The sequence below is a fragment of the Actinomycetospora flava genome (genome assembly GCF_037400335.1).
Taxonomy (GTDB): Bacteria; Actinomycetota; Actinomycetes; order Mycobacteriales; family Pseudonocardiaceae; genus Actinomycetospora; species Actinomycetospora flava.
This window is the reverse complement of the sequence record NZ_JBBEGM010000005.1, coordinates 57,672-115,203: the sequence shown is the minus strand read 5'-3', so window position 1 is coordinate 115,203 and position 57,532 is coordinate 57,672. Positions and strand designations below refer to the sequence as shown.

General features: G+C 74.7%; 48 protein-coding genes and 1 tRNA gene (2 of these 49 only partly in view). 27 read left to right on the top strand and 22 right to left on the bottom strand.

What is annotated here, in order from left to right; all coding sequences use genetic code 11:
• The 4 genes from WCD58_RS14095 to WCD58_RS14080 form a co-directional block, all read left to right on the top strand.
• Positions 1-919 carry the 3' portion of a glycosyltransferase gene (locus tag WCD58_RS14095; protein WP_337703673.1) on the top strand. The gene continues 281 nt to the left of window position 1, outside the view, so only the last 919 of its 1,200 coding nucleotides appear in the window; its start codon lies beyond the left edge, outside the window; it ends in the stop codon at positions 917-919.
• Positions 897-2,075, top strand: coding sequence for a glycosyltransferase (locus WCD58_RS14090; RefSeq protein ID WP_337703672.1), 1,179 nt, complete (start codon positions 897-899; stop codon positions 2,073-2,075). Before WCD58_RS14095 ends, WCD58_RS14090 begins: the two co-directional genes overlap by 23 nt.
• A gap of 145 nt (positions 2,076-2,220) precedes the next feature.
• Entirely contained in the window at positions 2,221-4,395 is a 2,175-nt protein-coding gene (locus tag WCD58_RS14085; protein ID WP_337703671.1) for a heparinase II/III family protein, read from the top strand.
• A 123-nt stretch (positions 4,396-4,518) separates the two neighbouring features.
• Positions 4,519-6,588: a lipopolysaccharide biosynthesis protein gene (locus tag WCD58_RS14080; protein WP_337703670.1), complete on the top strand. Its 2,070-nt coding sequence runs from the start codon at positions 4,519-4,521 to the stop codon at positions 6,586-6,588.
• Between the two features lie 113 nt (positions 6,589-6,701).
• Here the strand turns inward: WCD58_RS14080 and WCD58_RS14075 are convergent, their stop codons facing one another.
• Together WCD58_RS14075 and WCD58_RS14070 are read right to left on the bottom strand one after the other, a co-directional pair.
• Complete coding sequence (locus tag WCD58_RS14075) at positions 6,702-7,724, bottom strand: hypothetical protein (protein WP_337703669.1); 1,023 nt, start codon at positions 7,722-7,724, stop codon at positions 6,702-6,704.
• Positions 7,721-8,596, bottom strand: coding sequence for a polysaccharide lyase family 20 protein (locus WCD58_RS14070; protein ID WP_337703668.1), 876 nt, complete (start codon positions 8,594-8,596; stop codon positions 7,721-7,723). Before WCD58_RS14070 ends, WCD58_RS14075 begins: the two co-directional genes overlap by 4 nt.
• Before the next feature lie 360 nt (positions 8,597-8,956).
• Here WCD58_RS14070 and WCD58_RS14065 point away from each other — a divergent pair, with 360 nt between their 5' ends.
• Both WCD58_RS14065 and WCD58_RS14060 read left to right on the top strand, forming a co-directional pair.
• Positions 8,957-10,072 (top strand): glycosyltransferase family 2 protein, encoded by a 1,116-nt coding sequence (locus tag WCD58_RS14065; RefSeq protein ID WP_337703667.1) that lies wholly within the window; start codon positions 8,957-8,959, stop codon positions 10,070-10,072.
• Positions 10,069-11,292 carry a glycosyltransferase family 4 protein gene (locus WCD58_RS14060; RefSeq protein WP_337703666.1) on the top strand — a complete coding sequence of 408 codons (1,224 nt, stop codon included), beginning with the start codon at positions 10,069-10,071 and terminating at the stop codon, positions 11,290-11,292. Before WCD58_RS14065 ends, WCD58_RS14060 begins: the two co-directional genes overlap by 4 nt.
• A gap of 34 nt (positions 11,293-11,326) precedes the next feature.
• Here WCD58_RS14060 and WCD58_RS14055 read toward each other — a convergent pair whose 3' ends face one another.
• Complete coding sequence (locus WCD58_RS14055; RefSeq protein ID WP_337703665.1) at positions 11,327-12,475, bottom strand: class I SAM-dependent methyltransferase; 1,149 nt, start codon at positions 12,473-12,475, stop codon at positions 11,327-11,329.
• Positions 12,476-12,526: 51 nt separating this feature from the next.
• Between WCD58_RS14055 and WCD58_RS14050 the strand changes: the two genes are divergently transcribed.
• Entirely contained in the window at positions 12,527-13,072 is a 546-nt protein-coding gene (locus tag WCD58_RS14050; RefSeq protein WP_337703664.1) for a dTDP-4-dehydrorhamnose 3,5-epimerase family protein, read from the top strand.
• Between the two features lie 44 nt (positions 13,073-13,116).
• Here WCD58_RS14050 and WCD58_RS14045 read toward each other — a convergent pair whose 3' ends face one another.
• From WCD58_RS14045 to WCD58_RS14025, 5 genes are read right to left on the bottom strand one after another with little or no spacing between them, the layout of a single operon-like run.
• Positions 13,117-14,142, bottom strand: coding sequence for an NAD-dependent epimerase/dehydratase family protein (locus WCD58_RS14045; protein ID WP_337703663.1), 1,026 nt, complete (start codon positions 14,140-14,142; stop codon positions 13,117-13,119).
• A 28-nt stretch (positions 14,143-14,170) separates the two neighbouring features.
• Entirely contained in the window at positions 14,171-14,827 is a 657-nt protein-coding gene (locus WCD58_RS14040) for a PIG-L deacetylase family protein (protein ID WP_337703662.1), read from the bottom strand.
• A gap of 2 nt (positions 14,828-14,829) precedes the next feature.
• Positions 14,830-15,651, bottom strand: a complete 822-nt coding sequence (locus WCD58_RS14035; RefSeq protein ID WP_337703661.1) for a glycosyltransferase family protein — start codon at positions 15,649-15,651, stop codon at positions 14,830-14,832.
• Positions 15,648-16,931, bottom strand: a complete 1,284-nt coding sequence (locus WCD58_RS14030; protein WP_337703660.1) for a class I SAM-dependent methyltransferase — start codon at positions 16,929-16,931, stop codon at positions 15,648-15,650. The genes WCD58_RS14035 and WCD58_RS14030 overlap by 4 nt, the downstream gene beginning before the upstream one ends.
• Positions 16,921-18,690, bottom strand: a complete 1,770-nt coding sequence (locus tag WCD58_RS14025) for a sugar transferase (RefSeq protein ID WP_337703659.1) — start codon at positions 18,688-18,690, stop codon at positions 16,921-16,923. The genes WCD58_RS14030 and WCD58_RS14025 overlap by 11 nt, the downstream gene beginning before the upstream one ends.
• A 483-nt stretch (positions 18,691-19,173) precedes the next feature.
• On the opposite strand from WCD58_RS14025, the gene WCD58_RS14020 reads away from it, so the two are divergent.
• From WCD58_RS14020 to WCD58_RS14000, 5 genes are all read left to right on the top strand, one after another.
• A complete protein-coding gene (locus WCD58_RS14020; protein WP_337703658.1) occupies positions 19,174-20,190 on the top strand; it encodes a heparin lyase I family protein in 1,017 nt (338 codons plus the stop codon).
• 79 nt (positions 20,191-20,269) lie between these two features.
• Positions 20,270-20,340: transfer RNA gene (locus WCD58_RS14015), tRNA-Gln, on the top strand.
• A 74-nt stretch (positions 20,341-20,414) separates the two neighbouring features.
• On the top strand, positions 20,415-21,542 hold the full coding sequence (locus tag WCD58_RS14010) for a helix-turn-helix transcriptional regulator (RefSeq protein ID WP_337703657.1): 1,128 nt from the start codon (positions 20,415-20,417) through the stop codon (positions 21,540-21,542).
• Between the two features lie 224 nt (positions 21,543-21,766).
• Positions 21,767-23,881, top strand: coding sequence for a lipopolysaccharide biosynthesis protein (locus tag WCD58_RS14005; RefSeq protein ID WP_337703656.1), 2,115 nt, complete (start codon positions 21,767-21,769; stop codon positions 23,879-23,881).
• 139 nt (positions 23,882-24,020) lie between these two features.
• Positions 24,021-25,013, top strand: a complete 993-nt coding sequence (locus WCD58_RS14000; protein ID WP_337703655.1) for a heparin lyase I family protein — start codon at positions 24,021-24,023, stop codon at positions 25,011-25,013.
• Positions 25,014-25,066: 53 nt separating this feature from the next.
• On the opposite strand, the gene WCD58_RS13995 is transcribed toward WCD58_RS14000, so the two are convergent.
• Positions 25,067-25,987: a glycosyltransferase family 2 protein gene (locus WCD58_RS13995; RefSeq protein WP_337703654.1), complete on the bottom strand. Its 921-nt coding sequence runs from the start codon at positions 25,985-25,987 to the stop codon at positions 25,067-25,069.
• A gap of 225 nt (positions 25,988-26,212) precedes the next feature.
• On the opposite strand from WCD58_RS13995, the gene WCD58_RS13990 reads away from it, so the two are divergent.
• Positions 26,213-27,298 (top strand): carboxylate--amine ligase, encoded by a 1,086-nt coding sequence (locus tag WCD58_RS13990; protein WP_337703653.1) that lies wholly within the window; start codon positions 26,213-26,215, stop codon positions 27,296-27,298.
• Positions 27,299-27,346: 48 nt separating this feature from the next.
• Positions 27,347-28,765: an MFS transporter gene (locus WCD58_RS13985; protein ID WP_337703652.1), complete on the top strand. Its 1,419-nt coding sequence runs from the start codon at positions 27,347-27,349 to the stop codon at positions 28,763-28,765.
• Between the two features lie 14 nt (positions 28,766-28,779).
• On the opposite strand, the gene WCD58_RS13980 is transcribed toward WCD58_RS13985, so the two are convergent.
• On the bottom strand, positions 28,780-29,565 hold the full coding sequence (locus WCD58_RS13980) for a phosphatase PAP2 family protein (protein WP_337703651.1): 786 nt from the start codon (positions 29,563-29,565) through the stop codon (positions 28,780-28,782).
• 170 nt (positions 29,566-29,735) lie between these two features.
• On the opposite strand from WCD58_RS13980, the gene WCD58_RS13975 reads away from it, so the two are divergent.
• The 4 genes from WCD58_RS13975 (at position 29,736) to WCD58_RS13960 (ending at position 34,635) form a co-directional block, all read left to right on the top strand.
• The gene (locus WCD58_RS13975; protein WP_337703650.1) at positions 29,736-31,451 is read left to right on the top strand and encodes a GGDEF domain-containing protein; all 1,716 of its coding nucleotides are present in this window, start codon (positions 29,736-29,738) and stop codon (positions 31,449-31,451) included.
• 130 nt (positions 31,452-31,581) lie between these two features.
• Positions 31,582-33,048 carry a bifunctional UDP-N-acetylglucosamine diphosphorylase/glucosamine-1-phosphate N-acetyltransferase GlmU gene (glmU, locus tag WCD58_RS13970; RefSeq protein WP_337703910.1) on the top strand — a complete coding sequence of 489 codons (1,467 nt, stop codon included), beginning with the start codon at positions 31,582-31,584 and terminating at the stop codon, positions 33,046-33,048.
• Positions 33,049-33,056: 8 nt separating this feature from the next.
• Entirely contained in the window at positions 33,057-34,028 is a 972-nt protein-coding gene (locus WCD58_RS13965; RefSeq protein WP_337703909.1) for a ribose-phosphate diphosphokinase, read from the top strand.
• Positions 34,021-34,635, top strand: a complete 615-nt coding sequence (locus WCD58_RS13960; RefSeq protein ID WP_337703649.1) for a class I SAM-dependent methyltransferase — start codon at positions 34,021-34,023, stop codon at positions 34,633-34,635. Before WCD58_RS13965 ends, WCD58_RS13960 begins: the two co-directional genes overlap by 8 nt.
• A gap of 69 nt (positions 34,636-34,704) precedes the next feature.
• Here the strand turns inward: WCD58_RS13960 and WCD58_RS13955 are convergent, their stop codons facing one another.
• Both WCD58_RS13955 and WCD58_RS13950 read right to left on the bottom strand, forming a co-directional pair.
• Positions 34,705-34,992 carry a class I SAM-dependent methyltransferase gene (locus WCD58_RS13955; protein WP_337703648.1) on the bottom strand — a complete coding sequence of 96 codons (288 nt, stop codon included), beginning with the start codon at positions 34,990-34,992 and terminating at the stop codon, positions 34,705-34,707.
• A gap of 15 nt (positions 34,993-35,007) precedes the next feature.
• Positions 35,008-35,343 carry a methyltransferase domain-containing protein gene (locus tag WCD58_RS13950; protein ID WP_337703647.1) on the bottom strand — a complete coding sequence of 112 codons (336 nt, stop codon included), beginning with the start codon at positions 35,341-35,343 and terminating at the stop codon, positions 35,008-35,010.
• Between the two features lie 152 nt (positions 35,344-35,495).
• Between WCD58_RS13950 and WCD58_RS13945 the strand changes: the two genes are divergently transcribed.
• The 4 genes from WCD58_RS13945 (at position 35,496) to WCD58_RS13930 (ending at position 38,377) form a co-directional block, all read left to right on the top strand.
• Positions 35,496-36,215: a 50S ribosomal protein L25/general stress protein Ctc gene (locus WCD58_RS13945; RefSeq protein WP_337703646.1), complete on the top strand. Its 720-nt coding sequence runs from the start codon at positions 35,496-35,498 to the stop codon at positions 36,213-36,215.
• A gap of 9 nt (positions 36,216-36,224) precedes the next feature.
• Positions 36,225-36,815: an aminoacyl-tRNA hydrolase gene (gene pth / locus WCD58_RS13940; RefSeq protein ID WP_337703645.1), complete on the top strand. Its 591-nt coding sequence runs from the start codon at positions 36,225-36,227 to the stop codon at positions 36,813-36,815.
• Between the two features lie 174 nt (positions 36,816-36,989).
• Complete coding sequence (locus WCD58_RS13935) at positions 36,990-37,745, top strand: CPBP family intramembrane glutamic endopeptidase (RefSeq protein WP_337703644.1); 756 nt, start codon at positions 36,990-36,992, stop codon at positions 37,743-37,745.
• A complete protein-coding gene (locus WCD58_RS13930; protein ID WP_337703643.1) occupies positions 37,742-38,377 on the top strand; it encodes a hypothetical protein in 636 nt (211 codons plus the stop codon). The genes WCD58_RS13935 and WCD58_RS13930 overlap by 4 nt, the downstream gene beginning before the upstream one ends.
• Here WCD58_RS13930 and WCD58_RS13925 read toward each other — a convergent pair.
• The 6 genes from WCD58_RS13925 to metG all read right to left on the bottom strand — a co-directional run bounded on the left by WCD58_RS13925 (position 38,325) and on the right by metG (position 46,667).
• Positions 38,325-40,103 (bottom strand): ABC-F family ATP-binding cassette domain-containing protein, encoded by a 1,779-nt coding sequence (locus WCD58_RS13925; RefSeq protein WP_337703642.1) that lies wholly within the window; start codon positions 40,101-40,103, stop codon positions 38,325-38,327. The two genes, WCD58_RS13930 and WCD58_RS13925, sit on opposite strands and share 53 nt — an antisense overlap.
• 81 nt (positions 40,104-40,184) lie before the next feature.
• Positions 40,185-41,189, bottom strand: a complete 1,005-nt coding sequence (locus WCD58_RS13920; protein ID WP_337703641.1) for a 4-(cytidine 5'-diphospho)-2-C-methyl-D-erythritol kinase — start codon at positions 41,187-41,189, stop codon at positions 40,185-40,187.
• A 32-nt stretch (positions 41,190-41,221) separates the two neighbouring features.
• Complete coding sequence (rsmA, locus tag WCD58_RS13915) at positions 41,222-42,124, bottom strand: 16S rRNA (adenine(1518)-N(6)/adenine(1519)-N(6))-dimethyltransferase RsmA (protein WP_337703640.1); 903 nt, start codon at positions 42,122-42,124, stop codon at positions 41,222-41,224.
• Positions 42,125-42,146: 22 nt separating this feature from the next.
• On the bottom strand, positions 42,147-43,682 hold the full coding sequence (locus WCD58_RS13910; RefSeq protein ID WP_337703639.1) for a resuscitation-promoting factor: 1,536 nt from the start codon (positions 43,680-43,682) through the stop codon (positions 42,147-42,149).
• A gap of 278 nt (positions 43,683-43,960) precedes the next feature.
• Positions 43,961-44,851, bottom strand: coding sequence for a TatD family hydrolase (locus WCD58_RS13905; protein ID WP_337703908.1), 891 nt, complete (start codon positions 44,849-44,851; stop codon positions 43,961-43,963).
• Between the two features lie 16 nt (positions 44,852-44,867).
• Complete coding sequence (gene metG / locus WCD58_RS13900) at positions 44,868-46,667, bottom strand: methionine--tRNA ligase (RefSeq protein ID WP_337703638.1); 1,800 nt, start codon at positions 46,665-46,667, stop codon at positions 44,868-44,870.
• Between the two features lie 86 nt (positions 46,668-46,753).
• On the opposite strand from metG, the gene WCD58_RS13895 reads away from it, so the two are divergent.
• Entirely contained in the window at positions 46,754-47,719 is a 966-nt protein-coding gene (locus WCD58_RS13895) for a helix-turn-helix transcriptional regulator (RefSeq protein WP_337703637.1), read from the top strand.
• On the opposite strand, the gene WCD58_RS13890 is transcribed toward WCD58_RS13895, so the two are convergent.
• From WCD58_RS13890 to WCD58_RS13880, 3 genes are all read right to left on the bottom strand, one after another.
• Entirely contained in the window at positions 47,713-48,834 is a 1,122-nt protein-coding gene (locus tag WCD58_RS13890; RefSeq protein WP_337703636.1) for a histone deacetylase-like amidohydrolase, read from the bottom strand. The two genes, WCD58_RS13895 and WCD58_RS13890, sit on opposite strands and share 7 nt — an antisense overlap.
• Before the next feature lie 69 nt (positions 48,835-48,903).
• Positions 48,904-49,533, bottom strand: a complete 630-nt coding sequence (gene upp / locus WCD58_RS13885; RefSeq protein WP_337703635.1) for a uracil phosphoribosyltransferase — start codon at positions 49,531-49,533, stop codon at positions 48,904-48,906.
• Positions 49,526-50,446 carry a haloalkane dehalogenase gene (locus WCD58_RS13880; protein WP_337703634.1) on the bottom strand — a complete coding sequence of 307 codons (921 nt, stop codon included), beginning with the start codon at positions 50,444-50,446 and terminating at the stop codon, positions 49,526-49,528. The genes upp and WCD58_RS13880 overlap by 8 nt, the downstream gene beginning before the upstream one ends.
• Before the next feature lie 124 nt (positions 50,447-50,570).
• On the opposite strand from WCD58_RS13880, the gene WCD58_RS13875 reads away from it, so the two are divergent.
• From WCD58_RS13875 to WCD58_RS13860, 4 genes are all read left to right on the top strand, one after another.
• On the top strand, positions 50,571-51,923 hold the full coding sequence (locus WCD58_RS13875) for a SatS C-terminal domain-containing protein (protein ID WP_337703633.1): 1,353 nt from the start codon (positions 50,571-50,573) through the stop codon (positions 51,921-51,923).
• Positions 51,924-52,072: 149 nt separating this feature from the next.
• A complete protein-coding gene (locus WCD58_RS13870) occupies positions 52,073-53,125 on the top strand; it encodes a PA containing protein (protein WP_337703632.1) in 1,053 nt (350 codons plus the stop codon).
• A gap of 217 nt (positions 53,126-53,342) precedes the next feature.
• Positions 53,343-54,554: a D-alanyl-D-alanine carboxypeptidase family protein gene (locus WCD58_RS13865; RefSeq protein ID WP_337703631.1), complete on the top strand. Its 1,212-nt coding sequence runs from the start codon at positions 53,343-53,345 to the stop codon at positions 54,552-54,554.
• A 16-nt stretch (positions 54,555-54,570) separates the two neighbouring features.
• The gene (locus tag WCD58_RS13860) at positions 54,571-56,070 is read left to right on the top strand and encodes an AMP-binding protein (protein ID WP_337703630.1); all 1,500 of its coding nucleotides are present in this window, start codon (positions 54,571-54,573) and stop codon (positions 56,068-56,070) included.
• Positions 56,071-56,082: 12 nt separating this feature from the next.
• Here the strand turns inward: WCD58_RS13860 and WCD58_RS13855 are convergent, their stop codons facing one another.
• Positions 56,083-57,532 carry the 3' portion of a flavin-containing monooxygenase gene (locus WCD58_RS13855; RefSeq protein ID WP_337703629.1) on the bottom strand. Its footprint extends 71 nt past the window's final position, so the window shows 1,450 of its 1,521 coding nt (coding positions 72-1,521); its start codon lies off the right edge, out of view; the stop codon is at positions 56,083-56,085.

Genomic DNA, 57,532 nt, shown 5'->3' with positions numbered 1-57,532 from the left:
GCGCCCCGACATCGTCATCCTGCGCGGCTTCAACGCCGAGACGCTCGGCCGCGTCGCCGGGGTGCTGGCCCGGGTGCCGCGGCTCGCGGTGTGGGTGCACAACTGCGGCGACGTCACCCCGCACGGGCGGGCGCGCCGGACCGTCGACGGCCTGCTCGCCAAGGTCACCGACGCCGTGTACGGCGTCGCGCACGCCCAGCGCGGCTACATCACCGGCGAGCTCGGCCACGACGGCGACAAGGTCCGGATCGTGCACAACGGCACCGACCTGGGCTTCACCACGCCCGAGCGCACGGGCCGCGACACCGCGCTCGCCCACGAGCTGGGGATCGCGGACGACGAGCTCGTCATCGGCACCGCCGCGGTCATGCGCCCGGAGAAGGACCAGGCGACGCTGCTGCGCGCGTTCCGCCGGATCGCCGACGCCCGCGACGACGTCAAGCTGGTGCTCGCCGGCGACGGCCGCGAGCGCCCGCGCCTCGAGGCCCTGGTCGACGAGCTCGACCTCCGCCAGCGTGTCCTCTTCCTCGGTCACCGCGACGACGTGCCGCGCCTGCTGCGGGTCTTCGACGTCTTCACGCTGTCCTCGAAGACCGTCGAGTGCTTCCCGATGTCGGTGCTCGAGGCCATGAGCGCCTCGCTGCCCGTCGTCTGCACCGACGTCGGCGGGGTGCCCGAGATGGTCGCGGACGGCGAGACCGGCCGCGTCGTGCCCCGGGAGGACCCCGAGGCCCTGGCCGCGGCGTTCCTCGACGTGCTCGCCGACCCGGCCCGCGCCCGCACGATGGGGCAGGCCGGACGGACGCGGGTGCGCGAGGAGTTCACGCTGCAGCGCTCGATCGACCGCGCCCAGGCCGTCATCGAGGAGACCGCCGGGCGGCCCGTGCGCGAGACCGATGCCCTCGCGGCCGGGCGCTGAGGGCTCGGGTCCAGGGGGCCCGCTGCGGGTCACCCTCGTCCTCGACGTCGCCGCGGTCGGCGGCGCCGAGATCGTCCTGCGGAACACCTTCGCGCACCTCGACCCCGCCCGGGTCGTCACCGACGTCGTCTGCCTGCGCGAGCCCGGCCCGCTGGCCGACGACTTCCGCGCCGTCTCCGACGGGCTGGTCACGCTGCCCCGCGGTGGGCGGCTCGACCCCGCCGGGCTCGGGCGCGTCCCCCGGCTCGCGCGCCACTTCCGGACGCGCCGCACCGACGTCGTCGTCGTCTCGCACCACCACCGCGCCGCGCTGACGCTCGCGCGGGTCGCCGCCCCGCTCGGCGGCGCCCGGTCGGTCGTCGCCGCCCACGACATGGACCTCACGCGCGTCGGCTCCCGGGTGCTGCCGCGCCAGGTCGTCGAGACGCTCTTCCTGAGCTCCGGGCTCGCGCTGCTCGCCCCGAGCCAGGGGCGCTACCTGCACGACGAGGAAGGGGTCGGGCGCTCCTGGCGCAGCCGCGCCCGCGAGTTCCTCGTGCCCAACGGCATCCCCGCCCCGGAGCCCGAGCCGCCGACCCGCCGCGCGGAGGTCCGCGCCGAGCTGGGCGTCGAGGACGACGACGTCGTCGTGCTCATGGTGGCGCGGCTCTCGCGGCAGAAGGCGCACGAGGTGATGCTCGACGCGCTCGCCCGTGCCGCGCACCCGAAGCTGCGCCTGGTCGTCGTGGGCGACGGCGCCCGCCGCGAGGAGCTCGAGGGCCTCGTCGCCGACCGGGGGCTCGAGAAGTCCGTGTCCTTCCTCGGCCTGCGCCGCGACGTGCCCCGGCTGCTCGCCGGCGGGGACGTCTTCGCGCTGTCCTCGGTGCACGAGGGCGTCCCGATCTCGGTGATCGAGGCGATGACCCAGGGCCTGCCCGTCGTCGCCACCGACGTCGGCGCGCTGCGCGACCAGGTCACCGACGGCGTCGACGGCTTCCTCGTCGGGTCCGGCGACGCCGCGGCCCTCGGCGAGCGCCTGGTCCGCCTCGCCGACGACCCCGCCCTGCGCGCCGAGTTCGGCCGCCGGGCCCGGGAGCGCGCGAGCACCGAGTTCACGATCGAGAACACCGCGGCCGCCTTCACGGCCATGGTGGAGACGGTCGCCGGGCGCGCGTAGGTCCCCGCGCGCGAACCCGGTGATCACGGGCGTCCTGGTGCACCCGGTGCCGCGCGCGAGGTGCACGACGTCGCTCGCGATCACCGGGGAGGCCCGCCTCGGGGCCGCCGCCGGGTCACACCGACACGCGGCCTACCGTTCCCTCATGCCCGGTTTGCGCTCCCTCGCCCCGGCCAAGGTCACCTGGTACGCCCGGCGCCTGCGCTCGATGGGCCCGCGGGAGGTCGCCGACCGGGCGCTGACCGTCGGGGCCACCGCCGCGCGCCGGGTCACCGGCGACCACGAGCCCGACGACGCCACGCTGCTCGGGCGCGCCGACCCGGACTGGGCGGCCCTGCTGGGCGACTTCCGCGCCGGCACCGCCCGCCCGGTGCTCCTCGACCGCGCGAGCGCCGCCGCCGTCGCCGAAGCGCACCCCGAGGCCGTCAAGGCGCTGCTCGCCGCGGCCGACCGCGTGCTCGAGCACCGCTTCACGTTCTTCGCGCACCCCGAGGCGCACTACCCCGGCGCGATCGACTGGTCGTACGACCCGCTCGCCGACGTTCGCTGGCCCGCGCTCCCGTCGCACGCGATCAACCACCGCGCCGGGCACGGCGAGCCGAAGTGGATCTGGGAGCTCAACCGGCTCCAGCACCTGCCGTGGCTCGCGCAGGCGTGGCTGATCACCGGCGACGAGCGCTACGGCACCGAGGCCCTCGACCAGCTCGAGGCCTGGATCGCCGCGAACCCGCCCGGGCGCGGCATCGCCTGGCGCGGGGCGTTCGAGGTGGGCGTGCGGGCGATCTCGGTGCTCGTCGCCCTGCAGGGCCTCGCCGACCACCCCGCGCTGACCCCGGAGCGCTACCGGCGCGCGGTGCGGATGCTCGCCGCGGGCGCCCGGCGCTGCTGGCGCGACCGCTCGAAGCACAGCTCCGCCAACAACCACCTCGTCGGCGAGCTCGCCGGCCTCGCGGCCGTGGGGATCCTGCTGCCCGAGCTCGCGTCGTCGGCGCGCTGGGAGCGCGACGCGGTCGACGCCCTCGCGGCCGAGGCGCGCCGCCAGATCCTCCCGGACGGGGTCGGCGCCGAGCAGGCCGTCGGCTACCAGGTCTTCACCGCCGAGCTGCTCGCCGTCGTCGCGCTGCTGCGCCGCCTCGACCCCGGCCACGCCCCCACGCCGGCGGACGGGACCCTGCTGGCCGCGATCGGGCGTTCGGCGGGCCACCTCGCCGACCTCGTCGGCACCGGCGACCCGACCCCGCGCACCGGCGACGACGACGAGGGCTTCGCGCTGCGCCTCGACCCGGCGCCGGTCCGGGAGGTCCGCCCGCACCTCGCGCTCGCGGCCGTCCTCACGGGCCTGCCGGCCGCGCGCCGGGCGGGGACGCCGGACCTCACCTCGGCCTGGGTCGCGGCGCGGCTGGGCAGCACCGACGCCCGCACCGACTGGGAGCCCGGCGACGCCTACGCCCCCGACGGCGGCCTCGCGATCCTGCGCTCCGGGCGGCGCCGGGTGCTCGTCGACGTCGGACCGCTGGGCTACCTGTCCATCGCCGCGCACGGGCACGCGGACGCGCTGGCGGTCGGGATCGCGGTCGACGGGCACGACCTTGTCGGCGACCCCGGCACCGGCAGCTACTTCGTGCACCCCGACTGGCGCACCGCCCACCGCTCCACCCGGGCGCACGCCACGGTGGCCGTCGACGACGCCGACCAGTCGGTGATGGGCGGCCCGTTCCTCTGGAGCGAGCACGCGCAGGTCCGCGTGCGCGACGTCGACCTCGCCGCCGGCCGCGTCGACGCCGAGCACGACGGCTACCGGCGTCTCGAGGCCCCCGTCGTCCACCGCCGCGTCGTCGACGCCCCGCCCGGCGACGACGTCGTGCTGGTGGTCGACGTCCTGACGCCGACCGGCGAGGCGCCCCTCCCCCCGATCCGCACCACCTGGCCCCTGCACCCGGACCTCACCGTCGACGGGAGTGCCGACGGGACCGTCGTGGCCCGCCGCGACGGCGAGCCCGTGCTGCGCGTCGTCACCTCGGCGTCGGCCCCCGCGTCGGGCTGGCGCCTGCGCGGCGGGGACCCGGGGGCGGGCGAGCTCGGCTGGTGGTCCGACCGCCTGGAGCAGCGTCGCCCGTGCTGGTTCGTCGGCGCCGTCGTCGAGGACGGGGGCGGCGCGCGCCGGCCCGAGCCCGTGATCGTCGCCACACTGCTCGTCACCGGCGACGCGGCGGCCCGACCGGCCCCGTCTCCCATCGTGGACCCGGGTCGCGACGGGGCGGTCCGCGTGCACTGGACCGGTTCGTCCGGTCCGCGGGCGACGGTGGTCGGTGCCGGCTGAGCGGGATCCGGGAGTGCTCTCCCGCCCCCGATACGATGAAGTGTCGCGCCCGACCGGGGCGCGGCGCCGCGGTGGCGACCGGTTCCGGACGCCGCCGGCGGGCGGTCCAGCGATGACGGGTCGATGACGCAGCCTCCGGAGAGCGACGGGAACCCCGCACGGGGTCGGCCGCACGGTTCCGGGCACGCGGAACAGGGCGTCGGGCAGGCCATGCCCGAGGTGCAGGTGGACCCGCCCTTCGAGGGCGGTGCCTCCCCCCAGGAGGAGGCGCCCGACGAGCACAACCCCTCGCTGAAGAACCTCGGCAGCCGCCTGCGCCGCGGGGCGCAGTTCGCCGCCATCGCGCTGATCTTCACGCAGCTCATCTCGCTGATCCAGACGATCTTCGTCGCCCGGCTGCTGACGGTCGAGGAGATCGGTGTATTCACCGCGGGCACGCTGTTCGCCAACTTCGCGGTGACGATCGCCGACGGCGGCATGCGCGCGGCGCTGATCCAGCGCGAGACCGACGTCGAGAAGGCCACCGAGACCGCGTTCTGGGCGAGCCTGGGCACCGGCGTCGTCATGGCCGGCGCCACGCTCGCCGCGTCGCCGCTGATGACGATGTTCTTCGACAACGACGAGATGGTCGGCCTCGTCTGCGCCGCCACCTGCGGCACGCTGCTCATCCACTCGCTGGTCAACGTGCCCGAGGCGCTGCTGCAGCGGCACTTCAACTTCAAGCGGCGCCTCGTGGTCGACCCGCTGACGGCCGGGTCGTTCGCGATCGTGACGGTGACGCTCGCCTTCGCCGGCTTCGGCGTGTGGGGCATGGTCATCGGGCTCTACGCCTCGCAGCTCGCCACGCTCATCTCGTGCTGGATCATGTGCAAGTGGCGCCCGGGCAAGACCCGGCCGAGCTACCGCATCTGGCGCGAGCTGGCGAACTTCTCGTTCCCGATGATCGTCGCCAACCTCACCGACCGGTCGCGCGACCTCGTCCAGCAGGGCCTCATCGGCCGCCAGCTCGACGTCAGCGCGCTCGGCCAGTACCGCTACGGCCGCCGGATCGGCGTGCTGCCCGGCACGGCGATCATCCAGGTCGCCTCGTACGTGCTGTTCCCGGCGTTCTCGCGGATCGCGGCGGACGCGAAGCGGTTCCACGACGGGTTCCTGCGCAGCCTGCGGGCGCTGTGGACGGCGACGATGCCGTTCTCGGCGATGCTCATCGCCCTGGGCCAGCCGATGATCGTCGTGCTGCTGGGCGAGGAGTGGCGGCCCGCCGGCCTGTTCGTCGCCGCGATGGCGGGCTACGGACCGGGTGCGGCGATGAGCGCGATCGGCATGGAGTCGATCAAGGGCGCCGGCAAGAGCCGCCGGATCCACGTCATCACCGCGCTGTCGATCGTCGTCGGTGTCGGCGGGCTCATCCTGCTGCTGCCCTACGGGCTGGTCGGCGTGGGCATCGCGGTCTCGATCGACGCCGTGCTCGGCGGGTTCGTCAGCCTCGTGCTCGCGCGCGACCTCGCGAAGGTGTCGTGGCGCGAGCTCTTCCGCGTGCTCGTCCCGTCGCTGGTCGCGGCCGTCGTGGCCGGTGTGGCGGTCGGGTTCCTCGAGCACTCGGTGGTCCACTCCGACCAGCTGCCGATCGTCCTGGGCCTGCTCGCGCTGGCCGGCGAGACCCTCCTGCTGCTCGGCGTCTTCGTCGGGGTCCTCTACCTCATCGACCCGTCGGCCCTGCGCGAGATCCTCTCGGCGGTGCGCAAGCGCCGGAAGTCCGGCGGGGACGACGAGGAGGGCGCCGAGGCCGCGGAGCCGGAGCTCGACGACGAGCCGGTGGGCTGGCGCCGCGACCTGCTCGACGCGCCGACCGTGGTGTTCCAGCTGCCCTTCCTCGTGGACGACGTCACCACCCAGGTCCCGCGGCCGCCGCGGCCCCCGGGCCCGCCGCCCCGACCCCAGGGCCCGCCACCGCCCCGGTACGGCCCCGTCCCGCCGCCGCAGGGGCCGCTGCTCGACCCGCCGACGACGGCCCTGGACCCGGTCTCGTCGCTCGACGCCCCGACGACCGCCGTCGCGGCGACCCCCGAGCACCCCGAGCAGAACGGGGACGGCGACGGCAACGGTGACGGCGCCGGGAAGAGCCGCCTCGTCTCCGTCGTGACCCGCCGCCAGGGCCGGCGCACGCCGCCGCCGGGCGACGACGGTTCCTGAGTCCCCCGGCCACCCAGGAACCGCAGCCCTCGCCCGCGAGTGAGGTGCGAGGGACGCCCTCGCTGCGTGCCACGCAGCCGGGGAGTCCATCGCTCCACCTCGCGCGCACCCTCCTACACGGCCCCGCACGCGGGTGGTGCGCCGCCGGTCCCGTCGGCGAACGGTCCGGCGCAGGGGGCCCGGCGGGGTCCGCCGAGCGGGCCGCCGCCCGGCGAGCCCGGGGTGTTGTTGTCGACGAGGTCGAGCTGCCCGAAGAGCTCGCGCATCTGGTCGCCGCCGATGTTCGGGAGCTCCTTCTCGGCGCCGGCCTGCACCGACAGCGAGTTGGTGGTCTCGCCCGAGGTGTCGTCGACGACGTACGCGCCGTAGGTCTGCATGGCCTCGGCGATCTTCTTGACGTCGGGGTCGGTGATCCCGGACAGGTCGGCGTCGGGCGGGACCGCCATCAGCGAGCCCATCTTCACGCCGGGGTGCTGCCCGCCGTACTCGTCCTCGTAGTAGCCGTCGGCCTTGGTCGCCGGCCACCGGAACCCCTCGTCGGCGGTGCTGCAGCTGCGCTTGCAGTTCAGGCTGATCTTCAGCGCGTGCCGGATCGGCTCGGCCGCCGAGACCTCCCCGACCCGGACGCTGCCGCCGAGCCCCGAGAGCCCGGAGCCGCCGTGGCAGCCGGGCAGCCCGGCGGAGGTCAGCGACACCTCGTCCCATCCGTGCTCGTAGGACGGGTCGCCGCCCGCGTCGAGCTTGAGCGGCTGGCCCTGGATCACGGTCTGCCGCGTGCCGTCGTCGACGAGGAACGTCGAGCAGTGGTTCCAGGAGCCGTCGGCGGTGAGCTGCGGGTCGGTGTGCACCTTCACCTCGCGGCCGGCCGCGTCGAGCGTCTTCACCGGGAACGACGGGTCGACCGAGATGTCCTCGATGTCGAGGTAGACCTCGCCGACACCGCTCTCGAACGGCACGTACTGCGCCTGCGTCGACAGCGGCAGGTTCCACGGGGAGTCCCACGCGAACGGCTGGCGGTAGAGGTCGCGCGTCGGCCCGGTCCCGCCCGGCTCCGCCGCGGTGGCCCCCACCGCGGGCCCGCCGAGGACCGCGGCGACGGCGAGCAGCGCGGTGGCCAGCAGGCGTGCCCCCCTCACGGCGCCGTCACCCGCAGGCCGTCCATGGTCAGGCTGACCGTGCCGCTGGAGCTCGTGCTGCGGTAGATGCCCTGCTTGAGGTAGTTCTCGCCGTCGACCATCGTCGCGCGGGGCGTGCGCTGCACCGTCTGCTGCCCGTTCTCCCAGGCCTCGACGAACCCGGCGTCCTTGTTCTTCGAGAACTTCACGTGCAGCACGTAGTCGACCCACTCGCCGCGGCGGATCGGGCCGATCGTGCGCCGCGGGGCCGAGCGCACCCCGTCGCCGCCGATGTCGACCGTGCCCTTGCTGAGGTCGATCGCGAGCGGCGGCGAGCCCGACGCGCTGTGCCACTGCAGGATGATGAAGAAGCGGCCCTTCACGTCCGGCATGTCCTGCGGGTACTGGACCGACCACTCGTACCAGCGCTCGTCGCCCTCGTGCACCAGCGCGCCGGGGGCGTTCGACTGGACCTCGCTGCGCTCGCCGCCGCCGAAGTCCGGCACGTCGCCGGGCTTCACCGTGAAGCGCGCGGCGTGCTGCCCCTGCCGCACGTCCGGGGCGTCGGTGATCATCATGTTCGCGTTGCCGCGACCCACGCCCCGGCACTGCCCGTTGACCAGCTTCGACTGGCAGACGCCCCATTGGCTGAAGTCGCCGGTCTCCCAGTCGCCGAGGAAGACCTGGCGCCCCCCGACGGTGACCCCGTTGCGGACCCCGGCGGACTCCCCGTCGCCGGCACCCACGCCGACGTCCACCCCGAGGCCGCCGACGTCCACCCCGGCCTCGACACCCGCCGAGGGACCGTTCGGGTCGGTCGGCGGGGTGGGCTCCGCGCCCCACGCCGCCGCCTCCGTCGCCGAGATCGACAGGGCGAGTGCCACTGCCGCCACGACGCGGCCTCCTCGTCGCATCCCGCCCCGTGACGAGACACCGGTGCCGTTCTTCACGCGTACCCCTCCAGACCGTCGACCGTCTAGCACTCACCGCTTGCCGCAGACGGAGCAGTGGTGCCGTCCGTTCGTCGCATCTAGACGACCACTCGTCGCCATCGATCACAATTACACGGGCAGATGAGGCTCGTGCGCACGATGAGGCGGCTGTGGCCAGGGTGAAAGATGGGTACTGCGCCCGGATCGCCACGTTCGGGGCGCTCTCGTCACCGGAACGTGGGTCGCGATGCGACACCGTGGCCGTGCCGGGCCCCCGGGCGGCCGATCGGGCGAAGAACCCTCGGCGGTAGCGTTCACGGGGTGACCACCAGCTCCGACGGCGACGGACGGGATCGCGCCCGCGGCGCCGACCAGCCGGCAGAGCGGCAGCACGGGCAGCCCGCGTTCAGCTTCCTCACCACCGCCTACCGGGCCGAGGACACGCTGGGCCGGACGATCGACGCGGTGCTGGCCCAGACGCGCGGCGACTGGGAGCTCGTCGTCGTCGACAACGGCAACGACGACGCCGTCGCGGCCGTCGTCGAGCCCCACCTGGGCGATCCCCGCATCCACCTCGTGCGCCAGGAGAACAAGGGCGCGGTCGGCGGGGTCCGCGCGGCCGCCGAGGTCGCGACCGGGCGTCACCTGGTGGTGCTCAACGCCGACGACGCCGTCACGCCGGAGTTCTGCGCGCGTACCGGCGCGGTCCTCGACGCCGAGCCCTCGGTGGCCGCGGTGACGTGCGACGCCGTGCAGTTCACCGACCCGGGCCAGCAGCCGCTGGCGCGCACCTACCTGCAGACCGCCGGCCTCGCCGAGGCCCCGACCGGCGCGGTGCGGCTCACCGTCGCCGACGTCGTCGACGGCCCCTGCCCGTACTACTCCGCCCCGATCCGCCGGGACGTGTGGGACGCGCTCGGCGGCATGGGCTTCGAGACCGACGCCCCGCTCGTGCACGACCTGGAGTTCTGGCTGCGCGCGATCCTCGCCGGCCACGACGTGCGGAGGATCGGCGACCGGCTCGGCCTGTTCCGCCTCGAGGCGGGCTCGGAGAGCCGCCCGGTGGACGCCGAGCACAGCGAGGAGTTCGAGCGCCAGCGCGCGACCGTGCTGCGCCGCGCCGCCGAGGAGGCGGCCGACCCGGAGGCCCGCGCCGCCCTCGAGCGCGTGCAGCGACGCCTGACCTACCAGCAGGCGATCCGGCGGGCCCGGGTGGCGTTCTCGCAGGGCGACGCGCACGCCGCCCGCCGGCACGCCACCGAGGCCCACGACGCGCAGCCGACCGCCCGCACCGGCGCCCTGGTGCTCGCCCTGCGCGTCGCCCCCGGCGCGCTCGGCGCCGTCCACCCGCTCAAGCGGAGCCTGCAGGCGCGCGTCGCCCGGATCCGCAAGCGTGACTGGCGCTCGCGCTGGAGCGGGCACCGGACGGTGCGATGAGGATCCTCGTCATGGCGTCGCGGCGCATCGCGTCGCGGCAGAGTGGCTACGACCTGCGCGTCGCCCACCTGTGCGCGCACCTGCCCGCCGAGGCGCACCTCGCCGTCATCCCCCTCGAGGACGAGACCGACGGCCCGGTGGGCATCACGGTCGACCCGCTGTTCGCCTCCATCGAGGTGCTCACGGCGTTCCCGCCCGGCCGCGAGCGCGCCCGGCGCTACCTGCGCACCTCCAACGACCACTACATGCAGCTCTCGCGCCCGGGCCGCTTCGCCGCGGCGCGCGACCGGCTCCGCGAGATCGTGACCGAGAAGGAGATCACGCACGTCGTGGTGTTCGGGGTCGCGCTCGCCGAGCTCGCCGTCACGCTCGAGGGCGTCACCACCGTCCTCGACGTCTGCGACAGCGGCGTGCTCACCTCCGAGCGCGCCCTGTCCGGCAGCGCGCACCCCTCGCACGGCGTCCAGCTCTGGAAGGACCGCCTCGCGCTGCGGCGCAAGAAGGCCACCGAGGGCAGCCTGCCCGACCGCTTCGACGTCGTCGTCACCATCAGCGAGCCGGACACCCGCGCCATCGAGCGCCTCCACGGCAGCCGCGGGGTCGTGCGGACGATCCCCAACGGCGTCGACGACGCGTTCCTCGCCCCGCTGCCCGAGCCCGGCACGCGCCACGGCGTGGTGTTCTGGGGCAACCTCGGGTTCGCGCCCAACCGCGACGCGCTCTGGTTCTTCCTCAACGAGATCTGGGAGCCGCACCTGCGCGACGCCGGCGTCGAGCTGTGCGTCGTCGGGCCGAACGCGCCGTCGTGGCTCGCCGAGCTGGCCGCGCACGAGCCGCTGATCGTGCTGACCGGCTACGTCGAGGACCTCCGCTCGGCGGTCGCGCCCTACCCGGTGATGATCAACCCGATGCGTACGGGCAGCGGCCTCAAGAACAAGGTGCTCGAGGCGTTCGGGATGGGCGTCGTGGTCGTGTCGACCCGCCTCGGCGTCGAGGCGATCCCCGAGGTCCGCGACGGGGCCTCGCTGATGACCGCCGAGGGCCCCGGCGCCTTCGCCGACGCGATCCGCACGGTGCTCAAGGACCCCGAGCTCGCCGCCGAGCTGCGCGCCGGGGCACACCGGCTGGTCGAGGAGCACTACCGCTGGGACGCCGTCGGGCGGCAGTGGGCGGACCTGTTCGCCGCCGAGTCCAGCGGCACGGAGCGCGCCGGCCGCTGAGCCGGCTCGCGGGCCGGCGCGCCCCGCCCGGCCGTCAGGCGGGCGCCACCGACCGCACCGTCGGGTCGACGATCACCCAGTGACCGCCGCCTGCCTCGACCTCGGGGATGCGACGGCGCATCTCGGCGAGCATGTCGGTGACGAAGAGCACGACCTCGTCCGGGTGACGCGAGACGACCTCGTCCGGGGCCACGATCGGGATCCCGACGCCGGGGAAGCGCCGCCCGTGCTTGGCGGGCGCGCCGTCGGCGACGGCGGGCAGGAGGTCGGGGCCGATGCCGGCGCGGTTGAGCAGCGGCACCGCACGGGAGGCCGCGGCGTAGCCGAGGACGTCGTGGCGCTTCTCGCGGGACGCCTCGAGGTGCGCGCGCAGCTCCTCGGCGCTGCGCCGGGCGGCCTCCTCGAGGCCGGCGACGACCGTCGGGTCGGTGACCCCGAGGGCCTCCTCGCGCTCGACCAGGGACTGCACGGCGGCGGGGTCGCGCGGGCCGTCGACCCCGTGGCGGCGCGCGGCGAGCAGCACCGTGCCGCCGTAGAGCTCGAAGAGGAACGCGTGGGTCACCTCGAAGCCGATCTCCTCGAGCATGCGCGCGAGCACCGGCGTCGCGTAGTAGGCGTAGTGGCCGTGGCGCAGGGCGTTCCAGCCGCCGTCGGCCACGATCGCGGCGAGGGTGTGGAACTGGAGCAGCAGGACGCCGCCGGGCGCGGTGGCGGCGGCGCGCTCGGCGAGCCCGGCGCGCTGGTCGGGGGCGTGCATGAGCCCGAAGCAGTCGACGACGACGTCGGCGGGCGCGCCGTCGCCCTCGGTCAGCCCCGTCGCGCCGAGGAGGTCGAGCCACGAGCCGCCGTGCGGGCTGCCGAACTCGGTCACCGTGCCGCCACCTCCCCCCGTCGCGGCCTGCAGCAGCCCCGCCGCCTCGACCCGCGCCACCGCGTCGCGCGCCTGGGCCACCAGGGCGTCCGGCTCGGCCCCGCGGGGCTCCTCCGGGGTCGTCGGGTCCTCGGCGAGCTGCGCGAGCCCGCAGGAGCCGCACAGCCACATCCGCAGCGGGTGCACGGGGTCGGGGCCCGGGTCGTCGGCGGCCGGGAAGTGGTCGGAGGCCGGCTGCTCGCCGAGATCGAGCACGACGGTGCCGTCTCCGGCGCCGCACCAGCGGCACGGGTCGGTGGGGCGGGGGTCCACGGGCGGGATCCTCTCGTGGTGGTCGCACACGGGGATGGCAGGGTGCGTCGGGTGGAGGTTCGCACGGCAGGCATCGAGGGTGTGCGGGTGCTCGTCCCCACGCCGCACCGCGACGACCGGGGGCTGTTCACCCGCACGTTCGACACGGCGATCGCCGCGGCGCACGGCATCGACCTGGGCCCGGAGGCGCAGGACAGCCAGTCGCGCTCACGGCAGGGCACGATCCGCGGCATGCACGGCCGCGGCGGGAGGGGCGAGGCCAAGCTGGTCCGCGTGGCGCACGGGGCGGTGCTCGACGTCCTCGTCGACGCCCGGCCGGACTCGCCGACGTTCGGGCGGGTGGAGAGCTTCCGGCTCGACGACGAAGACTTCCACCACCTCTGGGTGCCGCCGGGGCTGCTGCACGGCTTCCAGGCGCTCACCGAGGTCGCGGACGTGTGCTACCGCATCGACCGCCCGCACGCGCCCGGCGAGGACGTCGCGGTGGCCCACGACGACCCGGACCTCGCGATCACCTGGCCGCTGGAGGTCACCGCGATCTCCGAGCGCGACCGCACCGCCGGCTCCTGGAAGGCCCTGCTCGCCACTCTCACGTGAGTGCTTTCCGCCCCTATAGGGGCGGAAAGCACTCACATGCGCCGTCAGCTGGGGCGCAGCGTGGAGTCGAGGGTGCCGGCCTCCTGGCGGTCCCGAAGGACGGCGAGGCGGGTGAAGCGGCGGTCGAAGCCCTCCTGGGTCAGGCCGCGGGCCCGGTACTCCCGGACGAGCTCCTCGGCGCCGTCGGCGACCGACCACGCGGGGCGGAAGTCGGGCAGGAACTTGCCGATCTTCGTGAAGTCGACGCGGTAGGAGCGCGGGTCGCCGCCGGTCTCGCCGGTGATGACGAGCTCGGCCTCGGGCACCGCGACCTTCACCGCGTCGGCGATGTCGCGCACCTGCACGTTGTTCTCGGTCGAGCCGACGTTGAACGCCTGCGCGCGCACCGTGTCCGCCGGCGCCGCGAGCGCCGCGACGACCGCGCCGCCGATGTCCTGCGCGTGCGCCAGCGGGCGCCACGGCGTGCCGTCGCTCATCACGAGGATGCGGTTGGACAGCAGCGCGTGCCCGACGAGGTTGTTGAGCACGATGTCGGCGCGCAGCCGCGGCGAGAACCCGAACGCGGTGGCGTTGCGCATCGACACCGGCACGAAGTCGGCGTCGGCCATGTCGACGAGGTCGGCCTCGACGCGCACCTTCGACTCGGCGTAGGGGGTCACCGGCTTCATCGGCGCCTCCTCGTCGAGGACGTCCTCGGTGCCCGACGCGCCGTACACCGAGCAGGTCGAGGCGTAGACGAAGCGCCCCACCCCGGCCTCCTTCGCCAGCCGCGCGAGACGGGTGGAGGCGTGGTGGTTGATGTCGTAGGTGTGCTGCGGCGCCAGCGCCCCGAGCGGGTCGTTCGACAGCGCCGCCAGGTGCACGACGGCGTCGAAGCCGGCGAGCTGGTCGGCGGTGACGTCGCGCAGGTCGACGGCGAGTGCCGGGGGCTCCGGGGCGGGCAGCTCGCCGAGCACACAGTCGGCGTAGAGGCCCGAGTCGAGCCCGGTGACCTCGTGGCCCGCCGCCGTGAGCAGCGGCGCCATGAGGGTGCCGAGGTAGCCCTGGTGGCCGGTGAGCAGGACGCGCATCGTGGCGGTTCCCTCCTTCGTGTGACTGTCAGCCCGACGGTACGGGGGCGCCCAGCAGCGCCCGCGTCAGGTGGAACCCCTCCGCGTAGCGCACGCCGGCCTGCACGCCGCGCACGCGCGCGAGGCCCCGGAACGTCTCCTCGTCGAACCAGGCCCGCGCGACCTGCGACGGGTAGTGCTCGTGCAGCAGCCGCACCTTGTCCGCCACCACGTCCGGCTCCAGCGGCCAGAGAAGCGGCGGCTGGGCGAGGTCCGGCTCGGCTTTGAGGATCTCGTAGCCGAGCGTGAGGTGGTCGCGGAACACCGTCGGCACGAGCTTCGCGAGCTCGCGGTGGTCCTGGTGGTCGTCGCCCCGGTGCCCGGCGAGGACGAGGTCGGGCTCGCACGTCCGCCGGAACGCCTCGAGCGCCTCCTTGGCCCACTCCCAGTGCGTCGGGAGCCGGCCGTCGGGCATGTCGAGGACGGTGACCGCGAGGTCGGCACCCGGGCAGAACGCCGCGAGCGCGGCGCGCTCCTCGGCCTCCCGCGGGGTCCCGCCGCCGGAGAGCACGAGCGCCCGCACCCGCAGGCCCGGATGCGCGCGACACAGCGTCAGCACCGTGCCGCCCGCGCCGATCGGGATGTCGTCGCAGTGCGCGGCCAGCAGGACCAGCTCGTCGACCGACTCCGGGACCAGGGACCGCACGGTCAGCGGCCGAGGGCCTCGTCGACGAGGCCCTCCAGCGGCTCACGCTGCGGCTCGCGCTCCCACACCATCCACGGGCGGGTGCCGGCGCGGTAGGCGGCCTCGAGCGCGTTGCGCTCCTTGAGGGTGTCCGCCGGCTGCCAGAACCCGTCGTAGGTGTAGGAGAGCAGCTTGCCCTCCTTGGCCAGCGACGTGCAGGCGTCGCCGACGAGGTCGCCGTTCTCGGGGATGTAGTCGATCGCCTCGGGCCGCAGCGCGAAGTAGCCGCCGTTCTCGCGGATCCGCATGTCGGTGACCGGGTAGATCGAGTTGACGCGCTCGCTCGGGTCGATGTCGACGATGTGGAACACCGCCTGCGGCGGCACCGCGAGCAGCGACGCCGTGGCGTCCGAGCCCCGGAAGCGCTCGATCATGTCGTCGATCGGGGCGTCGGTGAGCACGTCGGCGTAGTTGGCGAGGAAGATCTCCTCGTCCTCCACCAGGTGCCGCACCCGCCGCAGGCGCTCGCCGATCGGCGACTCCAGGCCGGTGTGGACGAAGTGGATCGTCCAGTCGGCGATGTCCGAGCCCTGCAGCTCGACCTCGCCGTGGCGCATGACGAAGTCGTTCGACTCGGTCTCGTGGTAGTCGAGGAAGTAGTTCTTGACGTGGTGGGCGCCGTAGCCCAGGCAGAGGATGAACTCCTTGTGCCCGTAGTGCGCGTAGTAGCGCATCACGTGCCAGATGAGCGGGCGGGGCCCGACCATCTGCATCGGCTTCGGGGCATCGGAGTCGCCGTTGCGCATCCGCATGCCGTAGCCACCGCAGAAGAGGACGACCTTCACGGGTCGAGAACCTTGCCAGAGCCGGGTTCGACCACCTGCAGCGAGGGGATGGGGTAGACGAGCGCCCCGCCCCAGTCGGCCACGTGGGCGAGCTGCGCGGTGATCTCCTCGCGCAGGTTCCACGGCAGCACGAGCACGTAGTCCGGCCGGTCCGCGTCGATCCGCTCCGGCGGGTGGATCGGGATCCGGGTGCCCGGGGTGTACCGGCCGTGCTTGTAGGGGTTGCGGTCGACGGTGTACGCGAGCAGGTCCGGGCGGATGCCGCAGTAGTTCAGCAGCGTGTTGCCCTTGCCCGGCGCGCCGTACCCGACCACCGACTTCCCGGCGTCGGCCGCCTCGATGAGGAAGCGCACGAGGTCGTTGCGGATGCGTGAGACCTCGCCGGCGAACCCGGCGTGGCCCTCGACGGTGTCGAGCCCGGCCGCGGCCTCCTCGGCGAGCACGTCGGCGACCGCCTGCGACGCGCCGGTGCCCAGCTCGGCCGGCCGCGCCCAGCAGCGGATCGACCCGCCGTGGGTCGGCACCAGCTCGACGTCGACGAGCTCGAGCCCGCCCGAGCGCAGCGCCTTCTGCGCGGTGCCGAGCGTGTAGTACTGGAAGTGCTCGTGGTAGATCGTGTCGAACTGGCGCAGCCGCATCAGGGTCAGCAGGTGCTGCACCTCGATCGACACCCAGCCGTCGTCGGCCACCATCGCGCGCAGGCCCTGCGTGAAGCCCACGACGTCGGGGATGTGCGCGTAGACGTTGTTGGCGACGACGAGCGCGGCGGGACCGTGCTCCTCGCGGACGGCGGCCCCGGTCTCCGGGGACAGGAACGCCGTGATCGTCGGCACACCCTTCTCGCGGGCGGCCGCGCCGACGTTGGCGCTCGGCTCCACGCCGACCGCCCGCATCCCGTCGGCGACGACGTGCTGGAGCAGGTAGCCGTCGTTGCTCGCCGCCTCGACGACGAGCGAGTCGGGCCCCAGGCCGGCGCGCTCGGTGGCGGCGGTGACGAACCGGCGCGCGTGCTCGACCCACGACGTCGAGAACGACGAGAAGTACGCGTACTCCGTGAACGTCTCGTCCGGGTCGATCAGGGGCGGCAGCTGCACGAGCAGGCACGAGCGGCAGACCCGCGGGTGGAGCGGGAACGTCGGCTCTGGCGCCTCGAGCGCCTCCGCGGTGAGGAACAGCTCGCACGGCGGGGTGGCGCCGAGGTCCACGAAGCCGGCCAGGTCGGCCGATCCGCAGAGCCGGCAGATGATCTTGTTGTCCAAGGCGTCCGTCTCAGTAGGCACCGTCACCGCGGAACACCGCGGAGACCGTCTTCCACATGATCACCAGGTCCATCGCCGGCGACCAGTTCTCCACGTAGCGCAGGTCCAGCCGGACCGACTCCTCCCACGAGAGGTCGGAGCGTCCGCTGACCTGCCACAGCCCGGTCATGCCGGGGCGGACGAGGAACTTGCGCTTCGCGGCGTCGGTGTAGGCGTCGATCTCGCCGGGCAGCGGCGGGCGCGGCCCGACCAGCGACATCGAGCCGCCGATGACGTTGAACAGCTGCGGGAGCTCGTCGAGCGAGTAGCGGCGCAGCAGCTGGCCGATCCGCGTGACGCGGGGGTCCTTGCGCAGCTTGAACAGCGGCCCGGAGCCGTCGTTGGTGCCGGCGAGCAGGTCGTCGCGCAGCTTGTCCGCGTCCGGGACCATCGACCGGAACTTGATCATCCGGAACGTCTTGCCACGCTGACCGACGCGGGTCTGGCGGTAGAACACCGGCCCGCCGTCCAGCTTGACGATCACCGCGATGACCGCGAACACCGGCAGCAGCAGGATCAGGATCGCCGCGGTGGTGACCCGGTCGAACATCAGCTTGAACACGCGCGGCACGCCGGACAGGCGTGGCTCGGTGAGGCGCAGCAGCGGCAGGCCGTCGACGGGCGCGACGTGCAGGCGCGGGCCGGCGACCTCCATGAGGCCCGGGTCGACGACGAGCTCGGAGCCGGTGCCCTCGAGGTCCCACGCGAGACGGTGCAGGCGCTTCGGGCTCCAGCCCGGCGTCGGGGCGACGGCGACGACGCCGTAGCGCCCGCTGCCGACGCTGGAGGAGAGGTCGTCGAGGTCGCCGATGACCGGGACGCCGGCCACGTGGCCCTGCCCCTCCTCGCCGAGACCGGTCGGGGTGCAGGCCGCGATGACGACCCAGCCCATGTGCGGCACGCGGCGGGTGCGCTCGACGAGGTCGCGCACGGCCTGCTCGGTGCCGACCGCGAGCACGGGCAGCATGCCCCGGCCGCGCTTGCGGGCCTGGTGCAGCCAGCGACGCAGCAGGTAACGGCCGGCCATGGCGGCGAGCCCGGCGACCGGCAGCACGCCGAACACCCACGGCCGCACGCCGAGACGCTCGATCGCGAGGCCGCCGAGCCCCAGCACGATCGCCGCCGAGACGAAGGCACGGATCAGCCGGCTCCACTCCTCGGAGCCCTGGCCGAGCGTGCGGGGGTCCCAGGCGCGGCAGGCGACGATCGCCAGCGTCACCAGCACCGCCGCGGCGCCGCCGAGTGCCCACGGGTCGGAGCTCTGCGGGCCGACGCCCTCGCCGAACCCGATCCAGGCGCCCAGCAGGACGCAGATCGCGAGGGTGGCGAGGTCGGAGAGGGCCACGGCGAGCGCGAACTTCAGCTGCCAGCTCGTGGCCACCGCGACGCTGCCCGGCTGCTCCGGACCCTCGTCCTCCCAGATGCGGACGAACCCGGGCGCGGTGGGCGCGGGCTCGACGAACACACCGTCCTCACCGCGCGGCGTCCCCGCCGCGCCGCTGGGCACGACCGGCGACGGCTCCACCGGCGCCGGCCCGATCCCGGCCGCGCCGATGCCGGGGAGGCCCGCCGGGCCGTCGTACCGGCTCGCGCCCGGCTCGGCAGGACCCGGCATCCGGCCCGGCACGTCCTCCTGCGACAGCCCGGCCTGCTCCGAGATCCTGGCTTGTCCGTTCGTCACGTCGCCCCCGTCGTGGGTCGTGCGGCTGGGAGGACCCATCCGCAGCACCTCGTCGGCCATGGACACCTTTCCGCTCGACGTGAGACGCCCGGGGTCACGGTGAGGTTGCGTCGCCGTCGCATCCGATTTCGCTCGGATCGACCGGAGTACGCGCCGCACCGGGATGCCGTGGGGATCAACGATCGGTCGCCCCCCACGGTCACGCCACAGCCGTCGGGGATTGGACCGTGCGGGTCACACCCACGGTCGAGAGCCCCGGCGCGGCTACCGCCCGCCACCGTGGCGGTCATCCTGCCCCACTCCTGCTGCCGGCCGGGCGGCGGCCGGTGCCCCGAACGCACGCACCGCACCGATCCCGGTCACCGCGGGGTGACGACGACGACCCGACCGGGGGATCGACACCCGGACGGAGGCCCCGGAGAGGCCGTCCGGACGCTCGGTATCGTGCGGGAGGACCGACGATCCGCCGGGAATGTCCGGGTCGACCTGCGGGGATCAGCCCGGGTCGACCGACGTTCCACCCGACGCGAGGAGCCGCCCCCGATGCCCCACGACGCCGATCCCGGTGCCCCCGGGCCGGCGCCGCGACGCCGCACCGGTCGCGTGCCCGCGAAGCTCCTCGCCCTGACCACCGCCCTGCTCGCCGTCACGGCCGCCGTTCTGCCGGCCGTGCTCGGGTCCGCGCCGGCCGCGGCCGCGGCGCCGCCGCCCGCGAACGACCGGCCGGTCTTCGAGCTCCCCGCGGCGGGCGACCTGCTCGGCGTCTTCGACCGCAACGGCTACAACGAGCAGGACGGCGCCCCGCGCACCATCCCGTCGCCGACCTCCCCGGGCCGCCAGGCGCTCGAGTTCCGGCTCGACGGCGGCGACCAGCGCTCCGAGGTCGAGCCGCGCGTGCCGGACCAGTACGAGGGCCAGGTCTGGTACTACACCTACCGCGCCGGGCTGGCCCGCGACTTCCCGACCGCCACCGACGACTGGCAGGTCGTCCTGCAGTGGCACCACACCGGGGACTCGGGCTCCCCGCCGATCGCCCTCGAGGTGAAGCAGGGCCGGCTGATGCTCGCCTCCGAGGGCGAGAACCTCCAGGACCTCGGGCCGGTCCGCGGCGGCGACCGCCTCGACGTGTCGATGCGGGTCGCGTTCTCCCGCGACCCGGGGCGCAGCAGCGTCGACGTCTGGCGCGACGGCCGCCACGTCCTCGACGGCTACAGCCCGCCGAACGGGACGATGCTCGACCAGGGCAACTACCTCAAGCTCGGGCTCTACCGGGCCACCGCGATCGACCAGGGCGGCCGGCTCTGGGTCGACGACCTGCGGGTCGGGCCCACGATGGCCTCGGTGGCGCCGACGGGCATGGGTTCCGGGGCGCCGGGTGCCGACCCGGTCGCGGAGGACGCGGCGGCCCCCGCGGGCGGCGCCGCCGAGCGCGACGTGGATGCGATCACGTGGGTGGCGGGCGGGCTGCTCCTCGGCGTCGTGCTGCTGTTCGTCGCGACCCGCTCGGTCCGCCGGACGGCCCGTCCCGACGGCGACCGGCGGGAGCACGCGGGGCGCTGAGCAGCGACCTCGCCCACGGCGGGCGCCGGGAACGCCCCGGCTCGTGTCACGATGGTCACCGTCGCCTCCGAGCGGCCCATCCGCCGTGGTGTAAGGGCAACACCTCGGATTTTGGTTCCGATGATCCTGGTTCGAATCCAGGCGGCGGAGCGCGCTCGTCCTGTCGCGTTGCGTACAGGTCGATCGTTCGCCGTATCCTCGGTCGCATCGGTTGATGCCCGCCCGTGACCCGGGGGGACGAGGGACGGGCGGCCGGCACGGTGGCCCACCCCCTCCCGCGCCGGATCGCCCTCGAGGTGCCGGGGGGACACGTGCACCCAGGGGATCCGGACGAGCCGGACGACGACCACGTCCATCACGTCGACCACGTCGACCACGACGGGCCGGTGACCCGGCGACTGCTGACCGCCGCCGACACCGACGCGGCCGTGGAGCTGCTGCGGTCGGTCTACGGCGACCAGGAGCCGCGGTTCCCCGTGGCGCGGCGCGAGGCCCGGCTGAGCATCGCGTCCCGCTCCGTGACGGCCCCGGGCGGCGCCTTCGGCCTCGACCGTGTCCGGCACAGCGTGGGGATGGACGTCCTGTGCGCCCCGCTCGACCGCGTGACGGTGGTGCTGCCCATCGCCGGGCGCGTGCGGTTCACGTGCGGCGAGGAGGAGGCCACGGGGCTGCGCCTGGCCCCGCACTGGGACCGGTTCACCGCCGACTGGGACGACGACGTCGACGTCGTCGGCCAGGCGATCGACCTCGACGCCGTGGCGCAGGTCGGCGCCGAGCTCTCGGGGCTGGAACCGTCGGCGGTCCGCTTCGACTCCATGCACGCCGTCGACGCCGCCCGCGAGCGGCACCTCGTGCAGTCGATGAGCCACCTCGGTCGCGACGTCCTCGACAACCCGGAGGCGCTGTCCACGCCGCTCGTGCGGGCCGAGGCGCTGCGCCACCTCGCCACGACGGTGCTGCTGACCTTCCCCAACTCGGCGCTCGAGGCCGCGGAGGACTCCACCCGGCCCGGTCCCGGCCGCGCCGAGCCCGCCACGGTCCGGCGGGCCGCGGCGTACATCGAGGCGCACGCCCACGAGGCGATCGGGCTCGAACAGATCGCGAGCGCCGCGCGCATCGGCGCCCGCGGGCTCCAGCACGCGTTCGCGCGGTACCGCGAGACCACGCCGCTCGCCCACCTGCGCCGGGTCCGTCTCGACCGGGCCCACGGCGAGCTGCGGGCGGCGGATCCGAGCGACGGCGACACGGTGGCGGCCATCGCGACACGCTGGGGTTTCGCCCACGGTGGCCGGTTCTCGGCTGAGTATCGTCACGTTTACGGGTGTTCGCCGAGCGAAACGCTCCGCCGCTGAGCGAAACGCACGGCGTATGCCCTGGTCAAGGGCCTGCCGACGCCCGGCCCGACGACCGCACCCGCGGCGGTGGGCCGTTACCTCTTCGATACGCTCCGTGTCATGCCTCGCTCCCCGCGCCGGCACGTCCGGCGACCGGCTGCCCGCCCGGGCGGTGAGGTGTCCCCTGCCCGTGGCTCACACACGAGACCCGGCTCCGGAGAAGTGACCGTGCCGCTCCGCGCATGAGCGGCCCGGCGCCGCCGGGAGAGCCGGCACCGACCACGACCGCCACGAAGGACAAGGCGGCCGAGGCGACGGCGCAGCCCTCGATCGACAAGCTCGGCAAGACCCTCCAGCGCGGTGCGAAGATCTCCGCGATCGTCCTCGTCGTCACGCAGACGATCTCGCTGATCCAGACGCTGGCGGTCGCGCGGCTGCTCAGCCCGGCCGAGGTCGGCGCCTTCACGGCGGGCTCGATCCTCACCAACTTCCTCGTCACCTTCACCGAGGGCGGCCTGCGCGCGGCGCTCATCCAGCGCGAGAAGGACCTCGAGGACGCGGCCGACACCGTGTTCTGGGTGACGCTGGTCAACGGCATCCTGATGTCGGGCCTCGCGTTCGCGGTCTCACCGCTCATCGGCGCGTTCTTCGGCGGCGACGTCGCGGGCGCCGTGTGCGCCGCCACCGCCGCGGTCCTCACGATCCACGCGCTCACCAACGTGCCCGACGGCCTGATGCAGCGGCGCTTCAACTTCAAGCGCCGCATGATCGTCAACCCGTCGACCGCGCTCACCTTCGCCGGCACCGCCATCGCGCTCTCGGCGCTCGGCTTCGGCGTGTGGGGCCTGGTCATCGCCCTCTACGCCTCGCAGGTCGTCACCCTGGTGCTGACCTGGTGGCTCGCCGGCTGGTGGCCCGGGCGCGGCCGGTTCAGTTTCGCGCTGTGGCGCGAGATGGCGCGGTTCGCGTTCCCGCTCATCGCGAGCGAGTTCGCGCAGAAGGGCCGGGAGTTCATGGAGGCCGGCCTCACCGGCCGCTTCCTCGGCCAGGGCCCGCTCGGCATGTACCGCTACGGGCGGCGCATCGCGGCCCTGCCCGGCACGGCGATCATCCAGATCGCGTCCTACGTGCTGTTCCCGGCCTTCTCGCGCATCGCCAAGGACGCCGGGCGCCTGCGCCGGGGCTTCCTGCGCGCGATGACGGCGCTGTGGGTGACCGCGCTGCCCGCGGGCGCCCTGCTCGTCGCGATCGGCGAGCCGCTGGTGGTCGTCGCGCTCGGCGAGGAGTGGCGCGGCGCCGGGCTCGTGCTCATGGGCATGGCCGGCTACGGCCCGGGCATGGCGCTCGGCTCGATCGGCAAGGAGTCGATCAAGGGCACGGGGCGCAGCCGCCTGCTGAACTGGATCACCGCGACCAGCCTGGTCGTCACGGCGATCGCCCTCTTCGCGCTGCTGCCCACGCTCGGCCTCCTCGGCGTGGGCATGGCCGCCTCCGCCGAGGCGCTGGCCGCGGGCTCGCTGGCCATCGGGATCGGGATGCGCGTGGCGGGCGTGCGCGTGGGCGACGCGCTGCGCGTGCTCCTCCCGGTGCTCCTCGCCGGCGTCGCCGCGCTGGTCGCGACGTTCGTGCTCGAGAACGGCTTCTTCCACTCCGACACGCGCCCGATCGTCATCGGCATCGGGCTGCTCCTCGTCGACGTCCTCGTGTTCGCCGGCATCTACCTCGGCCTGCTGCGGATCCTCTCGCCGTCGGTGAGCCGCGAGCTCTACGCCGGCGTGCGCTCGGTGATCAAGCGGCCGAAGAAGACGTCGGGCGCGGACGCGGCGACCCCGGAGCCGGCGCCGGAGACCGTGGTGGTGGGCGCCGACACCGCCGCCGCCGAGGTGCCCGTCGACCCGATGACCGGGCGCCCCACCGAGGCGATCCCCTCGCGCCAGGCCGCGCTGGACGACGCCCCGACCGTGCTCATCCCCTCGGGCGCGGGGCGCGAGACCGCACCGGAGTGGGCCGTCGCCATGACCGAGCGGCTCTACGCGGCCCCGTTCCCGCCGCCCATGCCGCCGCCGGGGGCACCGGGGCCGCCGTCGCCGCCGACCGGTCACCCCCACCCCTGGCACGGACCGAACGGGCACGGACCGAACGGGCACGGGCCGCACGGGCACGGGTCGCACGGCTCCCGCGGCCCGCACGGGCATTCCGGGCCCGGTCCCGCGAACGCCCACCCGCCCGCGTACGGACGGCACGCGGCCGCTCCGCACCGCCCGCCGGGGGCGGGGCGCAGCGACGGTGAGGGGCGCCACGCGAGCCGGTCGGAGCCCCTGCGTGTGCTGCGCGGACCGCGCCGCGACGACGACTGACGCCCTGCTCCGGGTCGCCGCGAGCCGACGGGCCCTTCACCCGGTCCGGGTACGCTCGATCTCGCCGGGAGGTGCGGTGCCCCACCCCGGAGCGGGCGCCCCTCGTCGGCGTCCGACGTCCTCGACAGCCAGGAGCGGTGTGACCACGACCGACGGTGCACGCACGCGGACGGGCACGGCGCGCCCGCGCCGGCCCCTGGCCCGGCGCCTGGTCGCGGCGGCGGCCGCCGGGCTCGTCGCGGTCCTCGTCGGGCTGCTCGCGCCCGGTCCCGCGCTGGCCTCCACGCCGACGCCGCCCGGGGGTGACGGGCTGGTCTGGCGCGCCGACACCGGCGGCGACATGCTCAGCTCGTTCCGCCGCAACGACTACAACGAGCAGGACGGCGCGCCCCGCGAGGTGGCCTCGCCGTCGGGCCACGGGCAGGCGCTGCAGTTCTCGCTCGACGGCGGCGACCAGCGCAGCGAGCTCCTGCCGCGCGTGCCGGACGGCCGCGAGGGTGACGTCTACTACTACGGCTACCGCGGGCAGCTCGCCGACGACTTCCCTGTCGACGCCCAGCGCTTCCAGATCCTCATGCAGTGGCACCACTACGGCGACGAGGGCTCGCCGCCCGTGGCGATCGCCGTGCAGGACGGCCAGCTGATGATCACCGGTGGCGACGACGACCGGAACCAGGCCTACCAGCAGTCGATCGCCCCGATCAGCCCCGGCGACCCGATCGACATCATCGTGCGCATCGTGTTCTCGCGGGACCCGGAGCGGGGCACCGTCGACGTCTGGAGCGCCGGGCGCCGCACGGTCACGGCCTTCCACCCGCCCGACGGCACGCTCTACGACGACGGCGACTACATGAAGGTCGGGCTCTACCGCTCGCAGGACCTCTCCGACCCCGCGAGCCTCACGCTCGACGACGTCGCCGTCGGGCGCACGCGCCAGGCGGTGGACGCGGCGATGGTCGACCAGGGTGCCTCGTCCGCGCAGGGCACGCCCGACGCGAGCGGCGCCGACGAGTCGAGCGGATCGAGCGGGTCGGACACCACCCTGCGCGTCGGTCTCGCCGCCGGCGCCCTCGCGCTCGTCGGCGCGCTGGTCGCCGTGGTCTCCGTGGTGCGGCGCCGCCAGATGCGCTGAGCCCCTCGTGAGTGCTTTCCGGGCCTCCGGGCCCGGAAAGTGCGCACGAGGGTTCAGGCGGCCGCGGCGGCCTTGCGGTCGCGGCGGTGCAGCACGTACCCGAGGGGCGCGGCGGCGGCGTGCAGGAGCTTCGCCTGCGGGCTCGTCAGCGCGCGCCCCTGCTCGCGGAACCCCTGGCCGTCGTCCCAGGAGAAGCGGGCGTAGTTCGCCGCCGCGCGCACGAAGCCGCGCGGGTCGTAGCGGAACCAGCCCAGCTCCTCGTTCAGCGTGATCTTCCAGCGCAGCGCGAACGCCGGCGCCCGCCAGATCGCGGCCGCCCGGCTCTTCTGCGTGATCGAGTCGTCGCCGTCGACGTGGTAGGTGCGCAGCACCTCGTTGACGAAGCGCGTGCGGTAGTGCCGCGAGATGCGGTTCCACACGATCGCGTCGGGCACGTTGGGCTGGCCGTCGACCTCGGGGAACGGGAACTCGCGGCGCACCGCCGTGGTCTGGAAGCCCCACTTCTCGCCGGTGACCCCGTACCGGTAGCGGATCTCCAGCGCGTCCGAGTCGGTGGGGTCGTGCGGGAAGCGGGAGCCGACGATCTCGCCGTGCTGGTCGTCGCAGAGCGCGGTGACCGCCGAGAACCCCGGGCGCCGGTCGTCCGGGATGCCCTGCCAGTGCGCCGCGAAGCGCTCGAGGGCCTCGGGACGGCACTCGTCGTCGGAGTCGAGCGGCAGGAACAGCTCGCCGCGCGCCTCCCGGGCGCCGAGGTTGGCGGCCTTGTGCTTGCCGCCGTGGTCCTGGCGCACGTACCGGATCGGGAAGTCCGCCTCGGCGGCCCAGCCGGCGACGAGCTCCTCGGAGCCGTCGGTGGACCCGTCGTCGACGATCAGCCACTCGAAGTCGCGCAGCGTCTGCGCCTGCAGGCTCTTGTACACGCGGGGCAGCGTGTGCGCCCGGTTGTAGCTGGCGGTGAACACCGTGAACAGCACCTCGGTGAGGTTACCGGGGTGCCCGGCAGCGCCTCGGCGGGGCCGCCGCGTCCCCTTCGCCCGGGTCGCTCGGTCGTGTCCGAACCGTGTCTTTACGCTGCCCTCATGAGCCTGCACCAAATGGGGGGTGTGGCCGGCGCTGTTCCCGCCTTCGTTCTCGGCGGGTACGAGGCAGGGCTGGCCGTGGTCGGTTCGTTGGGCCGAGCGGGTGTCCCCGTCGTCACCGTGTTGTCGTCACCCCGGGAGCTGACCCGGCACTCGCGGTACGTCGCCGCGTCGGTCACCGTGCCGGACCCGGCCGACGACCCGACCGGGTACGTGGGGGCGCTGCTGCGCCTCGCCGACACCCACGGACCGGGCGTCCTCGTCCCGACCACCGACGAGGCCCTCGAGGCCGTCTCGGCCCATCACCACACGCTGGCCGCGCGCCACACGGTCGCCTGCCCGACCGAGGCGGTCGCGCAGACGTTCCTGGACAAGCGGATCACCAGCGAGGTCGCCGACCGCGCGGGCGTCGAGGCCCCGCGCACGGTCTCGCCGGACTCGTACGGCGAGCTCGAGTCGCTCCTCGAGCGCCTGCGCCTGCCGTGCCTGGTCAAGCCCGCCGAGAGCTACCGGTACAACCGGGCGTTCGGTGTGAAGATGAAGCGCGTGCACACGCCCGACGAGCTGCGCACGGCGTGGGGCGAGGCCCACGAGCTCGGGATCGGCACGATGATCCAGGAGCTGATCCCGGGCCCGGAGACCGGCGGCGTCAACTACAACGTCTACGTCGTCGACGGCGAGCCCCGCGTGGAGATGACCTCCCGCAAGCTGCGCCTCTCGCCCCGGGACTTCGGCTACCCGTGCGCGGTCGTCAGCCGCGTCGTCCCCGAGGTGATCGAGCCGGGCCGGGCGATCGTCGCCGCCATGGGTCTCGAGGGCTTCGCCAACGTCGAGTTCAAGCAGGACGAGCGCGACGGCCGGTACAAGCTCATGGAGGTCAACGGGCGGCCGAACATGTCCGGCCGGCTCGCCGTGCGCTGCGGGGTCGACTTCCCCCTGCTGACCTACCGCCACCTCGTGCACGGCGAGGCGCCGGTCGCGCCGTCGTGGCCGGAGGGCGTGCACTGGGTCAACGAGTTCAAGGACAGCCGCTCCCTGCTCGACCACTGGCGCGACGGGCGGACGCCCTGGCTGCGCGGCCTGCGGCCCTACCTGTCGAGCGGCGTCTTCGCGACGTTCGACGCGCGCGACCCGCGGCCGTTCCTGGCCCGCGTGCGTGACCGCGTCGGCACGGAGAAGACGGCGGCACCGTCGCCCGCACATTGAGTCGGCGCGGAGGTCTGCCCGGGACATCACCCGGGTAGAGCCTTCGCCATGCCGAATCCCGAGGCGAGCTCCGACGGGCCCCACACCGTCGACGGCGTCACGGTCACGCCGCCAGGTCTGGTCCGGCGCGCGGTCACGGCGTCGGGGATCGGCAACGTCACCGAGTGGTACGACTTCGGTGTCTACGCCTACCTGGAGACGACGATCCAGGTGGTGTTCCTGCCGCCGGGCACCGCCGGGGGCCCGATCATCACCGCCGCCCTGTTCGCGGCGTCGTTCCTCGCGCGGCCCTTCGGCGGGCTGTTCTTCGGACCGCTGGCCGACCGCATCGGCCGCACCAAGACCCTCGCCACGACGATGCTGCTGATGGCGGTGGCCACGTTCGGGATCGGCGTCCTGCCGACCTACGCCTCCATCGGCATGGCGGCGCCGCTGCTGCTGCTCCTGTGCCGGCTGCTGCAGGGCTTCTCCACGGGCGGCGAGTACGCCGGGGCGATGACCTTCGTCGCCGAGTACGCGCCGGACCGCCGCCGCGGCTTCCTGGCGAGCTTCCTGGAGTTCGGCACGATCACCGGCTACCTGCTCGGTGCCGGCGTGGTGACCGTGCTCCAGGCGGTCCTCGGCGAGGACTCCCCCGAGCTCCTGAGCTGGGGCTGGCGCATCCCGTTCCTCATCGCCCTGCCGATGGGCATGATCGGGCTCTACCTGCGCTACCGCCTCGAGGAGACCCCGGCGTTCAGCCAGCTGTCGGAGTCCTCGGAGGAGCAGGGCAAGCAGTCGTTCCGGGAGTTCTTCCGCGCGGCGGCCCGTTACGGGTGGCGCCCGGTGCTGGTCTGCGGCGGCCTGGTGATCGTCTTCAACGTCACCAACTACTCGCTCACCACCGTCGTGCCCACCTACCTCACCGAGACCCTCGGCGAGTACGGGGCGCCGACGCTGACGACGACGACGTCGCACGTCCTGCAGATCATCCTGTTCGTCGTGCTCCTGGCCATCGTGCCCGTGCTCGGCAGGCTCTCCGACCGCGTGGGCCGCAAGCCGATCATCCTCACCGGCTGCGTCATGCTCCTGGTGCTCGCGCTCCCGGCGTTCCTGCTGATGCGCACCGGGTCGATCCCCGGCGTCCTCGGGGGCCTGCTCCTACTGGGGATCACGATGGTGTGCTTCAACGCGACCATGCCCTCCACGCTGCCCTCGCTGTTCAGCACCGGCGTGCGCTACGGGTCGCTCGCGATCACCTTCAACGTCGCGGTCTCGGTGTTCGGCGGCACCACGTCGGTCATCGTCGAAGGGCTCATCGCCCTCACCGGTGTGCTCGTGATGCCGGCGGTGTACCTGATGCTCGCGGCCGTCGTCGGCCTCGTCGCCGTGCGCTACCTGCGGGAACCGGGGAGCCGGCCGCTGCCGGGCTCGCAGCCCTCGGCCACCTCGGACGAGGAGGCCCGCGAGCTCGCCGCGGCGCGCTGACCCACTCCTCGCGCCTACTCCTCGCGCACGGCCCGCGGCAGCACGTCGGTGGGGCGCTCGCGGGGGTCGAACGAGCGGGGGTCGGGGCCCGGGTCGGCGACGACGTCGGACCACGCGTCCACCGCCAGCGCGGCGCCGAGCACGACGGCCACCGCGACCCCGAGCGCCCCGAGGGTGTCGGTCGGGTAGTGGTAGCCGCGGACGACGAGCCCCACGCCGACCGCGAGCACGAGCCCGGCGAGGCCCGCCACCGCGAGCAGCCGCAGCGCGCGCGGCAGCGTCGTCAGCCCGAGCACCAGCACCCCGCAGGCGACGGCGAGCGAGGCGACCGAGGTCGTGTGCCCGCTCGGGAACGCCAGCTCGCCGCCGCGCGTGCGCTCCACGAGCGGCTTGAGCACCAGGGACGTCGTGATCATCGCCGTCGGCGGGCCGACGAGCACGAGCGCGAGGCCCCGCCCGCCGCGCAGGAACCACGCGAGCGGCGCGAGCACCAGCAGGGCTACCGCCACGGGCAGCGGGCCGCCGAGCGCCGCGAAGGCCTCCGCGAGCACCCGCGGCACGCCGTGCTGCGTGTCGAGCAGCGCGGCGACCTCGCGGTCCGTGCGCCCCGCGTCCGTGTGCCCGGCGTAGCGCCAGGCCAGGACGGCGGTCACCAGCGCCGCGGCGAGCGCCGTGAGCGCCACGCGGCCGCGGGCACCGGCCCGGACCAGGGGCACCGGGAGCGCCTCCCGGAACGGGGTGGCGGCGGGACGCGTGAGGCGCGTGGGGGTGGGCGTCGTGCCGGTCGTGGAGGGCGGCATGGGCGTACACCCTGCACGATCACCGGCCCGGTGCCGGGAGCCTCCCCGGGACGGGGCAGAGTGGTGCCCCACAGTCGGCAGGGCGTCAACACGGCGGCGCGGCCACCGCTCGATCGTTCGAACCGGACCCCCCGTCCGGAGGGTGCGGTGCTGGAACGCCGGAGGTGGGCATGCCCGCGGATCACGGCCGGGACGGCGCGAGCACGACCACGATCCACCCCGTCGCGTCCGCCTCGCACGCGCGCGCGGAGGCCCGCGCCGCGCTGCTCGCGCGCACGAGCGCCGCCGTCGCCACCGCCACCCTCGTCCCCTCCCCCGACCCCCGGGGCAGCACCGCCGAGCTCGACGCCGTGCTCGCCGCGCCCGCCGCCCGCGCCGGCGAGCCGGGCCTGCGGGCGCTGCTCCTGCGCCAGAGCCTCGTCGCCCGCGTGCTGCTGGCCGCCGAGCCGGGCGGGTCCCCCGTCTCGGACCTCGGTGTCGAGGCCCAGCTCGACGAGCTGCTCGAGCTCGTCGCCGCGCACGGGCTGTCGCTGTTCGGCGCGGACGCGCAGATGCTGCGGGCCCGCCGCGCGCTGCTCGCCGGCGACGAGGAGGCCGCCCTGTCGGCCGTCGCGACCGGGCTGGCCCACCTCGAGGAGCCGGTGCTCGTCGACCACGCCCCCACCGTCGCCGAGCACCGCCACAACGTGCGGTGCGCCCGGCGCCTCGCGGCCAGCACGCTGGTGTCGCTGGGCCTGCACGACCTCGCCGACACCCTCGTCGAGCAGCCCGCCGACGACGGGACCGGCGGCTACGACCGCGTGCGCCTCGGGGTGTCGTGGGGCCTGCGCCTCGAGCGCGCCGGGCGGCCCGGCGGCGAGCGCCTCCGCGACGCCCTCGCCGTCGCCGGGCGCCTCTGCCACCACGCGTCGGGCACCGAGCGCCCGCTGCTCGCCGCCGCCGGGGTGCTCGCGTGCCCGAGCCGCGGGCCGGCGCCCACGCCCGAGGAACGCCGGGTCGCGAGCCGCGGCGCCGCCGCGCTGGCCGCCGGCACCGTGGTGCCCTCCCAGCACGACCGCCTCATCGTGGAGCTGGCCCGGTCCCGCGCGCTCGAGCGGGCCGGCGACGACGACGCCGCGGTCGCCGTGCTCGCGACGCGCCGGGCGCGCCCGCCCCGGGGCGAGGCGAGCCTCATGCTCGCGGTCACCCGCGAGCTCGCCCGGCTGCGCACCCGGATCGCGACCTCCGGCGGCCCCCGCCACGCGGCCGAGACCGCGCTCGGCGAGTACGTCGCCGACCTCGAGGCCGAGCTGTGGGCGCTGCACCGCGCGCGGGCGCTGTCCCTGCGCACCGGGCTGGCGCACGACCGCCTGCGCCGCGAGCACGGGCAGGTCACCGCCCTCGCGCTCGCCGACCCGCTGACCGGTCTGCCCAACCGCCGGGCGCTCGACCGCCACCTCGAGGAGGTCCTCGCCGGGCCCGGTTCGCCCGCCGTCGCGATGATCGACGTCGACCGCTTCAAGCAGATCAACGACACCACGTCGCACGCCCGCGGGGACGAGGTGCTGCGCGGGGTGGCGACGGCGCTGCGGTCCTCGCTGCGGGCCCCCGACCTCGTCGCGCGCTACGGGGGCGACGAGTTCGTCGTCGTCCTGCCCGACACCGCGGTCGCCGACGCGGCCGCCGCGCTGGGCCGCGCCCGGGCCGCGGTGGCGGAGCTCCCCGCCGCGCAGGGACGCCCGGTGACGCTCTCGGTCGGCGTGGTCGCGGCCCGCGGCGGCGAGGGCCCCGAGGACGTCCTCGCCCGCGCCGACGCCGCCATGTACGCCGCGAAGCGGGCCGGCGGCGACGCCGTGCGCACCCACGACGGGCCGCCGACCGGAGCCCTGCCGGTGAGCCGTGGGTGACGGCTCCCCGCACCCGTCCCGGCGCACGCCCCGGCCGACCGGCGAGGACGCGGTCGTAGGATCGGTGCGTCGAGCCCCGGACCCGGGGCCGGTCCGTGCAGGAGTGGCAGGAGTGGGAGTCACCGAGCCGATGCCGCCGAGCTCGACCGCCAGCCCGACCGCCGTCGTCGTCCTGGCCGCCGGTGAGGGCACCCGGATGCACTCCGCGACGCCGAAGGTGCTCCACCCCGTCGGGGGCCGCAGCCTGCTCGGCCACGCCGTGCACGCGGCCGCCGGCACGAGCCCGGAGCACCTGGTCGTCGTCGTCGGCCACGAGCGCGAGCAGGTCGGCACCCACACCCTCGGGCTCGCCGCCGAGCTCGACCGCGAGGTGCGCACCGCCGTGCAGGACCGCCGGCGCGGCACCGGCCACGCGGTGGCGTGTGGCGTCGCCGCGCTGCCCGACGACCTCACCGGCACCGTCCTCGTCTCCTACGGCGACGTGCCGCTGCTCGACGCGGCGACCCTGCGGGCGCTCATCGGCGAGCACGCCTCCGGCGACTACGCCGTCACGCTGCTCACCGCCGAGCTCGACGACCCGCGCGGGTACGGCCGGGTGGTCCGCGACGACGACAACCAGGTCACCGCCATCGTCGAGCACCGTGACGCCTCGCTCGAGCAGCTCGCGATCGGCGAGGTCAACTCGGGCGTCTACGCCTTCGACCTCGTGTTCCTGCGCGACGCGCTGAGCCGGCTGACCACCGACAACGCCCAGGGCGAGCTCTACCTCACCGACGTCGTCGCGATCGCCGCGCGCGAGCAGCACGGGGTCGGCGCCGTCGAGACCGAGGACCCCTGGCTCGTCGCCGGCGTCAACGACCGCGTGCAGATGGCCGAGCTGGGCGCCGAGCTCAACCGCCGGCTGCTGGAGCGCTGGATGCGCGCCGGGGTCACGGTCGTCGACCCCCGCTCGACCTGGGTGGACGTCGGCGTCCGCCTCGAGCGCGATGTCACGCTGCACCCGGGCACCCAGCTGCACGGCACCACGAGCGTCGCCGAGGGCGCGACGATCGGCCCGGACACCACGCTCACCGACGTCACCGTGGGCGCGCGGGCGGCCGTGGTGCGCACCCACGGGTCGTCGTCGCGCGTCGGCCCGGAGACCTCCGTCGGCCCCTTCGCCTACCTGCGCCCCGGCGTCGAGCTCGACGCCCGCGGCAAGATCGGGACGTTCGTCGAGGTCAAGAACGCCCACATCGGCGAGGGCAGCAAGGTCCCGCACCTGACCTACGTCGGCGACGCCACGATCGGCGAGTCCAGCAACATCGGGGCGTCCTCGGTGTTCGTCAACTACGACGGGGTCGCCAAGCACCGTACGGTCGTGGGGTCGCACGTCCGCACCGGCTCGGACAACACCTTCGTCGCCCCCGTGACGATCGGGGACGGCGTCTACACCGGTGCGGGCACCGTCGTCCGCGAGGACGTGCCCCCCGGGGCCCTCGCGGTGTCCTCGGGGCCGCAACGCAACATCGAGGGCTGGGTGACCCGGAAGCGTCCGGGCACCGCCGCGGCGCAGGCCGCCGAACAAGCAGCGAAGGCCGAGCAGGAGGACCCGTGACCGTCAGCATGTCGTCGACGCCGAAGAAGAGCCTCATGCTCTTCTCCGGGCGGGCCCACCCGGAGCTCGCGGAGGAGATCGCCAAGGAGCTGGACGTCACCATCACCCCGCAGGCGGCGTACGACTTCGCCAACGGGGAGATCTTCGTCCGGTTCGAGGAGTCGGTCCGCGGCTCCGACGCCTTCGTGATCCAGAGCCACACCGCCCCGATCAACCAGTGGATCATGGAGCAGCTCATCATGATCGACGCCCTGAAGCGGGCGTCGGCCAAGCGGATCACCGCGGTCGTGCCGTTCTACGGCTACGCCCGGCAGGACAAGAAGCACCGCGGCCGCGAGCCCATCTCGGCCCGCCTCATCGCGGACATGCTCAAGACCGCCGGCGCGCACCGGATCATGACGATCGACCTGCACACCGACCAGATCCAGGGCTTCTTCGACGGTCCCGTCGACCACCTGCTGGCCAACAAGGTCCTCGCCGAGCACCTGCGCGACACCTACGCCGACCACGACCTCGCCGTCGTCGCCCCCGACTCCGGTCGCGTGCGTGTCGCCGAGAAGTGGGCGGACATGATGGGCGGCGTCCCGCTGGCCTTCATCCACAAGACCCGCGACAAGACGCGCCCCAACGAGGTCGCCGCCAACCGCGTCGTCGGCGACGTCGCCGGGCGCTGCTGCATCCTCGTCGACGACATGATCGACACCGGCGGCACGATCGCCAAGGCCACGGAGGCGCTGCTCGCCGACGGGGCGTCGGACGTCGTCATCGCCGCCACCCACGGCGTGCTCTCCGGCCCCGCGGTCGAGCGGCTGTCGACCTGCGGCGCCCGCGAGGTCATCGTCACCAACACCCTGCCGATCCCGGACGAGAAGCGCTTCCCGTCGCTGACCGTCCTGTCGATCGCGCCGGTCATCGCCCGCGCCGTGCGGGAGGTCTTCGAGGACGGTTCGGTGACGAACCTCTTCGACGGGAATGCCTAGCCTCTGGACCGAGCACGTCGTCCCGCGGCTGGTCGACGTCGCGCTCGGCGGCGAGGACGTCCGTGAGCTGCGGGAACGCGTCGTCTCGCGGGCGCGGGGCGAGGTGGTCGAGCTCGGGTTCGGCAGCGGGCCGGCGCTGCCGCTCTACCCGGCGGCCGTGACGTCGGTGCGTGCCGTGGAGCCGTCGCAGGTCGCGCGGCGACGGGGTGCGCGGCGGATCGCGGAGGCGTCGATCCCGGTCGAGCACGTGGGCCTCGACGGCGCGGACCTCGACCTCCCCGACGACAGCGCCGACACCGTCGTCAGCACGTTCACGCTCTGCACGATCCCGGACGTCGACCGCGCGCTGCGCGAGGTGCGCCGGGTCCTGCGGCCGGGCGGACAGCTCCTCTTCCTCGAGCACGGCCTGTCCCCCGACCCCCGCACCGCCCGGTGGCAGCACCGCCTCGACGGCCTCCAGCAGCGCGTCGCCGGCGGGTGCCACCTGACCAGGCCCATCGACGGGCTCGTCCGCGACGCGGGCCTGACGGTCACCGACCTCGCCCACGACCGCCTGCGCGCCCCGGGCCCGATGTCCTACCTCTACCTCGGCGCCGCGACCCCCTGAGCGGCGGAGATCACCGGGCCGAAACGCACCCGCGAGGGGCCCGGAACGTGTCTGTCCGCCTGCTGATCTTCAGCGCGGCCGCTGCGCGAGCATCGCCGCCTGCGGCAGCGCCTGCGCGCGCGACCCGGGCTCCGGCGCGCGCAGGACCCGGGCCGTGACGTCGAACCCCGCCTGCGCGAGGAGCGCCGCGACGGCGTCGGGCCGCAGGCGGCGGAAGTCCAGCGAGACGGGGTGTCCGAAGGCCTCGTCGTGGTGGGAGACGTCGTCGCCGACCTGGAACCCGAGCAGCAGGTACCCGCCGGGGCGCAGCACGCGGCGGAACCCGGCGAGGACGGCGGGCAGCTCGGCCGGCGGCACGTGGATCAGCGAGTATCAGGCGACCAGGCCGCCGAGGGAGGCGTCGGCGGCGTCCGGGGCCGCCATGTCGCCGACCGCGAACGCGATCCCGGGGTGCTCGCGGCGGGCCAGCGCGACCATCGCCGGCGAGAGGTCGACGCCCCGCACCCGCACCCCGCGCGCGTGCAGGTGCGCGGCCACGCCGCCGGGCCCGCTGCCGACCTCGAGCACGTCCCCGTCGACGAGCTCCGCGAACGCACCCAGCACCGCCCGGTCGAGCGGCGAGCCCGCCAGCTCGTGGCGGAAGTGCTCGGCGTACTCGGCGGCGATGGCGTCGTAGCCGGCGCGTGTCGCGTCCCGGTCGAGGGTCACCGGCGCAGCGTAGGTATCGTGGTGGGCGCACTTCGGCGAGGGCCGACCCGCGTGGGCCGGCCGTGATCGACGCGGTGCGGTCGACCCGGGCGTCCGGGGTCCGGCCGCGCGCGGCGCGCCGACCCCGAGACGAACCGCAGGAGAGAACCACCATGGCCGACGAGGTCCGCATCGCGGCGGAGTCCCGCACCGAGTTCGGCAAGGGCGCCGCCCGCCGCGTGCGCCGCGCGGGCAAGGTCCCCGGCGTGCTCTACGGGCACGGCACCGACCCCGTGCACCTGGCGTTCGACACCGTCGAGTTCGCCGCGGCGCTGCGCGAGAACGGGCGCAACGCCCTGCTCACCATCACCGGGCTCGGCGGGCAGCCGCAGCTCGCGCTGACCAAGAGCATCGCCCGCGACCCGATCAAGGGCTTCTTCGAGCACGTCGACCTCGTCCTCGTCCGCCGTGGCGAGAAGGTCCAGGTCGACGTCCGCGTCGTGATCATGGGCGAGGCCGCCTCCGGCACGCTCGTGTTCCAGAACGAGGACACGCTGACCGTCGAGGCCGACGCCACCAGGATCCCCGAGGAGATCACGGTCGTCATCGAGGACGCCGAGATCGGCACGCAGTTCCTCGCCGGCGACATCCAGCTGCCCGAGGGTGCCGAGCTGATCTCCGACCCCGAGCTCCTCGTCGTCAACGTCACCGAGGCGCCGACCGAGGAGGCCATGGAGGAGGAGATCGACACCGAGGGTGCGGGTGTCGAGGAGGACGCCTCCGAGGAGGAGGCCGCCGAGACCGGCGAGTCCTCCGATGCCGCCGACGGCGACCAGCCCGCCGAGGGCTCCTCCGGGTCGTCCGACTCCTCCGAGTCCTCCGACGAGAGCTGACCGGCCCACGTGAGCTCTCCCGCTGCCCGGCCCGACGGCCCCCTGCTGGTCGTCGGGCTGGGCAACCCGGGCCCCGACTACGAGGGCACCCGGCACAACGTCGGGTTCGTCGTCGCCGACGTCCTCGCCGGGCGCCTCGGCAGCCGGTTCTCGCCGCACAAGCGCTCCGGCGCGGACGTGGCCGAGGGCCGGCTGGCCGGACGCCGCGCGGTGCTCGCGAAGCCCCGCGGCTACATGAACCTCTCGGGCGGGCCGGTGGCCGGCGCCGCCCGCTTCTTCTCGGTCGACCCGACCGACGTGATCGTCGTCCACGACGACCTCGACCTCGAGTTCGGCGTCGTGCGCCTCAAGCGCGGCGGCGGCGAGGGCGGCCACAACGGGCTGCGCTCGATCTCCAAGTCGCTCGGCACCAAGGACTACCTGCGCGTGCGCTTCGGCATCGGCCGCCCGCCGGGGCGCCAGGACCCCGCCGACTACGTGCTCAAGCGCTGGTCGTCGGCCGAGCGCAAGGAGCTCGACGTCTCGGTCGAGCTGGCCGCCGACGCCGTCGAGGCGCTCGCCGCCGACGGCCTCGAGCCGGCCCAGAACCGCATCCACTGACGGTTCGCCGACGTCGCGTCACCTCGTCGGCACCCACGGTCTCCGCACTCCACCGAACCGACGCCGCCCGGGGGCCGGACGGCGGCTGGTCGTCCGGACCTTCCCGGCGGATCCTCCGGGGCTACGCGCCCGAGAGTCCTCGGCGCCGGTGCTCGCGCCGCCGAGGAGCCCGTCATGCGACCGATCCGACGCCACCCTCTCGTCACGTTCTTCGTGCTGACGTTCGTGATCGGCTGGAGCCTCGTCCCGTTCGGCTCGTTCGGGGCCTTCGCACCCCTGGTCGCCGCCCTGGTCGTGGTGCCGATCGCGCAGGGACGGGCCGGGCTGGTGGAGCTCGGACGGCGCATCATCCGCTGGCGGGTGCGCTGGTACTGGTGGGCGCTCGCGATCGGGGTGCCGCTCGCCGTGCACCTGCTCGCGACGGTCCTGACCAGCGAGCTCTCCACCCTCCGGTGGGCCGCGACGGGCGACGCCCTGCTGTTCTTCTTGCTGCGGCTCGTCAACCCCACCGACGGCCCGCTCGGCGAGGAGCCGGGCTGGCGCGGGTTCGCGCTGCCCGGGATGCAGTCGCGGCTCTCCCCGCTCGCCGCCACCGCGATCCTCGCCGTGGTCGTCACCGTCTGGCACCTCCCCCTCGCCTTCCTCGAGGGCGGCGACCCGTGGCCGGTCCTGCTGTCGCTCGTCGTCGGCACGGTCGGGGTGACCTTCTGGTACACGTGGCTGTTCGACCACACCGGCGGCAGCGTCCTGCTGGTGCTCGTGGCGCACAGCGTCGAGGGGGCGATCGACGACGACTCCGTCCTCTACTTCGCCCTCTGGCCGGCGCTCGCGGTGGTCCTGGTCGTCGCGGACCGGCGCTGGTGGCTGCGGCCGGCCCCGGTGGCGGCGACGACGTCGCTGCCCGAAGCGCCGGGCCGGGTCCTGCGATGAACGCGCCCGTCGCCGCCGGCCTGCCGCTCGCCCGCGCCGCGGGCCCGCTCGCCACCGTCGCCGGCGCCCTCGTGGTGCTCACCGACCTGGGCCGGCTGGTCGGGGGGCACGACGTCGTGGCCTTCGGCGCCGACCCGCTCACGATCGTCGCCAACGCCGGCTACGCGGTGTCCTTCGCGGTGCTCGCCGTCGCCCTGGTCGCGGTGTACCTGCGCCAGGCGCGCGAGGCCGGGACGTTCGGGGCGCTGGCGTTCGCCCTCGCGCTCGTCGGCGTCGTCGAGCACGCCGGCAACATGTGGTTCGACGGCTTCGCGGCGCCCTGGCTCGCCGTCGTGGCGCCCGGCGCGTTCGGCGCCGAGCGCCCGGCGGTCCTGCTCACCGGCGCGCTCGCGAGCTACGTGCTGTTCGGGCTCGGCTGGGTGCTGCTGGGCGTCTCGGTGCTGCGCGCGGGCGTGTTCCCGCGCTGGTCCGGGGTGGCGCTGCTCGTCAGCGGGGTGCTGGGTCTCGGGGCGGGCGCGGCGCCGTTCGGCGTCCCGGTCGGGCTGACGTTCCTCGCGCTGGGCGTGTGGCTGGTGCGGGTCAGTCGACCGCGTTCTCCAGCCACGCCTCCTCCAGCTGCTCCCGCTCGCTGAGCAGCGCGCGCAGCTCGGCGTCGAGCTCCTGGAGGCGCCCGGGCTCGGTGGCCGCGGCGGCGAGCTTCTCGTGCAGCTTCGCCTCCTGGGTGGCGATCTTCTCCAGGCGCCGCTCGATGCGCGCGACCTCCTTGCGCGCGGCGCGCCGGTCGGCCTCGCCCTTGTCGGCTCCCGCGGACGTCGCCGACGCGGAGATCGACGGCGCGGGCGCCTGGCCGGCGCGCCGGCGCAGGTACTCCTCGATCCCCCCGGGCAGGTCGGTGATCCTCCCGTCGCCGAACAGGGCGACGGCGCGGTCGCAGACGCGCTCGGTGAGGTAGCGGTCGTGGCTGACGACGACGAGCGTGCCCGGCCAGCCGTCGAGGAGGTCCTCGAGCTGCTGGAGGGTGTCGACGTCGAGGTCGTTGGTGGGCTCGTCGAGCAGCAGCACGTTCGGCTCGGTCATGAGCAGGCGCACGAGCTGCAGGCGCCGGCGCTCGCCGCCGGAGAGGTCGGAGACCGGGGTCCACTGCCGCGACGCCGGGAAGCCGAAGCGCTCGGCGAGCTGCGAGGCGGTCTGCTCGTACTTGCCGATGGTCACCCGCTCGGCGATGTCCTCGACGGCCTGCAGCACGCGGCGGTGCATGGGGAGGTCGGCGAGGTCCTGCGACAGGTGCGCGAGCCGGACCGTCGTGCCCTGCACGCGCTTCCCGCCGTCGAGGGGGCGCTCGCCGCCGACGGCCCGCAGCAGCGTCGTCTTGCCCGAGCCGTTGATCCCGACGATGCCGATGCGCTCGCCCGGGCCGATGCGCCAGGTCTGGCGGTTCACCAGCGTTCTGTGCTCACCTCCCTCCTGGCTGCCGACGGTCAGCGTGGCGTCCTCCAGCTCGATCACCGTGCGCCCGAGGCGGTGCTTGGCCATGGTGACGAGCTCGACGGTGTCGCGGGGCTCGGGGACGTCGGCGATCAGCGCCTCGGCGGCCTCGACGCGGTAGCGCGGCTTGGACGTGCGCGCCTGGGGCCCGCGCCGCAGCCACGCGAGCTCCTTGCGGGCGAGGTTGCGGCGGCGCTGCTCGGCGGCGTCGGCGAGCCGCGCCCGCTCCGCCCGCGCGAAGATCCAGTCGCCGTAGCCGCCCTCGTACTGCTCGACGTGCCCGTCGACGACCTCCCAGGTGCGCGAGGCGACGGTGTCGAGGAACCAGCGGTCGTGCGTCACGACGACCAGCGCGGTCCGGCGCGCGATCAGGTGCTCGGCGAGCCAGCCGACGCCCTCGACGTCGAGGTGGTTGGTGGGCTCGTCGAGCACGAGGAGGTCGAGCTCGCGCACCAGCGCCGCGCACAGCGCGATCCGCTGGCGCTCCCCGCCGGACAGGCCGTCGACCGGCGCGTCGAGCCCGCGGTCGCCGCCCGGGCGCAGGCCCTCGACGACGGCGCGGCTGCGCGGGTCCGCGGCCCACTCGTGGTCGGGCACGGGTCCACCCAGGACGGCCTCCCGCACGGTCTCCCCCGACAGCCGCGTCTGCTGGGTCACCAGCGCCATCCGCAGCCCGCGCACCGGGCTGACGCGCCCGGCGTCCGGGGTCAGCGCGCCGGCGAGCACCGAGATCAGCGTCGACTTCCCGCCGCCGTTGCGGCCGACGACGCCGATGCGGTCGCCGGTGTCGACGCCGAGCGAGACGCCGTCGAGGACGGGCTTGGGGCCGCCGAAGCCGATCGACACCGACTCCAGGTTGACGAGGTTGGGCACGGTTCAAGTCTCCAGGGGAGCGCGAACGGGGAGTTCGCGCGCGTAGAAGCAGCGAACAGGCCGTTCGCTGCGGAAGGCGGGTCAGGCGTAGGCGCCGGGCCCGGGGTCGGGGCGCGGCGGGGACGGCGGGTTCGGGGAGCCGCCGTCCCCGTCGACCACGCGGGCGCCGGGGACGGGGCCGTGGGCGACGCGGACGGTGCGGCACACCCCGGCGCCGGCGAGCTCGGCGGCCACGCGCACCGCGGCGTCGTGGCCGTCGCAGAGGAACACACAGGTCGGCCCGGAGCCCGACACGACGCCGGCGAGCGCGCCCGCGTCGACGCCGCCGCGCAGGGTGCGGCGCAGACCGGGGTCGAGGCTCACGGCGGCGGCCTGGAGGTCGTTGCCGAGCAGGAGCGCCAGCGAGCGCGCCTCGCCGGACGCGAGCGCCTCGAGCACGGGCTCGACGTCGCCGACCCGCCGCGGCGCCTCGGGCCGGGCGCGCAGGCGGTCGAGCTCGCCGAACACCGTCGGCGTCGACAGCCCGTGGTCGGCGACCGCGACCACCCAGTGGAACGTGTGCCGCGAGAGCACCGGCACGAGCCGCTCGCCGCGCCCGGTGCCCAGCGCCGTGCCGCCGTGCAGGGCGAACGCGACGTCCGAGCCGACCTCGGCGGCGATCTCCATGAGGCCCTCGCGCCCCATGTCCAGGCGCCACAGGCTGGCCGCGGCGAGCAGGGCGCCCGCCGCGTCCGCGCTGCCGCCCGCCATGCCCCCGGCGACCGGGATCGCCTTGTGCAGCCCGATGCGCACGTCGGGCTGCCGGTCGGCGCGCCGGGCGAGGGCCTCGACGGCGCGCCAGGCGAGGTTGGTGGTGTCGTCGGGGACCTCGGAGACGTCGACGCCGTCCGCGCCCGAGACCGTCACGCCCGGCTCGATCGCGTCCCTGACCGCCCGGGTGACGCTGACCTCGTCGGCGATGCTCAGCGCCTGGAACACGGTGACGAGGTCGTGGTAGCCGTCGTCGCGCAGGTCCCCCACGGCCAGGTGGAGATTGATCTTGGCCGGGACGCGGACGGTGACCGGCGGTCCGACGGCGGAGAGCACCTGTCCAGGGTACGGACCACGTCCGTTCGCGCTCAGGGCGTCAGGGCGTCCGGCTCCGCCTGCGCGCGAGCGCGGGCGATGGCGACGAAGGACGCCACGTCCAGCGACTCCCCCCGCGCGCCCGGGTCGACGCCGGCGGCCCGCAGCACGGCCTCGGCCGCGGGCGCCGACCCCGCCCAGCCCGCGAGCGCGGCCCGCAGGGACTTGCGGCGCTGCGCGAACGCGGCGTCGACGACGGCGAAGACCTCGGCGCGGTCGACGTCGGCGGGCGCCGGATCGATCGCGGGGTCGTGGCGCGTGAAGGCGACGAGCCCCGAGTCCACGCCGGGGACCGGCCAGAACACCGCGCGCGGCACCGGCCCGGCCCGGCGCGCGTCGGCGTACCAGGCGAGCTTGACCGACGGCGATCCGTAGGCCTTCTCGCCGGGGCGCGCGGCCAGGCGCTCCGCGACCTCGGACTGGACCATCACCAGCCCCCGGCGCAGGCCCGGGAGCACCGCGAGCAGGTGCAGCACGACGGGCACCGCGACGTTGTAGGGCAGGTTCGCGACGAGGACGTCCGGCGCCGGCGCGAGGTCGCCGGGTGTCAGATCGTGAGGGGCGATCCGCAGCGCGTCGGCGGTGACGACGCGCAGGTCACGCCCGGGCGCGCGCTCCGCCGCCGTCGCCGGCAGCCGCCCGGCGAGCACCGGGTCGATCTCCACGGCCACCACGCCCGCGGCGGCCTCGAGCAGCGGCAGCGTCAGCGAACCGAGCCCGGGGCCGACCTCGAGCACCACGTCGTCCGGGCCCACCCCCGCGAGGCGGACGATGCGGCGCACGGTGTTGGCGTCGTGGACGAAGTTCTGTCCCAGCCGCTTCGTCGGGCGCAGGTCCAGCTCCGCCGCGAGACCCCGCACGTCGGCAGGGCCGAGCAGGCGGACCGGTTCCGTCACAGGGGCCAGTCTGCCCGCGGGACTACTTCTTCCCGCAGACCGGCCAGGCGCCGTAGCCGCCGCGGTCGGCGCGGACGCGCTCGGCGACGGCGATCTGCTCCTCGCGGCTGGCCTGGTGCGGCAGCGAGGCGTACTGCCCGCCGCCGTAGGCGCGCCACGTCTGGCGGTCGAACTGCAGGCCGCCGTAGTAGCCGTTGCCGGAGTTGATCGACCAGTTGCCGGTCGACTCGCAGCGGGCGATGCGGTCCCACTTGCCGCCGTTGCTCACGGCGGGCGCCGTCGCCTTCGGCTTGGTGCCGCGGTGGATCACGCCGCCGACCGGCTGGCGCGTCACCTGCGACTCGCCGACCTGCGTGCGGCCGGTCTCCGCGCCGTTGGTGGCGTTGACCGTCCAGGTGACGATCTCCTCGCCGGCCTGGCCGGCCTCCTCGACGCGGGTCTCGCCCTGCTCGAGGTCCGGGTCGTCGACGGTGCGCATGGGCGGCGCGACCGGACGGGTCTCGGTGACCTGGTTGACCGTGTTGCGGGTGACGGTGATCGTCGAACCGTTGGCGATCCCGTCGCCGCCCGCGAGCACGTCGGTCGGGCTGAGCGCCAGGCCGTTCTGCGCGAGCATCTCGGGGCCGTTGAGCGCGGTCGTGGTGACCTGGCGCGGGGCGGCGCCGCCGTCGATGAGCGTGACCGTCTTCGGGGTCCGCACGTCGAGGTTCATCCCGTTGACCGGGATGTTGGCGTTCATCGGCGCCGAGCTGGCGAGACCGTCGACGGGGAGGCCGAGCTGCGCCAGCGCGTCCGACACGGTGCGCGCCGTCGTCTGGAACGTCTGCGGGCGCCCGTCGACCATCAGCGCGACGTCGCGCGAGCGGTTGATGACGAGGTGGTCGCCGTCGTTGACCTCGGCGTTCGGCCCCGGGGCGAGCTGGTCGCCCGGGCCGATCTCGATGTCGCCGCTGTCGAGGGCGCCGGCGACGTCCCCGGAGAAGGTGTGCACGACCTGGTCGACGCCGTCGACCGTGACCGTGACCTCCTTGTCCAGCGCGACCGCGGTGCTGCCGCCCGCCGCGACCGCGAGCAGGGCGACGGCGACGCCGCCCTTGACCGCGTTGGACCGGCGCCTCGTGTCGGGCGCCAGGCGGTCCGGGTCGTCGAACGAGGTCAGGCCGGCGGGGGCGGCGGCCGTGAGGTCGCCGTGCGGGTCCGCGTCCTCGGCCGCCTGCTGCTCGCCGGTGAACGACTCGAGGTCGTTCCACTCGTCGAGGTCGGTGAGGGCGATCGGTCCGCTCGCGCCGTGCGCGTCCTGGACCGGCAGCGGGCCGGTGATGTCGTCGAACCAGGCCGGCGCCTGGCTGTCGAAGCCCCGGGTGCCGTACGCGGTGTCGTAGCCGAACTCGTGGGCGGCGTCGTAGCCGTAGTCCGACGCGTGGTCGGACGTGTAGGCGTCCTGCCCGTACCCGTACCCGTACGTGCCGTAGGGGTCGTGACCGATGACCGGCAGCCCGGCGGTGTCGGTCTCGCCGTCGTATCCGGCGCGGCCGCGGGTCGTGGTGTCCGCGCTCATCGAGCGTCCGTCGCGGGGAGCGAGGTGATCAGGCGGTGCACAGGCACAGGGGAGTCCACTTCGTCCGTACATCCGGGCAGGAACCGCGCCCTGGGAGACCGTCACGACCTCGTGCCGTTCTCCCTGTGCTTTCGGACCTGGGGAAGTCCTCCGTCACGCGGGCCTCGGGGGTGGTTCCATCCCGGCGAGTCACAGCACGGTAACGAGTTGGGTGTCGCCAGCATCAAGCCGACACGACCGTGTTGCGCCGAACGGCACGCCGACGACGACGAGCGTGGTTACTCGGCGCTCTCTCGTGCGACGGAGCGTGAAGGTTGAGGCTGTTCGGCGAGACCGAAGGCCCGTCGGGCGTTGTCGGCGCTGGTCTCGGCCAGCCGCTCCGCGGGCTCGTCACGCAGCTCCGCGAGCGCGCGCACCGTGTGGGGGACCACGTAGGGCTCGTTCGGCCGACCGCGGTACGGATGCGGAGTCAGGAACGGGGCGTCGGTCTCGACGAGGACGAGCCCGGCGGGCATCCAGGCCGCCGCTCGTCGCAGGTCGGCCGCGTTCGCGTTGCGGAACGTCGCGGTGCCCGAGAGCGAGGCGTACCAGCCCTCGTCGGCGCAGCGGCGCGCGAGCTCGGGCCCGCCGGAGAAGCAGTGGAAGACCGTCGTCGGCGGCGCGCCCTCGGCGGACAGGACGTCGAGGATCGCGTCGTGGGCGTCGCGGTCGTGCACCACCAGCGGCAGGCCGGTGCGCTTGGCGAGGTCGATGTGCCACGCGAAGGCCTCGCGCTGCACGGCGAGCGGGGCGCAGTCCTCGCGCCGCGTGGTCCAGTAGTCGTCCATCCCGGACTCGCCGACCGCGACGACGCGCGGCAGCGCGGTCAGCGCCTCGATCTCGCGCCGCGCGTCGTCGGTGAGGTCGTTCGAGCGCGTCGGGTGCAGGCCCACCGCCGCGAACACCCGCGGGTCGCTGTCGGCCGCCCACGCCGCCCACCGGGCGGAGTCGAGGTCGTCGGCGGTCGTGACCATCGCCGTGACCCCGGCCTGCGTGGCGCGGTCGAGGACCTGCGCGAGGACCTCGGGCTCGGTCGCCCCGCAGGCGTCGAGGTGGGTGTGGGCGTCGACCACCCCGTGCGCGAGGGGCTCGGGGACGGGGGGCGGGACCCTATCGGCGTGCTGTTTCATCTGGTCCGACTTGCCGCTACTCACCGGTCTGGATCGGCGCCCACGTCGGGCCGGTCTCGCCCAGCGACGGGTCGAGCTTGGCGAACAGCGGGGTCGGGCGCTCCAGCGGCCGCCCCACGGGGATCGGCGTCGACGCCCAGCGCGCCTGCTCGGACGCGTAGTCGCCGGTGAGCACCGAGTGGCTCGTGCCCAGCTCCCCGGAGGTGCCGGCGTCCTCGCGGTGCGGCTGCTCCGCCCACACGCCGGTGCCGCCGAGGGCCTCGTGCACCTTCTGCGCCGCGTGCGGCAGGAACGGCGTGAGCAGGGTGTTCGCGTCCTGCACGACCTGCAGCGCGGTGTGCAGGATCGTGTCGCGGCGCGCCGGGTCGTCCTTGCGCTTCCACGGCTCCTGGTGGCTCAGGTACGCGTTGGCCTCGCCGACCACCCGCATCGCCTCGGAGATCGCCTGCTTGAACCGCGAACGGGCCAGGTGGGCGCCGACGGTCTCGAACGCCGCCCGGGACTGCGCCAGGAGCGCGTCGTCGGCCGGGTCCGGGGACGTCGGCTCCGGCACCGCGCCGACGTTCTTCGCCGCCAGCGACACCGAGCGGTTGACGAGGTTGCCCCACTCGTTGGCGAGCTCGAAGTTGGTGCGGCGCACGAACTCGTCCCAGGTGAAGTCGGTGTCCTGGTTCTCCGGGCCCGCCACCGAGATGAAGTAGCGCAGCGCGTCCGGCCCGAACTCGCGCAGGAAGTCTCCGACATAGATGACGGTGCCGCGGCTGGTGGAGAACTTCGACCCGCTCATCGTCAGGAACTCGGAGCTGACGACCTCGGTGGGCAGGTTGAGCCGGCCGAACGCGCCGACCTCGCCGCCGCGGTCGCCCTCGCCGTTGTGGCCGAGCAGGATCGCGGGCCACATCACCGAGTGGAAGGTGATGTTGTCCTTGCCCATGAAGTAGAAGGACCGGGCGTCCGGGTCGCACCACCACTGCTTCCAGGCGTCCGGGTCGCCCGTGCGCTGCGCCCACTCCACCGACGCCGACAGGTAGCCGATGACGGCGTCGAACCAGACGTAGAAGCGCTTCATCGGGGCGTCGTGCCAGCCGTCGAGCGGGATGCGCACGCCCCAGTCGAGGTCGCGGCTGATCGCGCGGGGCTTGAGGTCCTCGGCGAGGCGGCGGCTGAAATTCAGGACGTTCGGCCGCCAGTGGGTCCGGGTGTCCAGCCAGGAGGTGAGCGACTTCGAGAACGCCGGCAGGTCGAACAGCAGGTGCTCGGTCTCGACGAACTGCGGGGTCTCGCCGTTGATCCGGCTGCGCGGGTTGATGAGGTCGGCGGGGTCGAGCTGGTTGCCGCAGTTGTCGCACTGGTCGCCGCGCGCGCTCGGGTAGCCGCAGATCGGGCAGGTGCCCTCGATGTAGCGGTCGGGCAGCGTCCGGCCGGTGGACGGGCTGATCGCGCCGAGCGTCTTCTCGGTGCTGACGTAGCCGTTGTGCCAGAGCGCCGTGAAGAGGTCCTGGGTGACGCGGTGGTGGTTGTCGGTGCTCGTGCGCGTGAACAGGTCGTAGGACAGGCCGAGCCCGACGAGGTCGTCCTGGATCACCCGCGAATACCGGTCGACGAGCTCGCGGGGCGTCGTGCCCTCCGCGTCGGCCTGCACCTGGATCGGCGTGCCGTGCTCGTCGGTGCCGGAGACCATGAGCACCCGGTTGCCGACCATCCGCTGGTAGCGCGAGAAGACGTCGGAGGGCACACCGAAGCCGGACACGTGGCCGATGTGCCGCGGACCGTTGGCGTACGGCCACGCCACGGCGGTCAGCACGGGGATGCTCATGTGTCCATTCTCCTCACCCCTGCCACCGGGCTCCCGGCGGCGCCGACCGGTGACGCGGACGGCGAGTTCTCCTAGCCTGCGAGGGTGTGAGCCACACCACCGAGCAGGCGACGAGCACCGCGCTCGACCTGCTGCGGGCTGCGGGTGGCGCCGGCACGGCGGAGTGCCGGCTCGGGGACGCCGTGCTCGACGTCCTGCACGAGGACCCGGCGGTCTGCGCCTCGGCCTGGGACGTGGTCGAGCCCCTCGGCGGGCGGGTGCGCACGGTGCGCGCCCGCGGCTACCGGTCGACGGTCTCGGCCTTCCTGCGGTCGCCGGCCTTCCTGGCCGACGACGAGGGCTACCGGCTGCTGCGTGAGCAGCCCGACCACCCGGCCCGCGGCTGGAGCGACGTGGACGGCTACGAGACCGGGCCGTCGGTCACCCGCGTGTTCCGCCCGGGCGGCTACACCGGCGGCGCCACCGTCCGTCTCACCACGCCGGACGGCCGCTACGTCGGCAACGTGCACCTGTCGACGGCGGGCGGGTGCGCGCCGGGCACGCGCCTGGTGGCCGCCCTCAACGTCGCCGCGGGGACCCTGGCGACGCTGCTGGACCCGTCACGGCGGCTCGACGCGGTGGCCGACGGGATCGCCGACGGGGCCACCGCGGCGCTCCTGGGGACCGGCGGTGACGTCGTCCCCCTGCCCGGCCGCGCCGCGCCGGCCCCGGCACTGCTCGCGGCGGCGGCGACCGCGGGACCGGGCGACCACCGCGCGCTGCTCGACGGGCGCTGGCACCGCGTCCGTCTCGTCGCGGTGGGCGCCGGGGTGCTGGTCCTGGTGACCGAGGAGGCCCTGCCCGCCGGTGTCAGCGCCCGCGAGCTCGACGTGCTGACCCTCGTCGCGCAGGGCCTCACCAACCGCGCCACGGCACGGCGCCTCGGGATCGCCGAGCGGACCGTGGCCCACCACCTCGAGCGCGTGACGGCGCGGCTCGGCGCGACCTCCCGGGCCGCCGTCGCCGCCCTGGCCGTGTCCGAGGGTCTGCGGCGGCTGCCGGCCAGTCAGTGATCCGGGGCCGGCTGGGGCGCCGGGACCTCCGCCACCAGGGGCACCAGCCCGTCCACGACGTCCTTCTGGTGCGGGGCGAGGTCCTGCCCGGCCATCGCGGAGAGGAAGTCGAGGAACGGGTCGTCGGCCTCGGTGCGGATGCCGCTGAGCTCCTCGAACACCGCCAGCCCGCAGAACGGCACGTAGCCCGCGGAGTAGCCGCCCTCGTGCACGCCGAGGAGCCGCCCGCCCGCCACCGAGCCGGCGACGTCGAGCATCCGGCGGGTGAGCCGGCGGTAGCCCTCGCTGTGCAGCATCTGGCGGCCCAGCGGGTCGAGGGCGCTCGAGTCGAACCCGGACGCCACGAACACGAACTCGGGGCGGAACCGCTCGAGCGCGGGCACCACGACCTCGTCGAACGCGTACTCGTAGCCGGCGGTCCCGGTGCCGGGCGGCAGCGGGACGTTGATGTTGCTGCCGTGCCCGGCGCCCCCGCCGCGCTCGTCGGCGTAGCCCGACTCGTGCGGGTAGTAGCCGTCCTGGTGCAGGGAGATCGTCAGCACCGACGGGTCCTCCCAGAACGCCTGCTGCGTCCCGTTGCCGTGGTGGACGTCCCAGTCGACGACGGCGATCCGCCCCAGCCCCGCCGCCTGCAGGTGCCGCGCCGCGACGGCCACGTTGCCGAACATGCAGAAGCCGCGGCCGCGGTCCCGCTCGGCGTGGTGGCCGGGCGGGCGGGTGATGGCGTAGGCGTTGTCGACGACCCGGTCGCGCACGGCCTCGGCGGCGGCGATGACGCCGCCCGCGGCGAGCGCCGCGATCTCGAAGCCGCCGCCCGCGAACGGCGTGAGCTCCCCCGCGTCGCCGCCGTTGTCGTCGGAGAGCGCCTTCATCCTGTCCACGTACTCGCGGTCGTGGACCCGGCAGAGCTCCTCGACCGTCGCCTCCCGCGGCTCGAGCCACTGCAGCTGCGCCGACAGCCCCGTCGCGTCGAGCAGGTTCTTGAGCCGCCGCTTCGTCCGCGGGTTCTCGGCGTGCTCGTCGGGCTCCAGCCACCCGCCCGACGGGATGAACACGCTCGCGTGCCGCGTGTCCCACCACATGTACTTCTCGTGCCACAGCGCTCCGGTCGTCATGGATCGAGCGCACCGCACGGCGCGCCCGGGATCCATGGGCCGTTCTGCCCATTGCCGCCCACGGGCCCCCTACGGCATGGCCCCGAACTGCCGGTCCCCCGCGTCGCCGAGCCCCGGGACGATGTAACCGTGCTCGTTGAGACGCTCGTCGAGGGCAGCGGTGTAGACCGGCACGTCGGGGTGGGTCGCGGCCAGGTGGTCGACGCCCTCCGGGGCCGCCAGCAGGCACACGGCGGCGACGTCGTCGGCACCGCGGGCCTTGAGCAGGTCGATCGTGTAGGCCATCGAGCCGCCGGTGGCGAGCATCGGGTCGAGCACGAACACCGGGATACCGGCGAGGCTCCCGGGCAGCGACTCCATGTACGGCGTCGGCTGCAGCGTCTGCTCGTCGCGCGCCACGCCGACGAACCCCATCACCGCCCCGGGCACCTGGGCGTGCGCCGCCTCGGCCATGCCCAGCCCGGCCCGCAGCACCGGCACGAGCACCGGCGGGTTCGCGAGCACCGCGCCCGTCGTCGCCGCCACCGGCGTGCGGATCTCCCACGGCGCCGTCGCCGCGTCGCGCATCGCCTCGTAGACGACCATCGCGGTCAGCTCGCGCACCGCGGCCCGGAAGGTCGGGCGGTCGGTGGACGCGTCGCGCAGCGTGGTCATCCGGACGTCGACGAGCGGGTGGCGGACGACGCGGGGATCAGCCATGGCCGGGGAGGCTAGCGACGAACGCCGCGATCACGCGGCCCAGCGCGTCGCCCGCGTCCTCCTGCAGGAAGTGCCCGGCGTCCGCGATCACCGGGTGGTCGAGGCCTGCCGCGCCGGGGACGTGCTCGCGCAGCACCGGGCCCATCGACGCGGTGATCGGGTCGGAGTCGGAGAACGCGGTGAGGAACGGGCGCCCATAGCGCCCGAGCGCCTCCCACGCCGTGCGGTTGGGGCCGTTCTCCGGGTCGTCGGGGCGGGTCGGCACGAGCAGGGGCATCGCCCGCGGGCCCGCCGTGAACGTCTCGTCGGGGAAGGGGGCGTCGTAGGCGGCCCGGTCGTCCGGCGCGAGCCCGCGGGCGCAGCCGGAGGCGACGAGGCGCCCGACGTCGAGGTGCTCGGCCTTCTCCACCGCCCGGCGGAACCGCCACCACACCGCAGGCATGTCGACGTCGCCGGTCGGCAGGCCGGTGTTCGCGGCGACCACCCCCGCCCAGCGGTCCGGCTCGGCGGCCACCAGGCGCAGCCCGATCAGCCCGCCCCAGTCCTGGCCGACCAGCACGGCGTCGCGCAGCCCGAGCGCGTCGACGGCCTGCGTGGTCCAGGCGACGTGGCGGGCGTAGCTGTGGTCGGCGATCCGTGCGGGCTTGTCGGAGCGCCCGAAGCCGACCATGTCGATCGCGACGGCCCGCAGGCCCGCCGCGACCAGGGCCTCGATCACGTGGCGGTACAGGAAGCTCCACGACGGCTCGCCGTGCAGCAGGAGGACGGCGGGCGCGTCCTCGGGACCGGCCGCGTAGGTGGCGACGCGGACGGGCCCGCCGCCGTCGGGGTCGTCGACCTCGACGTAGCGCGGCGCGAGCGCGAAGCCCGGGAGGTCGTCGAACCGGTCGTCCGGGGTGCGGCGGAGGTCCATGGGCGAGAGCCTGTCAGTCCACGGGGAGACGCGAGCGTGGATCCTTGCCGGTACGGGCAGGTGACGATCGCTCTCATAGGGTGCGCCGCGCACCCCCCACCCAGGCTCGCGGAGGCCGCTCGGCATGGCGCAGGACATCATCCCGATCACGTTGGCGCTGACGGCCGGCGACCTCGTCACGCTCTGGGCCCCGCGGTGGCGCCAGGACGGCGAGGAGTGGGAGGCCTTCCTCGGCGACGACGAGGCCCTCTTCGCCTTCGGCGACGCCGCCGACCTCGCGGCGTGGGTCGCGACCGCCGAGGAGTCCGGCCAGGAGCACGACCTCGCCGACCACCCCGCGTGGCCCGTCGTCGTCAAGCTCTCGGTGGACGAGCTGACCCCGGAGGACGTGCAGCGCTACGACGTCGTCGGGGTGCCGGAGCTGGTCGCGGGCGACCCCGACACGTGGACCCTCGACGACCTGGCCGAGGTCGCCGCGATGTGCCGCTCGCTCGCCGACGTCTGCGACCTCGAGGTCGTGCACGAGGTGCTCGACGCGACGCCGGCCTTCGCCGCGCTGACCGCCGGCCCGACCGCGTTCGCCGGCCGCGACGGCCAGGCCCTGTGGGCCGAGCTGGCCGAGGTCGTCGACGAGCGCTGGGACGAGGTCGTCGACGCGCTCGACGCGATGGTGAGCACCCCCGAGGTCGACGAGGAGCTCGCCGCCCGGCTGCGGGCGACGGCGACGCCGAAGGAGACCGCCGACCCCGCCGAGGGCGAGGAGGCGGCTCCGGCCGAGAACGCCGACGGCGACCCGGAGGACCCGGAGGCCGTCGCCTCCGACCCGCGGGACGCGGTCGACGACGCGCCCGAGGAGCTGCGCGAGGACACCGCGGGCGAGTCGCTGCGCAGCGACCTCGTCGACGCCGCCGAGGAGCCCGAGGAGAGCTTCTGGGAGGAGGTCGGCATCGACCCCATCGCGATCACGACCTCCGAGGGCGAGGTCATCACCCTGCGCTGCTACCTCGACGACGAGCCGGTGTTCCTCGGCCGCGGCGGGACCATCGAGACCTTCGGCTCGTCGCGCGCGCTGCGCACGTGGATCGCGAACGACGGCGCCGACGGCCACGACCTCGCGGACGTCGCCACCTGGGACGAGGTGGTCGGCGCGGCGACCGGGGGCGACCTGGAGATCGAGGTCGCGCCGGAGAACCGCTACGTGCTCACCGGCATCGCCGACGACATCACCGAGGGTCCCGACGTCGTCGACGCCGAGCAGCTCGAGCTCGCCGTCGAGCTCGTCACCGACGCCGCCGACTGGGCGAACGACAGCCGCACCCGCGAGGCGCTGGCGCCGTCGGAGAGCCTCGGCTGGCTCGTGTCGTTCGTCGTGCGCCCCGACCCGACGCGCCTCACGCCCTCCGCGCCCTTCGACCGCGAGGCCGCCGCGTGGCGCGGTCTCGAGGACCGTTTCCTGGGACGCCTGCGCCGGCACTGAAGCCCAGCGCCCTCGTGGTGCGCATGTGGCGGACACCCGCGCGCATGTGCATCACCCGGATGGGGTGGCGACTCGGGGGGTGTTTACGCTTCGGCCCCGCCGAGTCCGACCGTCCCCGGGGCCGGAACCGTCGCAGAGAGTTGGGCGCCGTGATCGACAACAGCCAGACCATGTCCTTCGACCGCATGCGCAGCATGCTGGTGCGGGCGGCCGAGGTCCGGGACAGCGAGCAGCAGCAGATCTTCGACTCGCTGGATGAGATCCACGGCCGCCTCGCGGCCCTCGACACCCTCGGCGCGATGCGCAAGCGCCTCTCGGACGTGCCCGACCGCACCGAGATGAGCGTGCTCGCCGAGCGGCTCGACGAGACCGTCGCCAAGCTCGACGCCCAGGACTCCTCGGTCTCCTCGCTCGCCCGGCTGGTCGAGGGGCTCGTCGACCGCGTCGCCGACCGCCTCGCCACCCCGTTCGCCCAGCTCGACGGCCGGCTCGACGGCGTCAGCGGCCGCTTCGAGGGCGTCGCCGGCCGCATGGACGGGCTCGAGGACCGCATCGCCGGCCTGCACAAGCGCCTCGACGACCTCGACAACCGCCTCGACCGCCACGAGATGCGCCTCGACGGGCTGCCCGCCGCGGTCACGGGGCCGGTGCGCGAGCGCGTCGACGCCGTCGACTCCTCGCTGCGCGACCGCCTCGACGACCTCGCCCGCGGCGTCTCCGAGGAGATCACCGGCACCCGCGAGGCGGCGCGCACCGACGCGAACACCACGCGCACCGAGACGACGAACCAGGTCGGCGAGCTGACCGCGCGCCTCGAGTCGCTGACCAGCAGGCTCGACCAGGTCGGCACCCGCCTCGACGGCGTCGAGACCGGCCTGAACGACCGGGTCGGCGCGCTGTCGACGTCGGTCGAGAACGGGCTGGACCGTCTCGACGGCACCCTGGTCAGCCGCCCCGACCACGAAGCCGTCGTCGCCCTCGTCCGCCAGGCCAACGAGGAGTCCGAGCGCCGCAACGCCGGCCACCTCGACGAAGCCATGGCCACCTTCGCCGAGATCATCCTCGGCCCCGGCGGCGGCTCCTCCGGCTCGATGCCCGCGCCGCGCCCGACCCAGCGCCGCGGCAGCCGCAAGCCCGCGACCCGCGAGACGCAGAACAACGGCGCGGAGCTCCCCACCGAGAACATCAGCGCCGACGACTGAGTCCTCGCTCGCCGGGTGGGGTTGAGCGAGGGTCACCCTGATTGCGCCTGACGCAGCGAGGGCGTCCCTCGCTCCACTCCTGGCGCGCGCCGGCGGGTGAGCGAGGGTGACCCCGGCTGCGTGGGACGCAGCGAAGGCGTCCCTCGCTCCACGACCCGGTGCCCCGTGCGGCCCGTCGGTCCTCGCGAGAGCGGCCCCGGCGTCTAGGGTCGCCCCGGTGCGTTCCCGACGGCGCCTCGCGACGGTGACGGTGCTCCTCGCGCTCACCCTGTGCGCCCTGCCCGGGGCGGCGGTCGCGCAGCCGGCGCTCCCCGCCGGCGCGGCGTGCCCCTTCGGCACCGCGCCCGGCCCCCCGGTCGACGAGTCCGAGGTCCCGCAGCCCGGCCAGCCCGAGCCCGCGCCGCTCCCGGTGCCCGACCCGCCCGTCGGCGGCGCGGCGATGGGCGACTGCGGCGACGTCGTCCCCGCCGGCGCGCCCGCCGCGCCCGCGGTCGGCGTCGTCTCCTACGTGCTCGCCGACCTCGACTCCGGGCAGGTCCTCGCCGCCCGCAACGCCCACGCGCGCCTGCGCCCGGCGTCGCTGATGAAGACGATGACCGGCCTGCTGGTCGCCCGCCGGCTGCCCCTCGACGAGACCGTCGTCGGGACCCAGGAGGACGCCGACCAGGAGGGCACGCGGGTCGGCATGGGGCCTGGCGGGCAGTACACGATCCGCCAGGTCTTCGACTCGATGATGATGGCGTCGGGCAACGACGCCGCCCACGCGCTGGCGGTGCGGCTGACGGGCAGCGTCCCCGCCACCGTCGACCTCATGAACAGCACGGCCCGCGAGCTCGGTGCGCTCGACACGCGCGCGGCCACGCCGTCCGGGCTCGACGGCCCGGGGATGCAGACCTCCGCCTACGACCTCGCGTCGATCTTCCGCGTCGCCATGCGCGAGGCCCCGTTCGCCCAGGCCGTCGCCACCACGCGCATCCCGTTCCCCGGCTGGGGCACGAACCCGCCGTTCGAGGTCGTCAACGACAACAAGCTCCTGACCACCGGCTACGAGGGCTACCTCGGCGGGAAGACCGGGTTCACCGACGACGCCCGGCACACGTTCATCGGCGCCGCCGAGCGCAACGGCCGGCGGCTCGTCGTCGTGCTCATGCGCGGCGAGCAGCGACCCACCCCGATGTACGAGCAGGCGGCCGCGCTGCTCGACCACGGCTTCGCGCTCCCCGAGCTGCGCGGCGTCGGCACCCTCACCGACGGGCCCGCCGAGGGGTCCGGCCCGCAGGTCAGCGTCGTCCCCGAGCCGACCGGCGGCGACGACGCCCCCGTCCCGCCCGAGTCCGGGGCCACGTCGTCGTGGGGCACGCCGCTGCTGCTCCTGGCGGTCGTCGCCGGGGTCGGCGGCCTGGTCGCCCTGCGCTCCGGGCGCCGCTGAGCGGAGGATCGGGGACATGGTCGAGGCGGTCGAGGCGGTCGAGGCGGTCGAGTCCCTGGGCGCAGCGTTCACCCGCATGGCACGCGAGCACCCCGACCGGCCCGCGGTCACGGACGACGACTCGACGTGGAGCCGGGCCGACCTCGAGGCCCACGCCAACCGCTGGGCCCACGACCTCGCCGCCCGCGGCGTCCACCCCGGCGACTTCGTCTCGATCGCGCTGCCCAACGTCGCCGAGCACTACGCGCTGACGCTCGCCGCGTGGAAGCTCGGCGCGGTCCCGCAGCCGCTGTCGCACAAGCTCTCGGACGCCGAGCTCGCCGCCGTGCTCGACGTGGTGCGCCCGCCCGTCGTCGCCGGCCTCGCCCCGGGCACCGACACCTCCGTCGTCCCGCCCGGCACCACCGCGCTCCCGTTCGGCCACCGGCCCGGGGGACCCGACACCCCGCCGCCGCCCGCCCCCGCGCCGCCGGCCTGGAAGGCGCCGACCTCGGGCGGCTCGACCGGCCGTCCGAAGGTGATCGTCGCCGCCGAGCCCGGCACGGTCGACATCGTCGCGTCGCGCGCCGCGGTGTACCGGATCGAGCCGGACGGGACGTTCCTGTGCACGGCGCCGCTGTTCCACAACGCGCCGTACCTGTTCTCGCTGCTCGGGCTGATGCTGGGCAACCACGTGGTGCTCATGGGCCGGTTCGACGCGGCCCGCGCGCTGGCGCTCGCGCAGGAGCACGCCGCCACCTGGATCTACGCGGTGCCGACGATGATGGGGCGGATGCTCCGGGTGGCGGGAGACGGAGCGCAGCGGAACTCGACCCATCGAGAACGGCTGCCCGACCTCCCCGCCCTGCGCACCCTGTTCCACATCGGCGCCCCGTGCCCGCCCGCGGTGAAGCGCGCGGTCATCGACTGGCTCGGCCCCGACCGGGTGCTCGAGGGCTACGCCGGCACCGAGGCGCAGGCCCGCACGTCGATCACCGGCCGCGAGTGGCTCGAGCACCCCGGCTCCGTCGGCCGCGTGACCGGCGGCGAGATCGAGGCGCGCACGCTCGACGGGGAGCGGCGGTGCGCCGTCGGCGAGGTCGGCGAGCTGTGGCTGCGCCCGGAGCCCGGGCGCACGACCTACCGCTACATCGGCGCCGAGGCGCGCTCGCGGCCCGGCGGCTGGGAGTCCCTCGGCGACATGGGCTCGTTCGACGCCGACGGCTACCTCCACCTCGCCGACCGCGCCGCCGACATGATCGTCGTCGGCGGCCAGAACGTGTACCCGGCGGAGATCGAGGCGGCGATCCTCGAGCACCCCGCCGTTATGTCGGCCGTCGTCGTGCCGGCCCCCGACGACGACCTCGGCTCGGTGCCGCACGCCGTGGTGCAGACCGGGCACGACGTCACCGACGCCGACCTGGACGCCCACGTCGCCGCGCGGCTGTCCCCGGCCAAGCGGCCACGGGCGTGGCGGCGCTCGGCCGGGGCGCTGCGCGACGACGCGGGCAAGGTCCGGCGCTCGTCGTACCGGTGACTATCGTGACTACTACCGGTACTGCAGGGACCCGTCGTCGAGGTCGGCGGCGGGCAGGGTGTGCCGTTCCTCCGCGTACTCGTGCATGTGCGTCCACGGCACGCGGTCGCCCTGCTTGAACATCTTGTCCTGGCTGCGCATGACGTAGCCGGAGTTGAAGTTCTCCGGGTCCGACCACGGACGGATCTCCATGTCCGCGTCCTCGTCCCGCAGGGTCGGGGTGACCGAGCGGGCGCCCCGGCTCTCCATCGTCGCCAGCAGCCGGCAGATCAGGTCGCTGACGAGGTCGGCCCGCAGCGTCCAGCTGTGCCGGAAGTACCCGAAGACGTAGGCCATGTTCGGGATGCCGGAGATCATGATCCCGCGCCAGGTGATCTGCCGCGAGACGTCCACGGGCTCGCCGTCGACGGCGAACGGGATGTCGCCGAGGGCGCTGAGGTTGAACCCCGTCGCCGAGACGACGATGTCGGCCTCGAGCTCCTGGCCCGACGAGGTCCGGATGCCGGTCTCGGTGAAGGTGTCGATGGTGTCGGTGACCACCGAGGCCCGTCCCTCGCTGATCGCGGTGAAGATGTCCCCGTCGGGCACCACCGCGATCCGCTGCTGCCACGGGCGGTAGCCCGGGTTGAAGTCCTTCTCGACGTCGTAGCCCTCGGGCAGGTAGGGCCGCATCTCGTCGAGGAGCCAGGTCCGCGCCTCCTCCGGGGTCTCCTGGCACATCCGGGTCAGCTCGTTGAACTGCTCGATGTAGGCGCGGCGGAGGATCTCGTGGGTCCAGTCCTCCGGGATGTCGAGCGCGCGCAGCTGGACGGCGAGCTCGTGGGTCTTCGGCACCGCGGCGACGAACGTCGGCGTGCGCTGCAGCATCGTCACGTGGGCGGCCTTCTCGGCCATCGCCGGGACGACCGTCGCCGCCGTCGCGCCGCTGCCGATGACGACGACGCGCTTGCCCTCCCAGTCGAGGTCCTCGGGCCACGTCTGGGGGTGGGCGACGACGCCACCGTTGGCCGAGTAGCGCTCCATCCCCGGCCACTCCGGCCGGTAGGGGTCCTGGTGGTTGTAGTAGCCCTGGCACATCCACAGGAACCCGCAGGTCATCTGCAGCGTCTCGCCCGTGTCCTCGCGGTGGACGTCGACCGTCCACTGCTGCTCGGCCGACGACCAGCTCGCCCCGGTCACCGTGTGCCGGTAGCGGATCGCCGCCTTGAGGTCGTCCTCCTCGATGACCTCGTCGAGGTAGGTGGTGATCTCCTCCGAGGTCGCGATCGACGGACCCCGCCACGGCTTGTGGGCGTAGCCGTAGGTGAACAGGTCGGAGTCCGAGCGGGCGCCCGGGAAGCGGTGGGTCCACCACGTCCCGCCCCGTCCGGGCAGCTTCTCGAGGATGGCGAACGTCTTCTCGGGGAAGCGTTCGCGCAGGTGGTGGCCGGCGTCGATGCCGGAGACGCCCGCGCCGATGACG

Bases quoted from the DNA above. Each gene is read 5' to 3' on its own strand.
- WCD58_RS14090 (WP_337703672.1), top strand. From the start codon at position 897: ATGCCCTCGCGGCCGGGCGCTGAGGGCTCGGGTCCAGGGGGCCCGCTG.
- WCD58_RS14085 (WP_337703671.1), top strand. From the start codon at position 2,221: ATGCCCGGTTTGCGCTCCCTCGCCCCGGCCAAGGTCACCTGGTACGCC.
- WCD58_RS14080 (WP_337703670.1), top strand. From the start codon at position 4,519: ATGACGCAGCCTCCGGAGAGCGACGGGAACCCCGCACGGGGTCGGCCG.
- WCD58_RS14060 (WP_337703666.1), top strand. From the start codon at position 10,069: ATGAGGATCCTCGTCATGGCGTCGCGGCGCATCGCGTCGCGGCAGAGT.
- WCD58_RS14045 (WP_337703663.1), bottom strand. From the start codon at position 14,142: ATGCGCGTCCTGCTCACCGGCCACCAGGGCTACCTCGGCACCCTCATG.
- WCD58_RS14025 (WP_337703659.1), bottom strand. From the start codon at position 18,690: ATGGCCGACGAGGTGCTGCGGATGGGTCCTCCCAGCCGCACGACCCAC.
- WCD58_RS14020 (WP_337703658.1), top strand. From the start codon at position 19,174: ATGCCCCACGACGCCGATCCCGGTGCCCCCGGGCCGGCGCCGCGACGC.
- WCD58_RS14005 (WP_337703656.1), top strand. From the start codon at position 21,767: ATGAGCGGCCCGGCGCCGCCGGGAGAGCCGGCACCGACCACGACCGCC.
- WCD58_RS13985 (WP_337703652.1), top strand. From the start codon at position 27,347: ATGCCGAATCCCGAGGCGAGCTCCGACGGGCCCCACACCGTCGACGGC.
- WCD58_RS13980 (WP_337703651.1), bottom strand. From the start codon at position 29,565: ATGCCGCCCTCCACGACCGGCACGACGCCCACCCCCACGCGCCTCACG.
- WCD58_RS13975 (WP_337703650.1), top strand. From the start codon at position 29,736: ATGCCCGCGGATCACGGCCGGGACGGCGCGAGCACGACCACGATCCAC.
- glmU (WP_337703910.1), top strand. From the start codon at position 31,582: ATGCCGCCGAGCTCGACCGCCAGCCCGACCGCCGTCGTCGTCCTGGCC.
- WCD58_RS13965 (WP_337703909.1), top strand. From the start codon at position 33,057: ATGTCGTCGACGCCGAAGAAGAGCCTCATGCTCTTCTCCGGGCGGGCC.
- WCD58_RS13960 (WP_337703649.1), top strand. From the start codon at position 34,021: ATGCCTAGCCTCTGGACCGAGCACGTCGTCCCGCGGCTGGTCGACGTC.
- WCD58_RS13945 (WP_337703646.1), top strand. From the start codon at position 35,496: ATGGCCGACGAGGTCCGCATCGCGGCGGAGTCCCGCACCGAGTTCGGC.
- WCD58_RS13935 (WP_337703644.1), top strand. From the start codon at position 36,990: ATGCGACCGATCCGACGCCACCCTCTCGTCACGTTCTTCGTGCTGACG.
- WCD58_RS13930 (WP_337703643.1), top strand. From the start codon at position 37,742: ATGAACGCGCCCGTCGCCGCCGGCCTGCCGCTCGCCCGCGCCGCGGGC.
- WCD58_RS13910 (WP_337703639.1), bottom strand. From the start codon at position 43,682: ATGAGCGCGGACACCACGACCCGCGGCCGCGCCGGATACGACGGCGAG.
- WCD58_RS13905 (WP_337703908.1), bottom strand. From the start codon at position 44,851: ATGAAACAGCACGCCGATAGGGTCCCGCCCCCCGTCCCCGAGCCCCTC.
- metG (WP_337703638.1), bottom strand. From the start codon at position 46,667: ATGAGCATCCCCGTGCTGACCGCCGTGGCGTGGCCGTACGCCAACGGT.
- WCD58_RS13890 (WP_337703636.1), bottom strand. From the start codon at position 48,834: ATGACGACCGGAGCGCTGTGGCACGAGAAGTACATGTGGTGGGACACG.
- upp (WP_337703635.1), bottom strand. From the start codon at position 49,533: ATGGCTGATCCCCGCGTCGTCCGCCACCCGCTCGTCGACGTCCGGATG.
- WCD58_RS13880 (WP_337703634.1), bottom strand. From the start codon at position 50,446: ATGGACCTCCGCCGCACCCCGGACGACCGGTTCGACGACCTCCCGGGC.
- WCD58_RS13875 (WP_337703633.1), top strand. From the start codon at position 50,571: ATGGCGCAGGACATCATCCCGATCACGTTGGCGCTGACGGCCGGCGAC.
- WCD58_RS13860 (WP_337703630.1), top strand. From the start codon at position 54,571: ATGGTCGAGGCGGTCGAGGCGGTCGAGGCGGTCGAGTCCCTGGGCGCA.